Annotated in this window: 55 protein-coding genes and 2 tRNA genes (1 of these 57 only partly in view); 33 read left to right on the forward strand and 24 right to left on the reverse strand. The window is 63.4% G+C overall.

Annotated elements, in window-relative coordinates; all coding sequences use genetic code 11:
- The 4 genes from FJ471_RS04020 to FJ471_RS04040 all read left to right on the forward strand — a co-directional run.
- Positions 1–2240 (forward strand): type I secretion C-terminal target domain-containing protein (locus FJ471_RS04020; RefSeq protein ID WP_140801872.1); only part of this gene is annotated, 2240 nt, incomplete at its 5' end.
- A 113-nt stretch (positions 2241–2353) separates the two neighbouring features.
- Complete coding sequence (locus FJ471_RS04025) at positions 2354–2722, forward strand: hypothetical protein (RefSeq protein ID WP_140801873.1); 369 nt, start codon at positions 2354–2356, stop codon at positions 2720–2722.
- A gap of 33 nt (positions 2723–2755) precedes the next feature.
- Entirely contained in the window at positions 2756–3484 is a 729-nt protein-coding gene (locus FJ471_RS04030) for a lytic transglycosylase domain-containing protein (protein ID WP_140801968.1), read from the forward strand.
- A gap of 226 nt (positions 3485–3710) precedes the next feature.
- Positions 3711–4937: a penicillin-binding protein activator gene (locus FJ471_RS04040; RefSeq protein ID WP_140801875.1), complete on the forward strand. Its 1227-nt coding sequence runs from the start codon at positions 3711–3713 to the stop codon at positions 4935–4937.
- A gap of 48 nt (positions 4938–4985) precedes the next feature.
- Here FJ471_RS04040 and FJ471_RS04045 read toward each other — a convergent pair whose 3' ends face one another.
- From FJ471_RS04045 to FJ471_RS04070, 6 genes are all read right to left on the reverse strand, one after another.
- Positions 4986–5876, reverse strand: a complete 891-nt coding sequence (locus FJ471_RS04045; RefSeq protein WP_140801876.1) for a sterol desaturase family protein — start codon at positions 5874–5876, stop codon at positions 4986–4988.
- 69 nt (positions 5877–5945) lie between these two features.
- On the reverse strand, positions 5946–6485 hold the full coding sequence (locus FJ471_RS04050; protein WP_140801877.1) for a prepilin peptidase: 540 nt from the start codon (positions 6483–6485) through the stop codon (positions 5946–5948).
- A gap of 8 nt (positions 6486–6493) precedes the next feature.
- Entirely contained in the window at positions 6494–7036 is a 543-nt protein-coding gene (locus FJ471_RS04055; protein WP_140801878.1) for a tetratricopeptide repeat protein, read from the reverse strand.
- Between the two features lie 52 nt (positions 7037–7088).
- On the reverse strand, positions 7089–8039 hold the full coding sequence (locus FJ471_RS04060) for a type II secretion system F family protein (RefSeq protein WP_140801969.1): 951 nt from the start codon (positions 8037–8039) through the stop codon (positions 7089–7091).
- Positions 8040–8053: 14 nt separating this feature from the next.
- The gene (locus FJ471_RS04065) at positions 8054–9025 is read right to left on the reverse strand and encodes a type II secretion system F family protein (RefSeq protein ID WP_140801879.1); all 972 of its coding nucleotides are present in this window, start codon (positions 9023–9025) and stop codon (positions 8054–8056) included.
- On the reverse strand, positions 9025–10410 hold the full coding sequence (locus FJ471_RS04070) for a CpaF family protein (protein ID WP_140801880.1): 1386 nt from the start codon (positions 10408–10410) through the stop codon (positions 9025–9027). Before FJ471_RS04070 ends, FJ471_RS04065 begins: the two co-directional genes overlap by 1 nt.
- Before the next feature lie 498 nt (positions 10411–10908).
- Here FJ471_RS04070 and FJ471_RS04075 point away from each other — a divergent pair, with 498 nt between their 5' ends.
- The 11 genes from FJ471_RS04075 (at position 10909) to FJ471_RS04125 (ending at position 19389) form a co-directional block, all read left to right on the forward strand.
- Positions 10909–11109: a Flp family type IVb pilin gene (locus FJ471_RS04075; RefSeq protein ID WP_140801881.1), complete on the forward strand. Its 201-nt coding sequence runs from the start codon at positions 10909–10911 to the stop codon at positions 11107–11109.
- Between the two features lie 69 nt (positions 11110–11178).
- Entirely contained in the window at positions 11179–11379 is a 201-nt protein-coding gene (locus tag FJ471_RS04080; RefSeq protein ID WP_140801882.1) for a Flp family type IVb pilin, read from the forward strand.
- Positions 11380–11521: 142 nt separating this feature from the next.
- On the forward strand, positions 11522–12529 hold the full coding sequence (cpaB, locus tag FJ471_RS04085; protein ID WP_246684591.1) for a Flp pilus assembly protein CpaB: 1008 nt from the start codon (positions 11522–11524) through the stop codon (positions 12527–12529).
- A gap of 65 nt (positions 12530–12594) precedes the next feature.
- Positions 12595–14025, forward strand: a complete 1431-nt coding sequence (locus tag FJ471_RS04090; RefSeq protein ID WP_246684592.1) for a type II and III secretion system protein family protein — start codon at positions 12595–12597, stop codon at positions 14023–14025.
- Entirely contained in the window at positions 14012–14314 is a 303-nt protein-coding gene (locus FJ471_RS04095; RefSeq protein WP_140801885.1) for a hypothetical protein, read from the forward strand. Before FJ471_RS04090 ends, FJ471_RS04095 begins: the two co-directional genes overlap by 14 nt.
- A 65-nt stretch (positions 14315–14379) precedes the next feature.
- Complete coding sequence (locus tag FJ471_RS04100) at positions 14380–15891, forward strand: pilus assembly protein TadG-related protein (protein ID WP_140801886.1); 1512 nt, start codon at positions 14380–14382, stop codon at positions 15889–15891.
- Positions 15892–15896: 5 nt separating this feature from the next.
- Positions 15897–16448, forward strand: a complete 552-nt coding sequence (locus FJ471_RS04105) for a TadE/TadG family type IV pilus assembly protein (protein WP_246684597.1) — start codon at positions 15897–15899, stop codon at positions 16446–16448.
- A 41-nt stretch (positions 16449–16489) separates the two neighbouring features.
- A complete protein-coding gene (locus FJ471_RS04110) occupies positions 16490–17113 on the forward strand; it encodes a TadE/TadG family type IV pilus assembly protein (RefSeq protein WP_246684599.1) in 624 nt (207 codons plus the stop codon).
- The gene (locus tag FJ471_RS04115; protein WP_140801888.1) at positions 17110–18273 is read left to right on the forward strand and encodes an AAA family ATPase; all 1164 of its coding nucleotides are present in this window, start codon (positions 17110–17112) and stop codon (positions 18271–18273) included. The genes FJ471_RS04110 and FJ471_RS04115 overlap by 4 nt, the downstream gene beginning before the upstream one ends.
- Entirely contained in the window at positions 18260–18835 is a 576-nt protein-coding gene (locus FJ471_RS04120; RefSeq protein ID WP_140801889.1) for a L,D-transpeptidase, read from the forward strand. Before FJ471_RS04115 ends, FJ471_RS04120 begins: the two co-directional genes overlap by 14 nt.
- Complete coding sequence (locus FJ471_RS04125) at positions 18832–19389, forward strand: hypothetical protein (RefSeq protein WP_140801890.1); 558 nt, start codon at positions 18832–18834, stop codon at positions 19387–19389. The genes FJ471_RS04120 and FJ471_RS04125 overlap by 4 nt, the downstream gene beginning before the upstream one ends.
- Positions 19390–19426: 37 nt before the next feature.
- Here FJ471_RS04125 and FJ471_RS04130 read toward each other — a convergent pair whose 3' ends face one another.
- Complete coding sequence (locus tag FJ471_RS04130; RefSeq protein ID WP_140801891.1) at positions 19427–19963, reverse strand: hypothetical protein; 537 nt, start codon at positions 19961–19963, stop codon at positions 19427–19429.
- Positions 19964–20171: 208 nt separating this feature from the next.
- Between FJ471_RS04130 and FJ471_RS04135 the strand changes: the two genes are divergently transcribed.
- Positions 20172–20882, forward strand: a complete 711-nt coding sequence (locus FJ471_RS04135) for a thermonuclease family protein (RefSeq protein ID WP_246684601.1) — start codon at positions 20172–20174, stop codon at positions 20880–20882.
- Positions 20883–21212: 330 nt separating this feature from the next.
- On the forward strand, positions 21213–21899 hold the full coding sequence (locus FJ471_RS04140; RefSeq protein ID WP_246684607.1) for a GGDEF domain-containing protein: 687 nt from the start codon (positions 21213–21215) through the stop codon (positions 21897–21899).
- An 81-nt stretch (positions 21900–21980) separates the two neighbouring features.
- Here FJ471_RS04140 and FJ471_RS04145 read toward each other — a convergent pair whose 3' ends face one another.
- Positions 21981–23438 carry an NAD-dependent succinate-semialdehyde dehydrogenase gene (locus tag FJ471_RS04145; protein ID WP_181179162.1) on the reverse strand — a complete coding sequence of 486 codons (1458 nt, stop codon included), beginning with the start codon at positions 23436–23438 and terminating at the stop codon, positions 21981–21983.
- A gap of 171 nt (positions 23439–23609) precedes the next feature.
- Positions 23610–23684 (reverse strand) — tRNA-Thr (locus FJ471_RS04150).
- A gap of 222 nt (positions 23685–23906) precedes the next feature.
- On the opposite strand from FJ471_RS04150, the gene FJ471_RS04155 reads away from it, so the two are divergent.
- From FJ471_RS04155 to FJ471_RS35510, 11 genes are all read left to right on the forward strand, one after another.
- Complete coding sequence (locus FJ471_RS04155; protein WP_140801894.1) at positions 23907–24107, forward strand: hypothetical protein; 201 nt, start codon at positions 23907–23909, stop codon at positions 24105–24107.
- A gap of 139 nt (positions 24108–24246) precedes the next feature.
- A complete protein-coding gene (gene murA / locus FJ471_RS04160; protein ID WP_140801895.1) occupies positions 24247–25539 on the forward strand; it encodes a UDP-N-acetylglucosamine 1-carboxyvinyltransferase in 1293 nt (430 codons plus the stop codon).
- A 92-nt stretch (positions 25540–25631) separates the two neighbouring features.
- A complete protein-coding gene (locus FJ471_RS04165; protein ID WP_140801896.1) occupies positions 25632–26066 on the forward strand; it encodes a DUF2948 family protein in 435 nt (144 codons plus the stop codon).
- 6 nt (positions 26067–26072) lie between these two features.
- Complete coding sequence (gene hisD, locus FJ471_RS04170) at positions 26073–27365, forward strand: histidinol dehydrogenase (RefSeq protein ID WP_140801897.1); 1293 nt, start codon at positions 26073–26075, stop codon at positions 27363–27365.
- A gap of 2 nt (positions 27366–27367) precedes the next feature.
- The gene (locus FJ471_RS04175) at positions 27368–27853 is read left to right on the forward strand and encodes a UPF0262 family protein (RefSeq protein WP_140801898.1); all 486 of its coding nucleotides are present in this window, start codon (positions 27368–27370) and stop codon (positions 27851–27853) included.
- A gap of 100 nt (positions 27854–27953) precedes the next feature.
- Positions 27954–28403 carry a low molecular weight phosphatase family protein gene (locus tag FJ471_RS04180; RefSeq protein ID WP_224666555.1) on the forward strand — a complete coding sequence of 150 codons (450 nt, stop codon included), beginning with the start codon at positions 27954–27956 and terminating at the stop codon, positions 28401–28403.
- Positions 28404–28489: 86 nt separating this feature from the next.
- Positions 28490–28708: a translation initiation factor IF-1 gene (gene infA / locus FJ471_RS04185; protein ID WP_006200926.1), complete on the forward strand. Its 219-nt coding sequence runs from the start codon at positions 28490–28492 to the stop codon at positions 28706–28708.
- Between the two features lie 19 nt (positions 28709–28727).
- Positions 28728–29354 carry a Maf-like protein gene (locus tag FJ471_RS04190; protein WP_140801899.1) on the forward strand — a complete coding sequence of 209 codons (627 nt, stop codon included), beginning with the start codon at positions 28728–28730 and terminating at the stop codon, positions 29352–29354.
- A gap of 13 nt (positions 29355–29367) precedes the next feature.
- Complete coding sequence (gene yacG, locus FJ471_RS04195; protein WP_140801900.1) at positions 29368–29589, forward strand: DNA gyrase inhibitor YacG; 222 nt, start codon at positions 29368–29370, stop codon at positions 29587–29589.
- Positions 29590–29754: 165 nt separating this feature from the next.
- Positions 29755–29830 (forward strand) — tRNA-Phe (locus FJ471_RS04200).
- Positions 29831–29991: 161 nt separating this feature from the next.
- Positions 29992–30333 carry an Arm DNA-binding domain-containing protein gene (locus FJ471_RS35510; protein WP_263497748.1) on the forward strand — a complete coding sequence of 114 codons (342 nt, stop codon included), beginning with the start codon at positions 29992–29994 and terminating at the stop codon, positions 30331–30333.
- Between the two features lie 18 nt (positions 30334–30351).
- Here FJ471_RS35510 and FJ471_RS04210 read toward each other — a convergent pair whose 3' ends face one another.
- From FJ471_RS04210 to FJ471_RS04235, 6 genes are all read right to left on the reverse strand, one after another.
- Complete coding sequence (locus tag FJ471_RS04210; RefSeq protein WP_140801901.1) at positions 30352–30672, reverse strand: putative quinol monooxygenase; 321 nt, start codon at positions 30670–30672, stop codon at positions 30352–30354.
- Position 30673: 1 nt separating this feature from the next.
- A complete protein-coding gene (locus FJ471_RS04215) occupies positions 30674–31648 on the reverse strand; it encodes an ABC transporter permease (protein WP_140801902.1) in 975 nt (324 codons plus the stop codon).
- Positions 31638–33224, reverse strand: coding sequence for a sugar ABC transporter ATP-binding protein (locus FJ471_RS04220; RefSeq protein ID WP_140801903.1), 1587 nt, complete (start codon positions 33222–33224; stop codon positions 31638–31640). Before FJ471_RS04220 ends, FJ471_RS04215 begins: the two co-directional genes overlap by 11 nt.
- Positions 33221–34390, reverse strand: a complete 1170-nt coding sequence (locus FJ471_RS04225; protein WP_140801904.1) for a Gfo/Idh/MocA family oxidoreductase — start codon at positions 34388–34390, stop codon at positions 33221–33223. Before FJ471_RS04225 ends, FJ471_RS04220 begins: the two co-directional genes overlap by 4 nt.
- Before the next feature lie 63 nt (positions 34391–34453).
- The gene (locus tag FJ471_RS04230) at positions 34454–35575 is read right to left on the reverse strand and encodes a substrate-binding domain-containing protein (protein ID WP_140801905.1); all 1122 of its coding nucleotides are present in this window, start codon (positions 35573–35575) and stop codon (positions 34454–34456) included.
- Positions 35576–35615: 40 nt separating this feature from the next.
- Positions 35616–36443, reverse strand: coding sequence for a sugar phosphate isomerase/epimerase (locus tag FJ471_RS04235; protein WP_140801906.1), 828 nt, complete (start codon positions 36441–36443; stop codon positions 35616–35618).
- Between the two features lie 349 nt (positions 36444–36792).
- Here FJ471_RS04235 and FJ471_RS04240 point away from each other — a divergent pair, with 349 nt between their 5' ends.
- Together FJ471_RS04240 and FJ471_RS04245 are read left to right on the forward strand one after the other, a co-directional pair.
- Positions 36793–38055 carry an ROK family protein gene (locus FJ471_RS04240; protein ID WP_140801907.1) on the forward strand — a complete coding sequence of 421 codons (1263 nt, stop codon included), beginning with the start codon at positions 36793–36795 and terminating at the stop codon, positions 38053–38055.
- A gap of 47 nt (positions 38056–38102) precedes the next feature.
- The gene (locus FJ471_RS04245) at positions 38103–39110 is read left to right on the forward strand and encodes a substrate-binding domain-containing protein (RefSeq protein WP_140801908.1); all 1008 of its coding nucleotides are present in this window, start codon (positions 38103–38105) and stop codon (positions 39108–39110) included.
- Between the two features lie 69 nt (positions 39111–39179).
- On the opposite strand, the gene FJ471_RS04250 is transcribed toward FJ471_RS04245, so the two are convergent.
- The 6 genes from FJ471_RS04250 to FJ471_RS04275 all read right to left on the reverse strand — a co-directional run bounded on the left by FJ471_RS04250 (position 39180) and on the right by FJ471_RS04275 (position 49538).
- Complete coding sequence (locus tag FJ471_RS04250) at positions 39180–40721, reverse strand: proline/glycine betaine ABC transporter permease (RefSeq protein ID WP_210241994.1); 1542 nt, start codon at positions 40719–40721, stop codon at positions 39180–39182.
- Positions 40718–41803 carry a betaine/proline/choline family ABC transporter ATP-binding protein gene (locus tag FJ471_RS04255; RefSeq protein ID WP_140801974.1) on the reverse strand — a complete coding sequence of 362 codons (1086 nt, stop codon included), beginning with the start codon at positions 41801–41803 and terminating at the stop codon, positions 40718–40720. Before FJ471_RS04255 ends, FJ471_RS04250 begins: the two co-directional genes overlap by 4 nt.
- Positions 41804–41885: 82 nt before the next feature.
- The gene (locus tag FJ471_RS04260; RefSeq protein ID WP_140801909.1) at positions 41886–42848 is read right to left on the reverse strand and encodes a glycine betaine ABC transporter substrate-binding protein; all 963 of its coding nucleotides are present in this window, start codon (positions 42846–42848) and stop codon (positions 41886–41888) included.
- A 140-nt stretch (positions 42849–42988) separates the two neighbouring features.
- Positions 42989–44548, reverse strand: a complete 1560-nt coding sequence (locus FJ471_RS04265; protein ID WP_140801910.1) for a trimethylamine methyltransferase family protein — start codon at positions 44546–44548, stop codon at positions 42989–42991.
- A 17-nt stretch (positions 44549–44565) separates the two neighbouring features.
- A complete protein-coding gene (locus FJ471_RS04270; protein ID WP_140801911.1) occupies positions 44566–47025 on the reverse strand; it encodes an FAD-dependent oxidoreductase in 2460 nt (819 codons plus the stop codon).
- Positions 47022–49538: an FAD-dependent oxidoreductase gene (locus FJ471_RS04275; protein WP_348643323.1), complete on the reverse strand. Its 2517-nt coding sequence runs from the start codon at positions 49536–49538 to the stop codon at positions 47022–47024. The genes FJ471_RS04270 and FJ471_RS04275 overlap by 4 nt, the downstream gene beginning before the upstream one ends.
- Positions 49539–49591: 53 nt before the next feature.
- On the opposite strand from FJ471_RS04275, the gene FJ471_RS04280 reads away from it, so the two are divergent.
- Positions 49592–50569 (forward strand): LysR family transcriptional regulator, encoded by a 978-nt coding sequence (locus FJ471_RS04280; protein WP_181179141.1) that lies wholly within the window; start codon positions 49592–49594, stop codon positions 50567–50569.
- Positions 50570–50706: 137 nt separating this feature from the next.
- Entirely contained in the window at positions 50707–52035 is a 1329-nt protein-coding gene (locus tag FJ471_RS04285; RefSeq protein WP_140801914.1) for an aspartate aminotransferase family protein, read from the forward strand.
- A gap of 128 nt (positions 52036–52163) precedes the next feature.
- On the opposite strand, the gene FJ471_RS04290 is transcribed toward FJ471_RS04285, so the two are convergent.
- On the reverse strand, positions 52164–53516 hold the full coding sequence (locus tag FJ471_RS04290) for an aromatic ring-hydroxylating dioxygenase subunit alpha (protein WP_140801915.1): 1353 nt from the start codon (positions 53514–53516) through the stop codon (positions 52164–52166).
- A 118-nt stretch (positions 53517–53634) separates the two neighbouring features.
- Between FJ471_RS04290 and FJ471_RS04295 the strand changes: the two genes are divergently transcribed.
- A complete protein-coding gene (locus tag FJ471_RS04295) occupies positions 53635–54528 on the forward strand; it encodes a LysR family transcriptional regulator (protein WP_140801916.1) in 894 nt (297 codons plus the stop codon).
- Between the two features lie 2 nt (positions 54529–54530).
- Here the strand turns inward: FJ471_RS04295 and FJ471_RS04300 are convergent, their stop codons facing one another.
- Positions 54531–55790, reverse strand: coding sequence for an FAD-binding oxidoreductase (locus FJ471_RS04300; RefSeq protein WP_140801917.1), 1260 nt, complete (start codon positions 55788–55790; stop codon positions 54531–54533).
- A 12-nt stretch (positions 55791–55802) separates the two neighbouring features.
- Positions 55803–56514, reverse strand: partial view of a S9 family peptidase gene (locus FJ471_RS04305; RefSeq protein ID WP_140801918.1) — the 3' end only. The gene runs 1319 nt beyond the window's last position; only the last 712 of its 2031 coding nucleotides appear in the window; its start codon lies beyond the right edge, outside the window; the stop codon is at positions 55803–55805.

Raw genomic sequence — 56514 nt, forward strand, 5'->3', positions numbered from 1 at the left:
TCACCTACACGGCGAAGGACGCCAACGGCAACACCGTGACCGGCACCGTCGGCATCAACGTCATCGACGACGTGCCGCATGCCAGTGCCGACATCAACGCCGTGACGGAAGGGGCGCTGCTCACGGTGGCTGCGGCCAACGGCGTGCTGTTGAACGACGTGTCCGGCGCGGACGGCTATGCCGCCACCGGCGCGGTGGTCGGCGTGCGCGCTGGCAACGACACCTCGACGCCGGCGACCACGGGCGTCGACGCGCAGATCGCCGGCCAGTACGGCACGCTGACGCTGCACGCGGACGGGTCCTACTCCTACCAGGCGACGGCGAACACGATCTCGGCCAACGCCACCGACACGTTCGTCTACACCATCAAGGACGGCGACGGCGACACCTCGACGACGACGCTGGCCATCAATGTCGCGAATGTGACGCTGGCCGCCGACAACCAGACCAAGACAGTCGATGAGGCGGCGCTGGACACGGTGACCAATACGGGCGACCTCGGACACGGCACCGTGACGGGTTCCAACCCGTCGAGCACGGCCGAGACGGTGACCGGCCAGCTCGCAGTGGCGGGTACCGGCGTCACCTACACGCCAATCAGCACGACGACGGCGCACGGCATATTCCAGCTGACGGCGGGCGGCGCCTGGACCTACACCCTGACGTCGCCCTTCGACAGCGGCGCAACGCAGGGCGCCAACACGCTGACGGGCGCGGAAAGCTTCACCTACACGGCGAAGGACGCCAACGGCAACACCGTGACCGGCACCGTCGGCATCAACGTCATCGACGACGTGCCGGCATTTACCCTCGTCAATGACGGCAATGGCGACGGCATCGTCAGCCTGTCGGCGCTCAATCCGTCAACGGCCACCACTTACAACGGCCAGTTCGCCGAGTGGCAGTATGGCGCCGACGGGTTTGGCAGCATTTCGGCGACAGGGCAGAATGTACAAGTCGCCTCCAGCTCATCGTCCCAGATCGTGCTCAACCTGATGGAAGGCACCGATGTCGTTGCTGTCCTGACACTCAACGCCAACGGCACCGACTCGCTGGAAGTGGTGCACCGTGCGGGTGACGTCGTGTTCGATCCAATCGCGGCAACTTCAGCGACTGCTGGAGGCCCGACAGGTTCCCTGCTGGTGGATTTGGGCACGGCCGCCGACTTCAATATTCTCGTGACCGGCGATGACGGCGTTGCGCCAGCCAACCAAAGCGGAAAGGATGAGGTGAATACCAGTTCACAGGGCTGGGCCGTTAAGGGAGGACAGGGCCAGACGAATGATGCCGGTGAATCCATTACGTTCAAATTCGTTGACGATAGCAACAATTCGACTGGCCACAGTATCGACGACTTCAAGTTCACCACCGAGGGCTACACGGGTGGCATGTCGACGGCCAAAGTTACCGTCCTGGTCTATCTCGATGCCAGCATGACGCATTACGACCAAGTGACGGTCAACAACGCGACATCAGGCAGCGTTATCCAGATCAGCAATCTTGACTGGTCGGCAGCCGCGGGTAACGGCGACTATGTAGCCGGCAATGCCATCTACGGGGTGAAAATCCTCAGCGACAGCACCAACAAAGGCGGCTTCCGAGTGAATGGCGTCGAGGTTGGTACGCATTCCGAAACGCCGCCTGCGGATCTCGACTTCAACGGCATCCATGTCACGATCACGGATCACGATGGCGATACCGCGACGCAGACCTTCAATGTCCACATCGATGGCACGACCGGTAGTCAGCTGACGGTCGAGTCCATCGCCGGGACTTCCGGAGATGATAATTTGACTGGCACCGGCGGCAACGACACGCTGATCGGCGGCGCCGGCAACGACTTCCTGGACGGTGGCGCCGGCAACGACATCCTTATCGGCGGCGCGGGGCTCAACCACCTGACCGGCGGCGCGGGCAACGACACATTCGTGATCGATCCGTCCAAGCTCACGGTCCATGTGGCCGATGTCATCGCAGACTATACGCAGGGCCAGGACGTCATCGACCTGTCCGATCTGCTCAAGTCCCTCGGGGCCAACGCGCCGACCACGGACGCGCAGACGGGCGACGTGGTCAATGTCACCTCCTCGAACGGAACAGCCCACGTGATGGTCGACGACAACGGTACTGCCGCCGGCGGCAATATGGTCGAGGTGGCGACGCTGACGAATGTGGGTGTCGGATCCACGATCAGCATCCTCTACGATCACACCCACACTCATACGGAAAATGCGACTTGACGGTGCGATCGTTTGGATGACGCAAACTTGGTGGCTCGGAGGCGTGGCGTAAGGCCACGCTTCCATGCTATGCATTAGCGAACCGTGAATTTGTAGTTTGAAGAGGGGCTTACATGAAACATTCCGCAAGATTGCTGGCTTCGGCCACGGCGCTGCTGCTGGCCGGGTCGACGGGCTTCGCCGCCGATATCATCGGCGAGCCGGCGGTGAATTACTGCCGCACCGCCGGAACCTCGGACCTGGTGCTGACCGACAACATGGTCGAGCTCAAGGACCATGTGGTGAAGCTGATGGACGAATCGGTCGCCGTCGCCAACAGCCCGGAATGGATCAACTCGTCGCGTCCCGCCTTCGTCTGGGCCTCGGAAGCCAAGGTCGCCTGCGGCATGGCCTATGGCTACCTGAAGACGAACTACAAGGACGAAGACACGCTCAACAAATGCGAGTGCTTCCACGACCGCATGGTCGAATATATGCATTGAGCTGACGGCCGATCGAGCACCGGCTTGGCTGCGATGGTGGCCGACGGAAAATTGCCGAAGGCGATCGCGCTGGCGGTTGCCTTGCTCGGCCTGAATGCGACACCTGTCCACGCCAACTGGCTGGAACGGCCGCAGCCGCCGAGGGCGCGGCCCGCCCATTGCGCCGCGGCGCCGGAACGGAGCCGCGAGACATTCAAGGCATTCGCCACCTGCCAGGCATCGCTCTACGGGCTCGAGGCCGTTTTGGCGCATGCGGTGATGGAGATCGAGAGCGGGTTCGATCCCGGCGTGCGCGGCGCCGACGGCGAAGTCGGCCTGATGCAGGTGATGCCGGCCACCGCGCGGATGCTCGGCTTTCGCGGCTCGCTCGACGAGCTTGGCGAGCCCGCCACCAACATCGCGCTCGGCGTCAAATATCTGGCGCAGGCAAACAGGCTCGCCGCGGGCGACCTCTGCACCACCGTGATGAAATACCGGGCCGGGCACGGGGAAACCCGCTTCTCGGTCCGCTCGGTCAACTACTGCCAGCGCGCTCGCGCGATCCTGGCGCGGGAGGGGCTCGAGGTGGCCGGGCCGCTGCCGGTGGCGACGGTCGGCTTCTTCGACGCTTCCCTGGACGGCGCCGTGACCGGCCAGGAGAAACGCGTGTGCGTGCGCCGATCGTTCGTGCCCGGGCCGCGCTACATGAAATGCGCCGAATATCGCAGCCCGACGCAAGCAAGGGTGATACAGGCGCTCAGGGCGCGGCTCTTCGATGGCTGAGCCATGACGCGAGAATCACGGGACGGCGGCGCAAGCAAGACGGTAAGATCAGTTGAAGACAGGCCGGGGCGAATACCTGCGGCAGATGGGTGGAAGCAGCATGAAGCTTGAGCGACACGATCCGCGCCTGAAGCGCGCCGCGTCGAAACGGATCCGCGCGAGGCTTGGGTCTTTGTTTCATGCATGCCGTTCTCCCAAAACCGGGGCCACTTTTGGGCGACATGCTTTGGGGGCGATCGCCCTCGGGCTGGTCGGGGCGCTGGGCGGATGCCAGTCCAAGAGCGGCGCGTCGGACGTGCTCGATCCGTCGGCGATTGCAGCACCCGCCGGCCAGGCGAGCGTTCCGGCGGCACCCGCCCAGCCGGCAGGTGGCGAGACCTTGAGCAGCGCGAATTCGGGCGGCCCGACCTCGGCCGCTGACGCAAAGGCCAATTTGACGCTCGGCACGGGGCCGACCAAGGTGACCATGCTGCTGCCGCTTTCGGCGCCCGGCAGCACGGGCGAGAACGGCCGGAAAATGTATGACGGGGCGCGGCTGGCGATGGCCGATCTCGGCGACAAGCTTCTGACGCTGACGATCGAGGATACGCGCGGCGACAGCGGCAATGCCAAGGACCTCGCGGTAAAGGCGATCACCTCGGGCACGGCGAAGGTCGTCATCGGGCCGTCCGAGCTTCCGGCCGCCCAGCACCTTGCCAAGCTCTCCGGCTCGAAGCGGCCGCCGGTGCTGGCGCTGGCCGACAATTTCGCCGGCGGCCCGGGCGTCTATTCCGTGCGGCTCAGCGAAGCCGACAGCGCCGCGGCGGGAGCGGCGGCAATCGCCGGCAAGGGCGCCAGGAAATTCGTGCTGATGGTGCCTTCGGGCGCCGACTCGAGCCCGATTGAATCGCGGGTGGCCAACGCGCTCAGCATCTATGGCGCGACGCTTGCGGTGACGCTGCCCTATTCGGCGACCGATGGCGGCGCCAAGGTGGTGTCGGACATGGGCTCGCTGGTCGAAGCGCCCGACGCCGTGGTCATCGCCAGCGGCGGCGGCAGCCCGACGGCGGTGCTGGCGGCGCTGAAGGCGAAAGGCGGCAAGGCCGTGACGCTGATCGGCACCGACCGCTGGCTCGAGCGGCCGATGGATCCGCTCTACGAAGGCGCCTATATCGCGACGCTCGACGAAAGCGAGACCGGGCCGATCGCCGATCGCTTCAAGGCGACCTACAAGTACCAGCCGGACGTCAACGTCGCCTACGCCTACGACATGGTGGCGCTGAGCGCGGGCATAGCGAGCTCGGCCGGGCCCGACGGCTTCAACAAGCAGGTGCTGGAGAACACGACGGGCTTCCGCGGCTCGACCGGCCTGTTCCGCTTCCGCAGCGACGGTTCGAGCCAAAGGTCGATGCCCTTCTTCAGGGTGGAAAAGGGCCAGCTGAAGCTGGTGGAGAAGCAGACGTCGGGGTTTTAGGGGGCATTTCCAGGAAAGCTTTTGCGGCACCCAACTGTGGGTTGACGCCTATTCAGCGGGAACATCCCTGCGATCATCAACAACTTGGCGCTGGAACGTTGGAAGCAAGCGGGCCGCGAGCCTGAGCCATTCAATCAGTGGCCAGAGCGTCAATTTCAAAACGTTGTTGCGCGGCACGCCTGTCGCACCCAACGGGACGTTGCAGGGGCCGGGCACTCTGTAGGTGCCGAATATCCAATCAAAGAACGGAAAAACATTGGCAAGGTTCTTGCCGTAGGCAGCCGGCACATCGGCATGGTGCCAGCGATGGAAGCGAGGCGACGCGACAAGCAACCGCAACGGGCCGTGTCCCCAGTCGACATCGATGTGGACATAGATGTTGTGGAATAGGACGATCAGGGCGCCATAACCGATCGCGTCACGCGGCAATCCGATCCAACTCAGCAAAAGGGTGTAAGAGACCAACATCACGAGATTCTCCAGCGCGTGTACACGGTATGTGGTCAAACCGTTGACGACCGGGTCAGAGTGGTGAATCGCATGCACGGGCCACAGCCACTTCATATGCATGAGGCGGTGGTTCCAGTAATTGGCGAAGTCGGCCGCCAGGATACCGAGGAAGCTAAGCAGCCACGTGGGAAGGTCGGTCCAAACGCTGCCCGGAATGCTCGGTATGCCAAGCAGGTCATAAGCTTGCTTCACCTGATCCGAAAGCAGCCAAACTCCAGGGACCAGGACGATATTTATATGGAAGATCGCTAACGTTGCCGCTACGCTTTCGATGGCGCGTCGCGACAAGGAACGACGCCAACCTTTGCGAATAACATCGCATCCCAAGACGATGAGAAGAAAAGCGGCCACGAAGTAAGAACTGGGATCGTTTGCCAGTCTGCACCACGCCTCAAAGCGGGCCATGATGTAGTCGCCGACGCTATTCACCTCTTGTTCCCTCAACTCCCCACGTTAACCTCAAATCGCGGTGGCGAAATCAGAACCTGCCCCCAACGATCAATTTAGCTGCTCAAGAATTCCCGAGCTGGTTGCCACCACAACGGCGTGATAAATTTGGAACCCTATCGCGCAGATGGTGGCGGCCGAAATCGGCACACCGAACGGCACGACGCCGTTCTGGTCCATGTGCTGCACATATTGGCGGAACATGCCTGCCGGCAGCACGAAGGGATTCTTGATCACCGCCGCTGTGGTAATCGCGAAAACCAGCAGCAACACGGAAAACAAAGCAAGATTGCTTCCGCCAACCAGAAACGGCGTGACACTCATCAGCTTGACATCGCCGGCGCCAACCTTTCGCAAAAGCCAGAACGGAAAGAGCGCAATGAACAGCGCAACGCCACCAAACGCGCTCATGCCCATCTCCAGCCATGAATGACTTTGCAATGATTGGAATTGCAGAGTTCCAAGGCCGAGGCAGAGGAGCAGCAGCACGTGATAGTTGGATATTCTCTGCGTGGTGAAATCTGTCCAGGCAATCCGCCCAAGCAGCAGGATTGCCAGCCCCTGGAAGACAAGCGAAGCGGTCAGCAACATGGCTCGTCCTACCGTTCTATGTTCTTCACGCTCGATGACAGCAGCTTGAGATTGTTCGCAACCGTCGGATCGTTCGGCACCAGCTCATAAGCCTTGAGGAAGTTGCTGCGCGCGTCCTGCAGCTTGCCGCGCAGCAAATAGGAATAGCCGAGATTGTTGTAATATTCCGGCGTCGCGCCAAGCAGCCGGTAGGCCCGTCCGTAAGCCATGTCGGCAAGATCGAAGCGCCGGATGCGGTCGCAGGACGCGGCGAGGCCCAGCCAGGCGACGCCGTCATTCGGCGCGAGCCGTGTCGCTTTGTAGAACAGGGCGCCGGCATTGCCGTAATTTTCGGAACGGAACTGCGTCTTTGCCTCGGTGACCGCCTGGTCCGAGGCGTAGTAGTCGACGTCGCTCACCGTCTTCAAGCCGTCGAAGGCGTCGCCGAAGGCGGTATAATCGCCCTTGGCGGGCTCGTTGGTGCGCACGACGCCACCCGTGGTGTCGTTGGTCTGGCAACCGGCCAGGAAGATCAGCAGCAGGCTGGTCGCGACTGCGAGGCGCTTTGTCATTGTGTGTCCCACGAGTCCCCGACTCTATTTTAGAACCTAATCATATGGCGGACTAGAAGAAAATGCCCTTCATCCGGATAAGCACCGGCAGCAGGATGACCATCATCACGACAGGGAAAATGCAGAGCCCCAGCGGGATCATCATTTTGACCGGCAATGCGTTGGCGCGCTCTTCCGCAGTCAGAATTCTTTGGCTGCGCATCTCGGCGCTATAGACGCGCAAGGCGTCGGTGAGGCTGGTGCCGAGTTCTTCCGATTGCCGGAACAGGACCGCCAACGCCTTGGCTTCATCAAGTCCGATACGGTCCGCCAGTTCGCGCAAGGCTTCGCGCAGCGGCTTCCCTGCACGCAATTGCAGATTCATGATCGCGAGCTGGATGCCCAGCCATTTATGGGTGCTGGCCATCTCCTGGCTCACACGCTCCACCGCCGCCTCGAGGCTCATGCCGGCATCAGCGCAAGTGATCATCATGTCCATGAAGTCTGGGAAGGCGCGGCGGTAGACCTGCTTTTGCGCCCCCTCGAAGCGGTCAAGCATGATGCTAGGAATAACGATACAGGCTAGTCCGAAGAGCGCCGACCCGGCGAGGGCAACGAATCCTGGCAGCCATGGCGGCAATATCCTCGACAGGAGGGCATATATAACCAGAAAGCCTATGGCGACGGCGCCCAACCGGCAAAGCGTGTAGATGAGAGGCGCGCTGGGATGATAAAAGCCGGCTCGAAAGAGCTTGGCCTCGAGGGCATCAGGCTGGTTGCGCTCCTTCTCCATCGATTTGAAATAGGCTTCGATCGGCTTTTGCGCCGCGGCCTTGGCGAGACTGTCTTGTCCGAGGATTGATCGGCGATCCACTGGCCGGTCGCCGACAAGGCTATCCGTCACCAACTTGCGCGTCTGCATCGCGGGCAGGAATATCAACGCACCGAACAGGAACAGGGCCCCAGCGGCGGCGAAGACCGCGAGAGAGACGAAAAAGGTCAGGTTGTCCGTATTCGAAAGCAGGCTCACAGTCGCTCCTAGAAATCGAAAGTGACCATGCGATACATGATGTAGTCGCCGAGCAACGCCCAAATTCCAAATGCTGTGAATACCGGCGGTATCAACGGACTGCCCCAAACTTGGCCATAGTAGGAAGGCGCAACGAGCATCAGGATCAGAAACATAACGACCGGAAACAGCGAGATGAGCCATGCCGACGTGCGGCCCTCGGCCGAGAGCGCCCTGATCTTCAGTCTGAGCTTCTGCCTTTCGCGCAGCACGGATGAAAGGTTTGCAAGAATCTCGGTGAGGTTGCCTCCCGTCTTGCCTTGGATAGCGAGCGACACGGACAGCAGATGCAGGCCTTCGAAGCCGACACGCTCTGACAGTTTCCGCACTGCCTGCTCCATGCTTAGTCCGAAAGTGATCTCGTCAGCGACGATGCCGAATTCCGTGCCAAGTGGATCAGGTATCTCACGCGCGACAAGACCTATTGCGACAGAAGCAGGATGACCTGCGCGCAGCGAACGAACGATCATGTCGAGAGCGTCGGGCAATTGCTTGGCGAATTTCTGAATCCGTTTGTTACGTGCCCGGCGCAGAACAAGAAGCGGCAAGGCAAGGCCCACCACGAGAAAGATGATGAAAGCTACTGGTGCTGCAACGTGCAGGAAAAACCAAAGCAGCAACGCCATCGCCAGGCCAGCCAGAACAAACGAAGCGACGAAAGTCATCGGGTTTCCTGTGACACCGGACTGGGTGTACAGCCGATTCAGCCAGACAAAGCCGGAGATGAAGTCTCCCGAGTCGGTCAGTCCACGTTCGCGCAACAGGCTTTGCAATGTTTGCTCGGCCGGCGCCTCGTTGGCGATAAGGCGGAGTCGATGATTGACCGCGACCCGACGCGAACGCCGACCGGTCAGTGAAAGATAAAAGGCCTCGCCGGCAAGAATGACCGAGGCGGCCGCGACCACATAGATGAAATAGAGGAGAGCCTGTCCCGTCAGCATTACAGCGCCACCTGCGGGTTGAAAGCATCCTTGGCGAAATGCAGGCCGAGCGTCGCGGCTTCGCCGGCAAAGCGCGGGCGAACGCCAGTGGCGCGGAAATCGCCGACGATCGTGCCGTCGGCGGCGACATCGCGCCTTACATAGTGATAGATTTCCTGCAGCTGCACGACATTGCCTTCCATGCCGGTGATCTCAGAGATGGAGACGACGCGCCTCCCGCCATCGGACAGGCGCTGCGTCTGCACGATGATGTCGATGGCCGACGCGATCTGTGCCCGGATCGATTCATGCGTCATCGGCAAGCCGGCCATGCCGACCATCTGCTCAAGGCGCGAAATGGCGTCGCGCGGCGTGTTGGCATGGATGGTGGTCATCGAGCCTTCATGGCCGGTGTTCATGGCCTGCAGCATGTCGAAGGCTTCCTCGCCGCGTACCTCGCCGACGATGATGCGGTCGGGCCGCATGCGCAGCGCATTCTTCACCAGCTCGCGCTGGCGGATCTCGCCCCTGCCCTCGACATTGGGCGGGCGCGTTTCCAGCCGGCCGACATGCGGCTGCTGCAGTTGCAGTTCCGCCGCGTCCTCGATGGTGACAAGGCGCTCCTTCGACGGGATGTAGCTCGACAGCGCGTTGAGCAGCGTCGTCTTGCCACTGCCGGTGCCGCCCGAAACCAGGATCGACTTGCGCGCCTGCACGGCAATGCGCAGCATGTCGATCATCGGCTGGCGGATCGAATTGAACGCCATCAGGCGCTCCAGCGAATAAGGATTCTTCGAAAATTTGCGGATCGAGACGAGCGGGCCATCGACCGAGACCGGCCGCACGGCAATGTTGACGCGTGAGCCATCCGCCAGGCGCGCGTCCGCCATCGGCGCGGATTCATCGACGCGGCGTCCGATAGCCGAGACGATCTTGTTGATGATGCGCAGCAGATGCGCCTCGTCACGGAAGCGGATCGAGGTTTCCTCGATCGTGCCGCGACGCTCTATAAAGACATGCTCATGCGTGTTGATCATGATATCGGCGATAGAGTCGTCCTTCAGTAGCGGCTCGATCGGACCAAGGCCCAGCATCTCGTCAGCCGTATCGCTGGTCAGCTGATCGAGCTCGCGGGCATTCAAGGGCACGTTCCGGCTGCGCACGAACTCGCGCACGATCGGCCGAATCTCATCCAGGATCTCATCCTTCGATGCGCTTTCCAGCGCGGTCAGGTTGAAACGGTCGATAAGATGTCGATGCAGCTCGACTTTGAGAGTCAGAAAGCCGTCATCCTGCGGTTCGGCCTCCGCCGGGGCGGCCGAAGCAGTGCCGTTTGCAGCCGCGCCCGCCGGTGCGGGCTGAATTGCTCGCTGGTCACCCTGCCCTTTTATGAAGCGACCCAACATGCCGCCGAACCCCTGCTGATTTCCCCAACGTCGAAACTAAGCGTTAACCACGAGGGGCACAAGCGGCCTGGAGGACACACAAGAGGTATTACTTGCTACATAGTTAAGAAATGGAAGATTTTAGAAATGGTTTTATTTTCATCCGCCATTCTCACGACAGACCAAAGTCCTAGGACCTTTGGATGCAAGTCCGCTAATATGCAGCTAACTCGCTTTATATAAAGGGATATGTTTGAATTCTAATATCGAAGCATGATGGCGTCGGTGTGGCCGAATTGTGAACGAATGGTTAAAATCACTTGAAAATCGAGGCGAATCAAGCCTTTGTCAAAAATGAAACGGCTTGAAATCGAGTATTGAAAGGTTAAGCTTCCGTTAATCCGTTTGACACTGCTTTTTCGCACACCCTAGGATTGAACGTGACGGGGGATGCTTGGGTATGGGGTTCATCCTTGGCTCTGTCTCGTCGGGTTCAAACCTCCAAAGGGAGAAATTGGCATGAAGAAGCTCATGACGATGGCCCGGCAGTTCCGCGACGATGATAACGGCGCTGCTATGGTCGAGTATTCGATTCTGATCGGCATCATCACCGCAGCGGTGATCGCGATCATCATCGGCGTTGGTATCTACGTGAAAGATCAGTGGACTACGCTGTGCACCAATCTGAAGACTGCGGATACGAAGGTGACCGGCTGCTGATCCAGAAACTGACCAGGCCCGGCGACGACCTTCGGGCCTGGTCAATTGGATCCCAAGGGAGAAATTAGCATGAAGAAGCTCATGACCTTGGCCCGGCAGTTCCGCGACGACGACAACGGCGCTGCCATGGTCGAATACTCCATCCTGATCGGCATCATCACGGCAGCGGTGATCGCGATCATCATTGGCGTTGGTATTTACGTCAAAGATCAGTGGACCACGCTTTGCACCAATCTCAAGGGTAGCGATGCGAACGTGACCGGTTGCTGATCCAGAAACTGACCGGTCCCGGAGACGACCGTCGGGCCCGGTCGACTTGATGTAGCAAGCAATCTCGGGATAGGCGCCGCCTGTCTGCGCTAGCGGGTTACTTGATTGGGGCTTGGGGTAAATGCGCGCTAATACACTGATTATGATCGTGCTCGCCGGTATATTCGGCGTTCTGGCGGTTGTGCTCGTCAATATCTGGCTTGCTGGCCAGCGCAATGCCTTGGCGCAATCCAACGGCGTTCAGGCGAGCACCGTCGTGGTCGCGGCGGTGCCCTTGAAATTCGGCGACGCTCTGAGCGTCGACAAATTGCGCGAAATTGCATGGCCGGCGGGAGCAGTCCCGGTCGGTGCGTTCAAGACCGTCAAGGAAGCGATGGCCGGCGAAGGGGCTCGCCAGGCGCTGCAATCGATCAGCGCCAATGAGCCTGTCCTCGCCGCCAAGATCACCGGACCAGGTCAGCGTGCCACGCTGTCGGCGGTGCTCGGCGAAGGCATGAAAGCAGTTTCGATCCGCGTTAACGACGTGCTCGGTGTTGCCGGCTTTGTATTTCCCGGCGACAGGGTCGACGTGCTGTTGACCCGCAACGTCCGCGGTGACGACGGTGTCGACAAAAGTTTCGTCGACGTCCTATTGCAGAGTGTCAAGGTGCTTGCCGTCGACCAGGTTGCCGACGAGAGCAAGGATGCCCCGCAGGTCGTGAAGGCCGTCACGGTCGAAGTCAGCACCAAGGATGCCCAGAAACTCACTTTGGCTGCGGGTGCCGGCCAGTTGTCGCTGGCGTTGCGCCAAGCTGCCGGCAGCAAGGGCGAGACGAATGAGAGAGTCACGCTGGCGGATCTGACCGGCGACACGCCGGACGATGTCGCCAAGCGCCAGGCCGAGTTAGACAAGCAGAAAGCCGATGAAGCCGCGCGCAAGCAAGCCGACGAGAGGATCGACGGACTGGCCAAGGCGGTGGAGCGGGTCGGCAGCCAGATCGACCAGATCAGCAAGACAAAGCCCGTCACGGTCGTGGCCGCCGCGCCTCAGGCTCAGCCGCAGGTGAAGGAAGTGATCAAATACATCCAGCCTGAACCGCCCAAACTCGCGACAATCGGCGTGTTCCGGGGCGTCAAGCTGGAATCATACGAAGTGCCGCGACAAGACTGACGAGGGTCGGCGCGGCGGGCTGCCCAAGGCAGCAAACGGGGAGACGGGGAATGCAGGGGTCTTGGATGAGGATAGCGGCGGTCGCGCTATCCTTTTTGGTCGCACCGGCGATGCTTGGCCATCCGGCCAGGGCGGCTGACCGGTTCATAGATGTGTCGCGTCCGTCGCTGCATCGCGTATTCGTGCCGGTTTCCCAATCGGCCACGATCCAGGTCAACGCGACGCTGGGCGATATCGTCGTCGGCGACGAGAAGATTGCCGATGCGCAGCCGATGACGGACAAGACGCTCTACATCATCGGCAAGACCGTCGGCACCACCACCGTCAATCTGTTTTCCGAGGACAAGCGCTCGCTCGGTGCCATCCAGATCGAGGTCGGCCAGGATGTCAGCGACATGGCGGTAGCCATTCGCCAGGTGGCGCCGAAAGCCCGCATCGAGATCGGCTCGATCAATGGCAAGGTTCGCCTGAGCGGTCACGTCAAGGACGCCGCGACGCTGGCATCGATCGTGGAAGTCACGCAGCAATACGGGCCTGACTCCATCATCAATGCCGTCACTATTGACGACAGCGAGCAGGTCAATCTGTCGGTCCGCATCCTCGAGGCCAAGCGCAATGCCGGCCGCGATCTTGGCGTCTCGTTCAAAAGCACGAATAGCAGGGGCACGACCCGGGTCGGGACAGGCATAGCCACGGTAGATAAGGACGGAGCCGAACTAGGCGCGGGCGACCTGGTAAGCGGGCTTCTGTCCAACACCAATCCTTTCGCGGCGCTGATCACCCGCATCATCGACAGCAACATCAAGGTCGACCTAATCATCGAGGCGCTGGAGGCGAAGGGCGTCGTTCGCACATTGGCCGAACCGAACCTCACCACGGTGTCCGGCGAGACGGCCAGCTTCAATGCCGGTGGCGAGGTGCCGGTGCGCAGCGTCAACGCGCAAGGTGAGGTCGAGATTCTGTTCAAGCAGTTCGGCGTCAATTTGAACTTCACGCCGGTGGTGCTTGACGATGGCAAGATCCACATCAAGCTGGCGCCGGAGGTCAGCGACCTGACCGGCTTTACCAGCGCCGGCGATCCGATCTTCACCAATCGCAAACTGTCGACGGTGGTCGACTTGCGCGACGGCCAGAGCTTCGCGGTGGGCGGCCTGCTCTCCAGCAAAAACACCATACAGCAAAACCAAGTGCCATGGCTCGGCCAGGTGCCGATCGTCGGCGCGCTGTTCAAGAATTCGAGCACGGCGAAGGAAGAGACCGAACTGGTGGTCATCGTGACTCCGCATCTTGTGCGGCCGGTTAAGCCAGGTGAGCAACTGGCGACGCCTTTCGACAAGACGAGGCCGGCCAACGATCCGGAACTCATGCTGCTCGGCCAGCTCGAAGTCAGCAAGGACATGATCCGCATGTACGAGCATGGCGACGGCGTCACCGGGCCCTACGGCCACATGCTGGATGTGAAATCGAAGGACAAGCTGCTCTATGTCAAAAAGTAAGCTCCTGCTCGTTCTTCTTGGCACCGGCCTGCTCGCGGGCTGTGCGGCCGACTATCTGAACAATTACGACACGATGACGCTGGCTGCGGGCGACTCGCAGAGGACCAACCAGTTGCTGCAAACGGTTGACCCGTACAACCCGGTTTCGAACAATACGAAGATCGAGGGCGACGGGGCGCGTTCGGTTGGTGTCGTGCAAAAATACAAACTTCCGCCAAGCACCGCAGCGCCGACGACGAACATGACAGTCAATGTCGGGCCGTCGGTTGGAACGAGCGCGGCCAACTGAGCTAAAGGATGCGATGGTCGCGCCGGGCAACGAGGGCCGGCGCAGGACGAAGAGAGAGTAAGGTCATGTTGGGGACCATTCGAAGATTCTGGCGCGATCAGCGCGGCATGGCGCTTGTCCTCGTCAGCATCATGCTGCCGGCAATTATCGGCTTTTCGTTGCTCGTCATCGACATGAGTCGGGCGAACAATCTGAAAAATGATCTGCAGAAGGGTGCCGACGCTTTTGCGCTTGCCGGCGCGGCCGAATTGGACGGTACGAGTGGAGCGTGGGCCCGCGCAGAACGCGCCATGGCGACCCTTGTCAGCAATGAAACCAACTTCTCCACATCCGGCCGAAATCCCCTGACCTCGGGACAGCCAGGCGGCACTCAGCGGTGCAATAGCGCGGGAAACATCTCCTGGTGCTTCCTGAAGAGTATTCCAAACGACAACGTCGCCATAACCACCACCAATTACGCCAATACCGACCCAGCAGTTGGTGAATTGGAGACCCGATTCGTTCAGGTGACGGTCACGCCGACCGGGTTCGCGGCTCTGTTCCCGGCATCGTTCCTAACCGGCAACTCTGCCAGCAACAGTTTCGACATCGGCGCGTCAGCTGTCGCGGGTTTCACGTCGAGCGTTTGCGATTACACCCCGGTGTTCATGTGCAATCCCTACGAAGACACCAGCATCACCGGCGGCGTGACGTTGGAGCAAGCGGCGCAAAGCCGGCAGTATCGCCGACGGCAAATCGTGCTGCGCGGCGACGGCTCCTATGCGCCCGGCAACTTCGCTTTCCTGTCCTCGCCTTTTGGAAACGGGGCCAACGAGCTCGAAAAGATGCTCGCGGACTCCAAACCCCAGAATTGTTATTCGCGCGACAGCGTCCAAACGGAGCCAGGGCAAAACTCCGGTCCCGTGCAGAACGGGATCAACTCGCGGTTCGGCATCAACTCTTCCAGTTATTCGGACGGACCCGCGGTCAACGTGCGTAAGGGCGCAATAAACTGGGACCAGTACGTCGCGGACAACAAAGTCAACTACCAAACGGATCCAACCAAGGGAGTCGGCCTTGAGGAGGATTCGTGCCAGATCGCCGGCAACTGCACGATGATGGGCGGCCGCATGGGCGCCGGCGACTGGAATTTCGCTCGCTATTGGGCCGCCAACCATCCCAGCCGTACCGTCCCGTCAGCCCTGTCGGGTACCGGCGCTGACCTTCCGACGCGCTACGAGGTCTATCGCTACGAGATCGATCCTAATGGCGACGGCGACACTTCCGACAGCATTGTCGGCGACGCCTCGGTCGGCGGCGAAAAGGGCACCCCTCCGGCGGGAGCCGGCAATCCGATCACCACTTCCGATCGCCGCCTGCTCTACGGCGCGATCCTGGACTGCAATGCGCTCCAGGCAAGCGGTGTAAGTTTCAAGGGCCGAGCGACAGTTCCTGTCAGACGCTTCGGCAGCTTTTTCATCACCGAGCCGATCAAGGACGGCAAGAACATCTATGTCGAACTGGTCGACATCACAGGCAAAGGTGGACGCGGCACGCTGGACAACTATCTGCGCGACGAAGCGCAGCTCTACAGGTGATGGCGATGTTCCGAAACGCCGTACGTCATCTGAAGAAATTCCGTCGAGATCAGCGCGGCGCAGTGCTGGTCGAGATGACGCTCGTCGCGCCGCTGATGTTGCTCTTGTCCGCTGGGGTGTTTGAATTCGGTAATCTCATTCACGACAAGCTGCTGATGGAAGCCGGGCTAACCGACGCGGCCCGCTTTGGCGCTCGCTGCAACAGCCAGATGTACACTGATGCCGGCTTGTCGGCGATCGACTGCGCCGACATCGCGACGAACATCGCGGTCTACGGCACGGCCTCACTGACTGTAGACGGAAGTGGCAAGGTGACAAATACCCCTCGCGTCAGCGGGTGGGAGAAAGCGGATGTGACCGTAACCATCGGTGCCGCCGGCTCCTGCCATGACGCGGTCTCCGGCGGCGTTACCCAATATCGATCGGTGACAGCGCAGGTGTGCATCGTGAGAGCAGCAGGCACCTACCCCTACAGCGGCGTCGGCATGCTGGCGCTTCTCAACATCGGCTCGATCACCCTGAGCGGCTCCCACGAGGAGCGGTTGATCCGGTTCTGACGATGATGAGGCGCTTCGCAAAATCAGAGCACGGTGCGGCCATGGTCGAGATGACCATCGTCGCGCCCCTGCTCTTTGCGCTGACGCTCGGCTTCGTCGATTTCGGCTACGCGCTCTACCAATGGAACGGCGCGACCAAGGCCGTCCAGGTGGGCGCGAGACTTGCCTCGATCTCCGATCCCGTGGTACCGGCAGCCACGCTTGCCAATGCGGCGCCAAGCTCGGTGCCGGGCGCGCCGGTCGTCGCCGGCTCCTATACGTTCGAATGCAAATATACCGGCAGCACCGGGGCCTGCAAAGACAAGAACGGCACATCCACCAATTTCGACACCAATGCCTCCAATGCCTTCAGCCGTATCTTCAGGGGCGACACCACCGTCACCAACAACGATACCTGCCCTGCCCTCACCGGAACCCAACGGCCCGGCATGTGCCATTTCTTTCCGGGCCTGCTGCGAAGCAACGTCGTCATAACCTACTCGGCGACAGGGCTTGGTTTCCAGACCAGGCTTGGCGGTCCTGTGCCGACCATCACCGTCAACCTGCAGAACCGAACGTTCCAGTTCTTCTTCCTGAGCGGACTGATGGGGTTCGGCAACATCAACATGCCCTCCATGCTAAGCACGGTGACGGGCGAAGACCTGAAAACGAGCGCGCCACCATGAACGCCATCGACACCAGAGTTCTCCCGACCAAGCGAAAGCAGGTGGCGCTGTTTTCCACCGATGCGAATTTCAAGCGCGACGTCACCACGCGGCTCGATGCGCTGGCGATCTATGACGTCAAGATCTCGGACGCGGCGGAGTTCCTGAAGGGGCCGCCGGTCGACAGCCGGCCCGGCATCATCATCCTCGATCTCGGCAATGGCGAACTGCTCGGCAATCCGGCGATCGTCGAGGCGCGCGCGGCCTGGGCCTCGGTGCCGCTGATCGCGATCTCGGACGAGCTCACTTCCGAGCAGACGCGCGTTCTGGTGCGCATGAACGCGTCCGACTGGCTGCACAAGCCGCTCGACGCCAAGGAGCTGCTCAACGCCGTCACCTTCCACGACACCGGCAACCAGGGCACCAAGAGCCGGATCGTCACCTTCATCGCCGCCAGCGGCGGCGCCGGCGCCACCACGCTGGCGATCTCGGCGGCCGAGCACCTTGCCTCGAAATCGGCCGAGCGGGCGGCTTCGACCTGTCTCGTCGACCTCGATTTCCAGAGCGCCAATTGCGGCGCCTATCTCAACCAGTTCAACCAGTTCGACCTCACCGGCATCATCGGCCAGCCGGACCGGCTCGACGTCGAGCTGATGGACGTCATCAAGCTCTCGCGGCCGTCCGGGCTCACGCTCTACTCCTTCGAGCGGCCGCAGCTGCCGTTCGAGCCGCAGGGCTCCGACTTCGTCTTCCGGCTGCTCGATCTCGTCGCCTACCGTTTCGACGACATCGTCATCGACCTGCCCAACATCGAGACGCCGTGGCACGATTCGGTGCTGCGCACGAGCGACGAGATCTTCATCGTCTTCGAGCTCAACGTCGCCTCGCTGAGGCAAGGCAAGCGGCTCTACAAGAAGATCCGCGAATTGCGCGGCAACAAGGTGAACATCACGCTGGTCGCCAACAAGCACAAGCGCAAATGGTTCGGCAACCACTTCTCACGCAGCGAGCTGGAGAAGATCTTCAAGGCGCCGCACATCAAGTCGCTGGCGCTGGACAACGCGCTGCTTGCCGATGCGCTGAACCGCGCCATCCTGCCTTCCGAGGTGGACGGACGCGCGCGCTTCAACAAGGACTTGAAACGCATGTTCAAGGAACGGCTGGACAATGCCCAGCGCTAGCCGATCCACCGCCGCGCATCTGGCCGGCGCCTGCCTGGCGGGCATGGTGCTGGTGTCGACCTGCGGTTTCGCGCAAGCCGGATCCGGGTTGCCGCCGCTGCCTGCCATGGGCCCCAGCCTGCGCAAGGCGGTCGTCTTCCAGTCCGGCGAGCAGCCAGGCACGATCGTCATCCGCAAAAACGAGAAGGCGCTCTATCTGGTGACGGGCCAGGGCCAGGCGCTGCGCTACCAGATCAGCGTCGGCCGCGACGGCTTCGGCTGGACCGGGACTGTCAAGGTCGCCTCCAAGACCGAATGGCCGGAATGGCGCCCGCCCAAGGAAATGCGCGCGCGCCAGCGGGAGCTGCCGGCGATGGTGCCGGCCGGTCCCTACAATCCGCTCGGCGCCCGGGCGCTCTATCTGTCGCGCGACGGGCGCGACACGCTCTATCGCATCCATGGCACCAACGATCCCAAGGGCGTCGGTTTCGACGGCACGTCCGGATGCTTCCGGCTGACGAACACCGATGTGATCGATCTCTTCAAACGCGTCGCGGTGGGCGCAAAGGTGGTGGTTGAATGACGATGATCAGCGAGCCGGACGCTCCGGCAATCGAACTCGGCCTGCGGGAAGCCGCTCCGGGAAAGCCCAGCCGGGCCAGGATGATCGGTGTCGTCGCGGTGGGTGCGTTGCTTGTCACCGTCGTCAATGTGACGGCCGCGGTTTATCTCTACCGCGGCGTCAACGACCTCAAGACGATGGAGGCGCGGCTGGAGCAGCTCGGCCAGTTCGAGCAGCGGATCGGCGCCCGCATCGACACTGTCAACAACGGTTTCCAGAGCCGGTTCGAGACGCTGGACCGCCAGTTGCAGGCGAGTTTCGGCCAGATCAACGGCAATATCGCCAAGCTGGAGCAAGGCCAGCCCGTCGCGGCAAGCGAACCGGCGCCCGGTGCGTCCGAGCCGACCATGCTCGACAACACCACGGTGGCGGATGCGTCAGCGGCCGATGAAAGCGCTGGCTCCGCAGAAGGACAGCCTTCGTTCAAGCGGAAGGTCGCGCCTCCGGGACCCAACCCGTCCTACCAGCGCATCCAGCAACCCGACGGTAAGGTCTATTACAAGAAGATCAACTGAGCAGGCGGGCCATCCGGCTGCTTGGCCGGGACGCGCGTCAGTACAGATTGCGCTGCAGCGCCAGAATGCGGAGCGCACGGGTTTCGTTCTGCAGCCTTTTCTCGCCCAGGAATGCGACGTGACAATAGGCGCAGGCCGCGAGACCAAGGCACAACACGACGCAGTTCTGCAGGCTGAGATCGACCATCAGCGAGTATCGCCAGCCGCGCGGCGTCGTGAAGGCGGCAATCGTGCTTGCCGTTTCCGCATGGCTGCTCAGCGCGATCATCAGACCGGCGAACAGCATGGCCGCATGGTTGGCGAGGAAGAAGCCGGCGGACCATTTTGAGCGGCTGGCCATCCAGCAGCCGCCTGTCACAAAGACGATGATGGCAACGTCAAGCGCCATCGATCCGCCGAGATAGAGATTTGTCTGCTGCCAGAACATCGTCGAGAACGGGCGCAGCTCGAGCCAGGCGTGCCACACAGCGGGGCTGGCTGGATAGAAGCCGAGCAGCAGCGCCGCCATCCGCTCCGCCGCCAGCAGAAGCAGCATCAGGGCCGGAAAGGCAAAAAGCAGTATCGGCTTGCGCATCGTGTCATCCCCTCGACATCCGATTACCGATTCTAGACTGCATTGGTTGCGCGACACTTAACGCAACGCCTTGCTTTTCAAGGAATGTCGCTCGTGTCTAATGTATGATCCAGTTCAACGGTGGGGGTGTCGCCGTGTCGACAGGAGCTAACGGGTTGGGCTCGGGCGGGATCATCGACAGCCGGCGCGACCCCGCGGGGTCCCGCGCGTGAGCCAGGCGAGCCCGCCCGGCCGCCCGTTGCTGGCGTCCGCGCTCGGCGGGCTCGGGCTGCTCGCGGGCATGGCGCTGATCGCCGAGAGCGGGCGTTGGCTGCCACCCGACCCGCCTTCCATCGCACCGGCACAAGGCGCTGGCGACCTGAAGCCAGCCTCCCACGTCCCGATGCACGACAGGCGACCAGGCGAGCCGGCGCGCAAGATCGCCGAGGAGCTCATCGCGCCGCCGCCGCTCGACCCATCCGGGATCGAGCGCATCGAGCCGCGCCCTCCGCTTGGCGAGCTCGGACTTGCACCGCTGCCGAAGACGCCGATGCCGCGGGATTGGCGCGGGACGCTGCTCTTCCATCCGGTCGCGACCTCCTCGACGGTCTTCGAAGCCATGGGACGCACGGTCGCCATCAGCGGCACGGTCGACATAGACCCCGACAGGACCTGCACGTTCGACGATACCGCCTGGCCCTGCGGCCAGCGGGCGCGGGCCGCCTTCAACGCCTGGCTGCGCGGCCGGGCGCTCAAATGCCTGCTGCCGCCGGACGCCGACCGTTTCGCCATCGCCGCGCCCTGCGCGCTCGGCAAGCAGGATGTCGGCGCCTGGCTGGTTTCCAACGGCTGGGCGATGGCGGCCCCCACCGGCATTTACGGCAAGGCGGAGGTGGTGGCGAGAAACGCCCGGATGGGCATTTTCGGCCCGCCGCAATAGCGCTGCTGCGGGAAAACGGGCGGCCGGTTCCGTTGCGGAACCTGCGTGAAAGCAGAATGGCCAGAGCGATTCAGCGGTTCTAAAAGCTGGATCAGGCCAACGACCCCGGCTGGTCATCAATGCGCAAGCCGCCGGCCGCGGCAGTCTTTTGTGCCGGATCCAGCGCTTGCCATGGAGAAGATGCCGACTTGCATCAAATTGTACGCTTCCGTGAAACCGAAATTGCAACGGACCTCCTGTAAGGCAATGCGTCGAACAGGAGATTGGCCCTTGACCACGAAAACACCGACCGCGCCGGTTCAAACGTGGAGACACCTCATCTTGCTGGCCGTGCTTGGCACCGCCGCCTGCGTCGGCCTTTCACTCGCGCTGAACTACCTGCTGCTTTTCAGCGACAGCCTCACACCATTCGGCCGGGGTGCCGTCACGGCAGTCATCGTGCCGATCGTCATCGGTCTGCCGCTGTTTGCCCTGCTCGGCTGGCAACAGATCGAGCTCCGCCGCTACCGGCAGGAACTCACCAGATCCGGCACCTATGACCAGCTGACCGGCTGCTTGAACGGCAAGGTGTTCACCTCGATGGTCGACAGGAGGGCGGCGAGGCCGGTCGGTCCGCGCTCCGGCGCCTTTCTGGTCATCCATCCGGAACATCTGGCATCGATCAACCTGCGTTTCGGTCTCGAATGGGGCGACGAGGCGTTGCGGCTGATCGCATCGGCCATCCGGTCCGCGGTGCGCAAGGACGATCTGATCGGCCGGATCGGAACCTCGATGTTCGGCGTCTTCCTGCCGGGCGCGAGCGAAGAGGACGCCAAGGACGTGGGCGAGCGCATTCGCGGTACGGTCGGCGAGATCTATTTCGCGCCGAAAGGCGACAAGGACGTGCTTGCGATCAGCGTCGGTGGCGTCATTTTCGAGCGTGAGCTGGATTTCGAGGACATGTTCCGCTTCGCGGAGGAAGGCATGGCCGAGGCCCCTGACGAAGCCGGCCTGCGGCTGTCGCACGTCACCAACTGAGCCGGCGAGCGGAACCCAACGCCCCCACGAGCCACAATTCCGCGGCATATCGTTCTTCAAGGGCGGCATGGTGTTTATGCCTCAGATACCACCCATGCAGAGATACTTCATCTCAAGGTAGTCCTCGAGGCCATGGCGAGAACCTTCCCGCCCGATGCCTGACTGTTTGACCCCGCCAAAAGGCGCGGCCTCCGAGGACATGCGCCCGGTGTTGATGCCGATCATGCCGTATTCCAGGGCCTCCGCCACACGCCAGACCCGTTTCAGGTTGGAAGCATAAAAATAGGCGGCGAGGCCGTAGATCGTGTCGTTGGCCTCACGCACGACCTGATCCGCATCCTCGAAGCGGATGACGGGAGCCAATGGCCCAAATGTCTCCTCCTGCGCCACCGCCATCGCGCTGGAGATGCCGGTAAGGACGGTCGGCTGGAAAAAAGTGCCGTCCACGCCAATCCTATCTCCGCCGCAGCGGATCACGCCGCCTTTTCCCACGGCATCGGCGATGTGGGATTCGATCTTGGCCAAGGCGTGGACGTCGATCAGCGGGCCGATGGCGACACCAGGATCGAAACCGTCACCGACCTGAAGCTGTCGGACCCGCTCGACGAATTTGTCGACGAACTCGTCATGAACGCCCGACTGCACGTAGAGGCGGTTGGCGGAAACGCAAGTCTGGCCGGCATTGCGGAACTTCGCCTGGATCGCCCCGTCCACGGCAGAGTCGATATCGGCGTCATTGAAGACGATGAAAGGCGCATTGCCGCCCAGCTCAAGGCTGACCTTCTTGATCTGGTCCGAGCACTGGCGCATGAGCAGCCGCCCGACTTCGGTCGATCCGGTGAAGCTGATCTTGCGCACCTTGGGATTGTGGCAGAGCTCACGCCCCACCGCGGCGCCCTCCGAGGCGTAGATGAGGGTCACCACACCATCGGGAAAACCGGCCTCGGCGGCGAGCGCGAACATGGCGCCTGCGACAAGCGGCGTCTGCTCGGCAGGCTTCAATACGATGGCGCAGCCCGCCGCCAGCGCCGGCGAGATCTTGCGCGCCACCATCGAAGCGGGAAAATTCCATGGGGTGATCGTGCCGACGACGCCGATCGGCTGCTTGATCACCAGCATGCGGCGGTCTGTCGACGGCGCCGAGATCGTCTCGCCATAGATGCGATTGGCCTCTTCGGCGTACCACTGCAGATAGGCGGCCGCATGGGAAACTTCCGATTTGGCTTCAGCGAAGGGCTTGCCCATCTCGGCGGTGAGAATTGCGGCAAGGTCGCCGGTATGGGTGACGATCAGCTGGTGCCATTGCCATAGCATTTCGCTGCGCTCCCGAGCGGTCAGCGCTGCCCACTCGGCCTGGGCGACATAAGCCTTATCGATCGCCGCGCGCGTCTCCTCGACGCCCATGTCGGGAAGTTCCGCCAGCAATTCGCCGGTCGACGGGTTGAAGACCTCAAACGTACGTCCGCCAGCCGGCGCACCAAGCGCCGGCACACGGTCGATCGAGCCAAACAGGTCGGGAGATTTCAAGTGGCGGGTCATCGGCAGGCGCAGAGGCAATACCGCTTTCCTTCTCGTCAAGCTGGCGTATCGGAAACGCCACCATGTCCTGCGCATGCGCCGGTTTCATAGGGCCTAGGAAGAATGGCGGTAGACCCACCTGCACCCTCGAAGTGCATCGGCACGGCGCGGTTGAGCTTACGTTGGAAAAGCTGGTGCTGCGAGAGAGGATTGAACTCTCGACCTCTCCCTTACCAAGGGAGTGCTCTACCACTGAGCTACCGCAGCCTGCGATGGCGGCGCTTCTGCCATATCGAACCGGCGAGCGCAAGGCCAAGAAAAACCCAAAGCGTCGCATCTGATTCTTGGCCGCCATCATGCGGTTTGGGGCGGCATGCTCGGCTGATCCACAGCGCGAAGCCGGCTCTCGTCCCGCTTTCATGACATGGCCGCGCCAAAATGCTAGCCATTGCGGAATCGGCCGGCTGAGCGCCGGTCAGGGATCGGATGATGAACGACAAGGCAAATCCACCGAAAAAAGGCGACGGCGAGCGTAAGGACCGACTGGCCGAGGCGTTGCGCGCCAATCTGCAGAAGCGCAAGGCGCAGGCACGCTCACGCCGGGTTGGCGACGCTGACAAGCAGCGCGTCCGCAGTGCCGACGATCGGCCGGAAGGGTTGCCGGCTGCAGGAAAAATGCACAAGGACTGACCAAATCAGCCATACTGCCCGGCCATGGTCAGTCCGGTTTTAAGAAAATCCTATTTCTTGAACCAAGCCGGCCAATGGTCTAAGCCGGGCACACTCAACCGATTGAAGCGGCCTGTTCGGGCCGAGGGGACGTTTTCTTATGGATCGCATCAGAATTGTCGGCGGCAACGTGCTGGCCGGTACCATTCCGATCTCGGGCGCCAAGAACGCGGCATTGCCGCTGATGATCGCCTCGCTGCTCACCGACGACACGCTGACGCTCGAAAACGTGCCGCATCTGGCCGATGTCGAGCAGTTGATCCGCATCCTCGGCAATCACGGCGTCGATTATTCCGTCAACGGCCGGCGCGAGAAACAGCAGGAAGGCTATTCGCGCACCATCAATTTCTCGGCCCGCAACATCGTCGACACCACCGCACCTTATGAGCTGGTCTCGAAGATGCGTGCCTCCTTCTGGGTGATCGGGCCGTTGCTTGCCCGCATGGGCGAGGCCAAGGTATCGCTGCCCGGCGGTTGCGCCATCGGCACGCGCCCGGTCGACCTGTTCCTCGAGGGCCTGCAGGTTCTGGGCGCCGAGCTCGACGTCGACAATGGCTATGTCATCGCCAAGACCCGGAATGGCCGCCTGATCGGCAACCGCTACGTGTTCCCGAAGGTCTCGGTCGGCGCCACCCATGTGCTGATGATGGCGGCCTCGCTCGCCAAGGGCGAGACGGTGCTGGAAAATGCGGCCCGCGAACCCGAGATCGTCAACCTTGCCGAATGCCTGGTCGCCATGGGCGCCAAGATCCACGGCGCCGGCACCGGCACCATCACCATCCAGGGCGTCGAGGCGCTGTCGGGCGCCCGCGTGCGCGTCATTCCGGACCGCATCGAGACCGGCACCTATGCCATGGCGGTGGCCATGACCGGCGGCGACGTGATGCTCGCCGGCGCCCGGCCTGACCTTTTGCAGAGCGCGCTCGACGTGCTTGTCGAGACCGGCGCCGAGATCACGCCGACCAATGAGGGCATCCGCGTCAAGCGCAACGGCGCCGGAATTGCGCCGGTCGACGTGACCACCGCCCCCTTCCCCGCCTTTCCGACCGACCTGCAGGCGCAGTTCATGGGCCTGATGACGATGGCCAGCGGCAAGTCGCGCATCACCGAGACGATCTTCGAGAACCGCTTCATGCATGTTCAAGAACTGGCCCGGTTGGGTGCCCACATCACGCTTTCCGGCCAGACGGCGATCGTCGACGGCGTTTCCAAGCTGAAGGGCGCGCCGGTGATGGCGACAGACCTGCGCGCCTCGGTGTCGCTGGTGATCGCCGGCCTTGCGGCAGAGGGTGAGACGACGGTCAACCGCGTCTACCATCTCGACCGCGGCTTCGAGCGGCTGGAAGAAAAGCTCTCCGGCTGCGGCGCGGTGATCGAGCGCATTTCGGGCTGACGCTTGCCCGCATCTGCCTCGGGCGAGTTGCACCGGCGGGAAAGACCGCATAACAGAGGGCTGAATTATCAACCTTCAGGTGCGCATTCGGCATGGCAGCTCTCAAGCTCATCGCGCTCGACGACCAGGATCTGAGCATCGTCTCGGCGCATGTCCAGGACGCCGTGATGAAGGTCTCCGACCTCGAATATCTGCCGGCGGCCAAGCGTTTCGTGCTGACCATGAACCGCTTCGTCTGGGAAGCGAAATCGGGGTTGTTCCGCCAGCACAATGAACGGCGGCAGAGCGTCCTGCATTTCGACCGTGTGCTCGGCGCCAAGACCAGCGGCATTGCCCGCGACAAGCCGGCCGAGGTGCTGTCGCTGCTTGCGGTCAGCTTCATCGCCATCAGCAAGCCGGCCGGCATCGTCGAGCTGGTGTTTTCGGGCGGCGGCACCATCATGCTCGACGTCGAATGCGTCGAGGCAAGGCTCGCCGATGTCGGCGGCTCCTGGGAAGCCACCTCGCGCCCCGCGCACAGAGGCTAAAGCATAATGGCGATAACGCTCCGACAGCAGGATGCCGATTTCGAACAGCGTTTTTCGGCCTTCCTCACCACCAAGCGCGAGGTGTCTGCCGATGTCGAGGCGGTGGTGCGCGACATCATCGCCCGTGTGCGTGCCGAAGGCGACAAGGCGCTGATCGACTACACGCTTAAGTTCGACAAGGCCGATCTCCGCGCGCTCGGCATCGCCGTTTCGAAGGACGACATCGCCAAGGCCTATGAAGCGGCCGATCCGGCCACGGTCGAGGCGCTCAAATTCGCGCGCGACCGTATCCGCTCGCATCACGAGCGGCAGAAGCCGAAGGACGACCGCTACACGGATGCCGCCGGCGTCGAGCTCGGCTCGCGCTGGACGGCGGTCGAAGCCGTTGGCCTTTACGTGCCGGGCGGCACGGCGAGCTACCCAAGCTCGGTGCTGATGAACGCCGTGCCGGCCAGGGTCGCCGGTGTCGAGCGCATCGTCATCGTCGTGCCGGCCTCGGGCGGCGTCATCAATCCGCTGGTGCTGGTGGCCGCCGACCTTGCCGGCGTTTCGGAAATCTACCGCGTCGGCGGAGCGCAGGCCGTCGCAGCCCTTGCGTACGGCACTGGGACGATCAAGCCGGTCGCCAAGATCGTCGGGCCGGGCAATGCCTATGTAGCTGCGGCCAAGCGGCAGGTGTTCGGCACCGTCGGCATCGACATGATCGCCGGGCCGTCGGAAGTGCTGGTGGTGGCCGACACCGACAACGATCCGGATTGGATCGCGGCAGACCTTCTGGCGCAGGCCGAGCACGACGTTTCGGCGCAGTCGATCCTGATCACAGACAATGCCGAATTCGGCAAGGCGGTCGAGCAAGCGGTCGAGCGCCAGTTGAACGTCCTGCCGCGCGCCGAGACGGCGGCCGCCAGCTGGCGCGACTTCGGCGCGGTGATCCTGGTGCCGACGTTGGAAGCCTCGCTGCCGCTGGTCGACCGGATCGCGGCCGAGCATGTCGAGCTCGCTTTCGACGATGCCGAGGGCTTCCTTTCCAGGATGCGCAACGCGGGCGCAGTGTTCATCGGCCGCCATACGCCGGAGGTCATCGGCGACTATGTCGGCGGCTCGAACCACGTTTTGCCGACTGCACGCTCGGCGCGTTTCTCGTCGGGTCTGTCCGTGCTCGATTTCGTCAAGCGCACATCGATCCTGAAGCTCGGGCCGGAGCAGCTCAAGGCGCTGGCGCCGGCCGCGATCGCGCTCGCCAAGGCGGAAGGGCTCGACGCCCATGCCCGCTCTGTCGCGATCAGGTTGAACATGTAGCGATGTCCGGCCACGACCAAACCCGCGACAGGCTGATCGACGTCGAGCTCGACGAATCGATCGGACGTTCGACGCCCGACGTCGAGCACGAGCGGGCCGTGGCCATCTTCGACCTCATCGAGGAGAATAGTTTCCGACCGATCAGTGATGACGGCGCAGGCCCTTACAGGCTCAAGCTTTCATTGGCCGAGCAACGCCTGGTCTTCGCCGTCAGCCGCGAGAACGGCGCCGATGTCGTCACCCACATCCTGTCGCTGACGCCGCTGAGGCGCATCGTCAAGGACTACTACCTGATCTGCGAAAGCTATTACGAAGCCATCCGCTCCTCGACGCCGAGCCATATCGAGGCGATCGACATGGGCCGGCGCGGCCTGCACAATGAGGGCTCGCAGACGCTGATGGACCGGCTCGCCGGCAAGATCGAGATCGACTTCGACACGGCGCGCCGGCTGTTCACGCTGGTCTGCGTGCTGCACTGGCGGGGCTAGATCAGGATGATGTTTCGTTGAAACACCATCCTGATCCAGTTCTTTGTTGGAGCATGATCTTTTCCAAAAACCGGTTCCCACTTTTTGGGATCATGTTCTAGTGCCCGCCCTGCCGCATTCCGTCCTGTTCCTGTGCGGCATGAACGCCGTGCGCTCGCCGATCGCCGAGCAGCTGGCGCGCCGCATGCTGCCCGCCACCACCTTCGTCGCTTCGGCCGGCGTGCGCGCCGGCGAGCGCGACCCGTTCGTCGACGCGGTGCTGGCCGAGGAGGGCCTGTCGCTCGGCGAGCGCCAGCCCAGGACGCTGGAGGAGCTGGAAGACGACTATTTCGACCTGATCGTCACGCTGGCGCCGGAAGCGCATCACGCGGCGCTGGAGCTCACCCGCTCGCTCGCCGTCGAGGTCGAATACTGGCCGATGCCCGACCCGACCGACACCGGCGGGACGCGCGAGCACATCATGGCCGCCTATCGCGACGTGCGCGAGCGGCTGAAAGCGCGCATAAGCCGACGTTTTGCGGCACCAGGGCCCAAAAGCGCCCCGGATTAAGCTTGTTCACAAGCGCACGATTATCATATAGGTTCCGCGCAAATTCCGGCCCGGTGCTGGAACGCCCATCCAAGCAAAGGTATCGAATGCCGAAGGAAGAAGTCCTCGAGTTTCCAGGTGTGGTCACCGAACTGCTGCCCAATGCGATGTTCCGCGTGAAGCTCGAAAACGAACACGAAATCATCGCCCACACGGCCGGCCGCATGCGCAAGAACCGCATCCGCGTGCTGACCGGCGACAAGGTCCTGGTCGAGATGACGCCTTACGACCTGACCAAGGGCCGCATCACCTACCGTTTCAAATAGCAAACCGGCCTCAAGCGCGATGAGCATCCTGCAGAAGCTCGTGCTTGCCTCGGGTTCGCCGCGCCGTATCGAACTCTTGCAGCAGGCCGGCATCGAGCCGGACCGGGTGCTGCCTGCCGATGTCGACGAGACACCGCTGCGCGCCGAGCATCCGCGCTCGTTGGCCAAGCGCCTTTCCAAGGACAAGGCCGAGAAGGCCCTGGCCTCGCTGAAAGGCGAGGAGGACTATGCGCCCGCCTTCATCCTCGCCGCCGACACGGTGGTGGCGGTCGGGCGGCGCATCCTGCCCAAGGCCGAGACGATCGACGACGCCATCAATTGCCTCGGCCTGCTTTCCGGCCGCTCGCACCGGGTCTATTCCGGCATCTGCCTGATCACGCCCGGCGGCAAGCTGCGCCAGCGGCTGGTGGAGACCAGGGTGCGCTTCAAGCGGCTGCCGCGCGAGGAGATCGACGCCTATGTCGCCTCGGGCGAATGGCGCGGCAAGGCCGGCGGCTATGCCGTGCAGGGCCTGGCCGGCTCCTTCGTCGTCAAGCTGGTCGGCTCCTACACCAATGTGGTCGGCCTGCCGCTCTACGAGAGCGTGGCGCTGCTTTCCGGCGAAGGCTTCAAGGCGCACCAGAACTGGCACGCCGCGCGCTCATGAGCATAGTCTAAACATGAGTTCGGACGACAAGGTCACGCCGCTGAGGCCGAAGCGGCCCTGCCCCGAATGCGGAAAACCTTCCTCGCGCGAGCATTATCCGTTCTGCTCGGCGCGCTGCAAGGACATCGACCTCAACCGCTGGCTGAAGGGCGCCTATGTCATTCCCGGCCGCGACGGCGAAGAGGAAGAAGACGACGCGCCCAAGCCGGGCCCGACGCCCAAGGACGAGCCCTGAGCGCAGCCGGCGCCCGGCCGTTTCCGAGCGATTTTTCTTTCCTGACGAAATCAACACCTAGGCGCTGGACAGGCAGGATTCCCGTGCTATAACCCACGCGCTTTCAAGGGGCGCCGCCTGGTGCCTTCGCGAAACCCGGCGGGCGTATCCCGTTAGCCGGCACAGGCCCAGATAGCTCAGTTGGTAGAGCAGCGGACTGAAAATCCGCGTGTCGGTGGTTCGAATCCGCCTCTGGGCACCATTTCACTTTCCCATCGCTTCTCACGACGTCTCACCAATCAATACAAATCAATGACTTAGCCTAGTTTGGCGGTTTATGATGACCCACCGCGTACCGTTGCAACGCATCGGTTTGTGGGTAACGATTTAGGCGTTACCCATTACCCGGGAGGTCCGTTACCCATGTCTCTCTCCGACTTCGCCTGCAAGAACGCTAAGCCCAAAGACAAGCCGTATCGTCTTGCTGATGGCGACGGGCTTTATCTCCTCGTCCGGAACAACGGCTCCAAACTCTGGCAACTGCGGTACCGCTACCTGGCACCATCTCTTCATGGTCCGTTCCGGGCGCATGTCCCGGCATTCGCTGAGGCGTCCATGCCTCAGTTTCCACACTTGGCTCAATTTGTCTGTCTTTCGACGCGAGCGTCGTGGTCAGGCGAATTTCATCGCATTTCGGCAAACCCGCGCAACGGGCTCACCGCCCTGCGCCGCGTTCGGAACGACCGCTCATCGTGTCATCGTTGATGAGCCGTGGCGCGCTGATTAAGCCGAACCGTCAGCCGCCATCCGGCTGAGCATCACAAAGTTCCGGATCTCAACCGGGCTCGCCAGCAGTTGATCGAGCCGATCAAACAGCGGCTTCAGATGAGGCATCGCCAGATGCCGGTCGAGATCGTCTTTCGTGCGCCAGTTCTCATAGAACATGAACACGCATGGGTCGGCCGGATCGACATGGAAGTCGTAGTTGATGCAGCCATCCTCGGCGCGGGTCGGCTCGACGAAGCCCGACAGGATCGCCTGCAGTTCCTCGCGCGTTTCGGGCCTGGCCACGACCGTGCCGATAATGGTGTAGGGAGCCGTCACGTCACTTCCTCCCTTGGCTCAACGCGACCGCGAGGATGATGATGGCGCCGCGCGCGATGAGCTGCTGGCTGAACTCCAGCCCCATAAGGATGAGGCCGTTGTTGATGAGGCCGATCATCAGCGCGCCGACGATCGTGCCGATCACCGTCCCGGAACCGCCAAACAAGCTGGTGCCGCCAAGCACGGCGGCGGCGATAACGGACAGTTCGTCGCCCTGCCCAAGCTGGAATCTGCCCGATTGCAGCCGGCCGGCGTAGAGCATGCCAGCCAGCGCCGCCGCCATGGCCGAGATGATGAGGACGCGGAACTTGATGGACTTGGTGTCGATACCTGAATAGCGCGCCGCGACCTCGCCGCCACCCGTGGCAAGCACGCGCCGGCCGAAGCTCGTCCGCCGCAGCACGACATGACCGATCGTGCCCAGCGCCAACATCCAGATCAGCAGCACCGGCACCGGTCCGACATTGCCGCCGCCGAATATCCAGGAATAGGTTTTCGAAATGATCGGCACCGCGGCCGTATCGCTGATCCACATCGCGGTGCCGGTGGCGATCCCCATCATGGCCAGCGTCGTGAGGAAGGATGGAATGCCGATCCGCGTCGTCAGCAGCCCGTTGAAGGTGCCAATGACGGCCCCGGTGGCAAGACCGGCCACGATGCCGGCGAGCGGTCCTCCCGCGTCGATCGACATCGCCGTGGTGACCGAAGCCAGCCCCGCCACCGCCCCAACCGAAAGGTCGATTTCGCCGGCGGACAGGACGTAGGTCATGGCGATCGCCATCACCGCGATCATTGCCGTCTGGCGCACGATGTTGAGCAGATTGTTGGGCTGGAGGAATCCCTTGTCGAACAGCGTGACCGCGAAGACGACGAAGATGGCGACGAAGCCGATATAGATGATGTTCTGCCGCCAGTTGGCCAGGCCAAGCCTCGCCGTCAACGAGGCTTTGGGTGCGGTTGCCTGGCTAGTGGACATGTGTTTCTCCCTCACCCTTCGCCAGCGCGTTCTGGATGGCGATCTGCAGCTTGCGCTCGGCGGCCTGCAGCCGCGCGACCGGATCGTCCACCGGCGCCGACGGATCGTCGAGGTCGGCGCGGCTGACATCGTCCACCAGGCGGCCAGCCGAGACGATGATGATGCGGTCGCAGGCCGACAGCATCTCGGACAGCTCCGACGAGATCAGGACGATCGCCTTGCCGGCTTTCGCCAGCTCGCGCACCAGCGTGATGATCTCGGACTTCGAGCCAATATCGATGCCGGCGGTTGGTTCATCAAGGACCAGGATTTCCGGGTCGGTCGAGAGCCATTTGCCGATGACGACTTTCTGCTGGTTGCCGCCTGAAAGCGTACGCACCGCGCTGTCGCGCGATGCGGTCTTGATCCGCAGCCGCGCGATCTGCTCATCCGTAAGGTCGCGTAGTTTCTTTCCCGAGACAAATGTCTTGCGGCTCAGCCGGTCCAGCACTGCGAGCGTGACGTTGGAGGCGACGGAATGCTCGGCTATCACGCCTTGGCGCAGGCGGTCCTCGGGCACCAGCGCGACGCCGGCTTCGATGGCTTCGCTCGGCTTCGTGATCGCCACGGGTTTGCCGGCGATGCGTATCTCGCCTTCGACGACCGGATCGATCCCGGCAATGACGCGCGCGATTGCCGAACGCCCGGAACCGAGCAGTCCGGCCAGGCCGACCACTTCACCCCTGTTGACGACGAAGCTGACATTCTTCGGCTTTTCCGGGCCTGAAACGTTGTCGAGTTCCAGCAGCGGTTCGCCGAGACTGGATTGGCCGCGCACCACATCCGACAGGCCGCGCGAACGCTTGCCGACGATCTGCTCGATCATCGTCTCGATCGGCAGTTCCGACAGCGGCGCGGTAATGACGTGGCGGCCGTCGCGCAGGATGGTGGCGCGGTCGGCGATGCGGGCGATCTCGTCCATCCGGTGCGAAACATAGATGATGGCAACGCCTTGCGACTTCAGCTTGCGCAGGAAAGCGAACAGGCGTTCGACATCGGAAATCGCCAGCGCCGTCGAAGGTTCGTCCAGCACCAGCACCCTCGCGTCTTGCGAGATCGCCTTGACGATCTCGGTCAATTGCCGCTGTCCCGCGCCCAGATTGCCGACGGTAGCCTTCGGATCGACCTCGACCTCGAGCATCTTGAACAGGTCCGCGGCGCGCCTCTCGGCGGCACGGTCGTCGATCAGGCCGAACGCACCCTTGGCTTCTCGGGTGAGAAACACGTTCTGCGCCACCGTCAGCGTCGGGATCAGGCTCATTTCCTGGAAGATCATGGCGATGCCGGCTCGGCGCGAGGCTTCGGGCGATATCTCCGTCAGCGGCTTGCCATCGACGAGAACTGTGCCGGCGTCAGGCACATGCACGCCGTTCAGCACTTTGAGGATGGTCGACTTGCCGGCGCCATTGCCGCCTAGCAGCGCGTGGATCTCGCCTTTTTCCACCTGCAGGTCGACATCGATCAACGCCTTGACCCCGCCAAAGGATTTGCTGACGCCCTTCATCTCCACCGCATGAACGGGCGTCGCAGCGGTCATGGCCTTACCTTGGTCCACTGACCGCTTTCACCGGATTCGATCAGTGCGTCGGCGACGCGCTCGGTCCTGTAGCCATCCTCGAAATTAGGCGACGGCTGCTTGCCCGAGGCGATGGCCGAGAAGAAATCGAAACACTCGACAATCTTGGTTTCGGAGTAACCGATGCCGAGCGCCGGGATAGGCCAGAGGCCTGAGCCATAAGGGTGCGCCGGACCGGAATACACAGTCCTGAAGCCGCGGGCATCGGCAGGGTCGTCGGCAAACATCACCTGCAATTCGTCGCGCCGTTCGTAGTTGAATGCAATCGAGCCCTTGGTGCCGTGGATCTCGAAGGTGATGAAATTGTTGCGGCCATAGGCGTTGCGGGTCGCCTCGAGCGAACCGATGGCGCCGTCGGCGAACTTCAGCAGTGTCACCACCTCGTCGTCGACATCGACTTCGACGCGCTCGGCTCCGATGTTCCTCTCGGCGGCGCCGAGCCTGTCGAGATTGCCGTGCTGGACGGGCCGCGTCTTGTTGTAGGTGCGCACCAATGCGCTGACCTCGGCGATCTCGCCCACCAGATAGCGGGCAAGGTCGACGACGTGGCTGCCGATGTCGCCGATCGAGCCCGAGCCGGCGATCTTCTTCTGGAAACGCCATGACAAGGGCGAGTCCGGGTCGGCCGACCAGTCCTGCAGATAGGTGCCGCGGAAGTTCAAAATCCTGCCGATGCGGCCTTCCTCTATGTACTGGCGGGCGAGCGCCACCGCCGGCGTGCGCCTGTAGTTGAAGGCCACCATGTGGATGACGCCGGCCTTGTTGACCGCATCGAGCATGGTCTTTGCTTCGTCGCCGCCGCGCGCCAGCGGCTTTTCGCAAATGATATGCTTGCCGGCCTGCGCTGCCGCGATCGCAATCTGGGCATGGCTGTCGTTCGGAGTGACGATGTCGATGACGTCGATGTCCGGCCGCGTCACCACTTTGCGCCAGTCCGCGGACGATTCCTCGAAGCCGTAGCGGCGGCGGCCTTCGTCGGCCAACGCATCGGTGATGTCGACCACCACTTTGCGCACCGGGTTGGCGGGCGCGGGCCAGAAAAACATCGGCATGGCCGCATAGGCCATTGCATGGGCCTTGCCCATGAAGCCGCCGCCAATCATCGCCACGTTGAGCGTCCTGGTCATGATGGTCTCCTGATCGAATGAAGAAGGGGCGGCCGGCAGGGAGTGCGCCGGCCGCAGGGCGCGCTACATGCTGCCCTTGATCTTGTCGGTGGCCTCGGCGTGGTAGACGGCTTTCCAGCCCTCGAGCAGCGTGTCCTTGGTGACTGGAAGTGCCGGCAGGGCGACGAAGGCCGGCGCCTGCTTGCCGATCAGGCCGTAGCCGGCGAGCAACGCCTCGGTGACACCCTGGTCGAACGGACGCTGAGCACCCAGACCCTTCACGAAGCCGCCGCTCGCCATGTTGATGGCGACGTTCTCACCGAGGTCGCAAGTGGTGATGACGAGGTCGTCACGGCCGGCGGTGCGCGCCGCCGAGATGACGCCCTCGGCCGGCACGTCCCACACGGCCCAGATGCCATTGATGGTCGGGTGGGAGGTGAGGATCGCCGATGCCGCCTTGTCGGCGTCTCCAGAGAAGTCGGGACCGCCGATGCCTTGCTCGGCGACGATCTTGATGTCGGGATAATTGTCGGCGATCGTCTTCTTGAAGGCGTCATAGCGCTGCTTGGTGACGAAGAAGTCGGCGGCGTGGAAGATAAGCCCGATGTCACCCTTGCCGCCCAATGCCTTGGCCATCAGATGTGCCGCCGCGACGCCGTTGCCGTAGTTGTCGGCCGAGACGACGGAAACGTAGTCCTTGCCGGCGACAAGGCCGGCCGGGACGTTGTCCATGAACACGAGCTTCACGCCCTTGTCGGCCACGGCCTTGTAGGCGGAGGCTGTCGCGGACGGGTCGGTCGGAATCGAGACGATGATCTTGGGGTTCTGCGCCATCACCGTTTCGAGGTCCGCGACCTGCTTCTCCGGCTTGAAGCCGGCATCGGTGGTGGCGATCACCTCGATACCCATCTTGCCGAACTGGTCCTTGAGCCCGGCGATCTGAGCGCGCGACCAGTCATTGCCGCCATAATGCATGACGATCGCCGCCGTCGCCTTCATCGCTTTGATCTTTGCCAGTTCCTCCTCGTTCAATGACACAGCCGAGGCCGGAGCCGGCGTTTCACCGTTCGGTCCTTTCGAAAGGACGGTCTTCTGCAGCTCGGCAAGCGCTGAATCCGGATCGGCGAAGGCGGGGGCAGCCGTGTAGAGGCTGGTGGCCAGCAGAGCCGCCGTGAAAGCTCCGGCTATTGTCTTGAAATGCGTCATTTCGGTCTCCTCCCTGATGACAGGCGCAATGCCCGTTGGTTCAACTCGGCCCCAAGGCCTTTTTCAGATAGTCCATGCTGAGTTCCGCGCCTTGCTTCGGATCAGGCCAGGCATCGAGCTCGGCGGCGATCCATCCGGAAAATCCGATATCCTTGAGCGCCTCGACGATCGGCGCCATGGCGAGATCGCCGCGGTCGAGCGGCGTGAAGGCGAAGGGATCACGCTGCCAGCCCTTGAGATGGACGTAGCTGATACGGTCCCTGAATTCGCGGATCTGCGCGGCCGGATCCCCGCCGGCGGCAGCCAGATGCGCGGTGTCCGGACAGAAATCGATCGCGGTATGCCTGAAGACCTCGCGGACTTCATCGGGGCCCTCGACAATCGTCGACAAATGCGGGTGATAGTGCGCGCGCAAGCCCGCCTTGGCCGCGATGTCGATGACCCTGTCCAGCGCCGCGCCGAGGCGCTTGAAATCGTCTTGCTGGCGGCCGCTCGCGCGCTTGGCGCCACCGCCGACCACAAGGTGCTCGGCGCCGAGTTCCGCGGCTGCACCGGCCACGCGTTCTATGCGCACCAGTTCCTCGCCCAGTATATCGTCGAAAATGAAGTTGGCGCCTGAATAGCCGGCGACGAGCACGACGCCAGACTGTTTCAACGCGCCGCGCAACTCGCCATAGCGGCCTTCATAATCCAGAAGATTGCCGTCGAAGAGTTCGGTGCCCGCATATCCGGCGGCGCCAATGTCGCGGATCGCCTGCTCCATATCGCCGAAAGTGCGATAGGTCAGCTGGGTGATCGACGTCACACCGACGGCATTTCCGCCGAGCGCGCCCCAGCAATTCGCGTGATAGGCCAGCTTCACCTGCATGTCTATTTCCTCCTGCGCAGCCAGAAGCTCAGGTCGCCTCGCCGCGGCCAGACCCGATTTTCAAGCCGGCTCTCCTCCAACTAAACCCGAACTTATGCGCGCTGTTCCGCCGCCGTCAATCATTAAAATGCAAAAGCTGCCATACTTTTGTTTTAAAACAGCATAAGTTAGCGCTTGATCCGTAAATGTGTGCGCGCTACCCATGCCGAGCGGGACGACTGGCCAGAAGCTCGATATGAGGCGCGACAAGGGTATGGACGAGGGCAGCACGGCGGCCGGAGACATTGCCAAGCCGCGGCGCGCAGCCGGCCGGCCACGCGCCAGCGAATCCGCACATGGAAGCCTGGCCATGCTTCTCAACCTTGTGCGGACAGGGGCGGCGACCACCCGCCAGGGGCTGGAGAACCAATCCGAACTTGGGCGAGCCGTCGTTGCCGACCGTCTGGCTACACTGCTTCGGCTCGGGCTGATCGAGGAAGGCGAGCTTGGGCCGGCCATTGGCGGTCGCGCACCGCGCCATGTTCGCTTCCGGCCGCGTGTGGGAATGATCCTTGCCGCCGTGCTGGATCATTCGTCGCTGGCAGTCGGGGTGTCCGATCTCGCTGGAGGTCTGCTGGCGGAGCATCATGAGGCCGTCGAGCTTGCGGCGGGACCTGAACCGGTGGTCCAGCGGCTGGCAACGCTATTTGCCTGGATGCTGGAGGAGCATGGCAGCGAGGCTGCCATCTGGGGCGTTGGCCTGGCGGTGCCGGGAGCCGTCGAGAAATCGGATGGCCAGCGGCTGTTCGCCCCGGCGCTGAACGCGTTCCAGAACTGGGACGGCTTTCCCTTCGTCGAGCAGCTGGCCACCGCGGTCGGCGCGCCCGTGTGGGTGCGGAGCGGCGTCCAGACGATGACCATGGGCGAGCTGAAATCCGGCAGCGGCATCGGCCTGACAGATATGATTTTCGTCAAGCTTGGACGCTCGATCGGCGCCGGCGTGATATCGGAAGGCGTGCTGCACAGGGGCGCGCAGGGCGCGGCAGGCATGATAGGCCACACATTCATCGAGGGCGGAACCCTCGAGAGCGTCGCGGGCAGCGAAACGCTGGGCCGCGAGGCGCGTCTCGCCGCCGAAAGCGGACGCAGCGCATATCTCGCCGAAGTGCTGGCGCGCGCAGGCGATGTCACCGTCACTGATGCCGGCCACGGCGCCCAGCTGGGTGATATGTTTTGCATCGATCTTCTGGGGCGCTGCGGCCGCGCCGTTGGCGAGGTGCTGGCGCCCCTTGCCAATCTTCTCAACCCGTCGCTGATCGCGCTCGGCGGCAACGTTGCCGAGACCGGCGATATCCTGCTGGCGGCGGTGCGCGAGGCGGTCTACCGCCAGGCGCATCCGGTCGTCACCCGCGACCTGCGCATCGTGCGCTCGCAGATGGGGGGGTCGGCGGGGCTGGTCGGCGCCGCGCAGGTTGTGGCGGAATCGCTGTTCGATGCGCGGTTCCTTCAGGGCTGGATCACGCTAGGTTCGCCGCGCGAGCATCCCGAATTCAAGGAATTCCTCGCGCAGGCTTCAGCCGAAAGCAGCAACCGGCCAGTCAGACCAAGACCGCCGGCAGGGATGCCGGCCTAGCATTTGCCGATCGACTCAACGCCGCGACAATCCGGGGAGGTTAGAAAATGGCGATCACGGGCCTTGGGCCGCATGGCGAAAGAGCGGTTCCCGCCGATCAGGTCGGATTGTCGGAAGCCGACGCCGATGCCGCCCGCGGCCGGCGTTTCGCGGTCGCCGTCGTTCTGCACACCACAAAGAGCGACTGGGCAAAGGAGGAACTGGCCGGAATGGTCGCGACGCTTGGCCGCTACAGCGCCGCGGTGGTCGAGGTCATCGATTGCGCCTTCGATGTCGACAGGCAGGTTTCCGAATTGCTCCGCCTTGCCGGCGATCCGGTCGACGCGGTGGTTTCGATTCCCATTGGCAGCAGCCGGGCCGCCGATGCGCATCGCGCCATAGCCGGCGCGGGAAAAAAGCTTGTCCTGCTCGACAACGCTCCGACAGGCATGCTTCCCGGAAAAGATTATGTCAGCGTCGTTTCCACCGACAATTTCGGTCTCGGGCAAATCAGCGCGGAACTGCTTGCGCCGCATGTGCCGCAGGGCGGCAAGGTCGGCGTTCTGGCCTATGGCGTGGATTTCTTCGCCACCCATGAGCGCGAGATCGCTTTCCGCAAATGGATGGCGGCCCGGCGCCCGGATCTTGCCGTAGTGCGCGGCAAGTTCGCCGATGTGACACAGGCGAAAACCGTGACCGCCGCCCTGCTGCAGGACAATCCCGATCTTTCCGGGCTGTTTGCCGTATGGGACGTGCCTGCAATGGGCGCCGCCGCGGCAATCCGGGAGTCCGGGAAGACAATACCGATAACCACTGTCGACCTTGGCAACGAGGTAGCGACCGACCTTGCCAATGGCGGTCTCATCAAAGGAATTGCCGCGCAATTGCCTTACGACCAGGGGAGCGCTGCCGGCGTCGCCACCATCCTTGGGCTGCTGGAACGCCGGCCTCCGCCGTGGATCGCGCTTCCCGGGCTGAGTGTGACAGCCGGCAATGTGGTGGAAGCCTATCAAGTCGTATGGCGTGCTCCGGCCCCCGCCGGCCTGCTCAGAGCTCGCAGGCTTCGAAACGACTGAACCGGCCGGGCCCAACGACCCGCCTTTGCCTTGTTTTGAGAGTCCCGTCGTTACCCGGTCTTGTCGAGGCTACTTGCCCGACTGCGAAACATTGCCCTGGACGATGCGGTCGATCACCATGGCGCAAAGCAGGATCGCGAAGCCCGCCAGAAGCCCCTGCCCAACGGCGGCGTATTGCAGCGCGTTCAGCACGTCCTCGCCGAGGCCCTTTGCTCCGATCAGCGAAGCGATGACGACCATGGAAAGGCACATCAGGATGGTCTGGTTGATGCCGGCCATGATCGACGGCCTGGCCAGCGGCAGGTCCACCCGGGTGAGGAGAAACCATCGCGTCGCGCCATAGGCCTGCGCGGCCTCGCGGATGCTGGCTGGAACACCCTGCAGGCCTAGCGCCGTCAGGCGCACGACGGGCGGCGTGCCGAAGATCAGCGTGGCAATGATGCCCGGCGGCTTGCCGATGCCGAACAGCGCGATGACGGGGATCAGGTAAACGAAGGCCGGCATGGTCTGCATGAAATCCAGCACCGGGCGGATGGCGGCATAGACGCGCGGCCGACGTCCGCACCAGATGCCCAGCGGAATGCCGATCGCCAGACACAGGATCGCCGCCGTGCCGAGCAGCGCGATCGTGTCGAGGCTTTTTTCCCAGAAGCCGAGCAGTGAAAGATAGGCAAGTGCCGCGCCGGTGAAGATGGCGACGCGGGGACCGGCGAGTTGCCAGGCAAGCAGCAGGACCAGCGCCATCGTCACCGGCCACGGCATGGCGGTGAGAGCATAAGCCAGGGCATCGAGGAAGCCTGACAGGCCACGCGTGATGAGGCTGAAGAACGCATCGCCCGACTGCGCGATCTGGTGCATCACCGCATCGAGCCCGGACGACAGCGACGCCTGCCAATCCCTGTTCGATGGCGCCGCCGCCAGCCAGGGCGCGGGTGCGGCGACGGCAAAACGATAGGCCGTGAGCGCAAAAATCGCGATGCAGAAAAGCGCGGCAAATGACGCAAGCAGATGGTTGCGACCGCGATGAAGGGTGCGATCCGAACGCCATCGGGTAAAACGGCGTTCAAGCATGCCGTTGGCGAGCAGCCCGCCGAGCGCGGCGCTCACGAGCAGCGTGGCAAGGCCTGTTGCAAGGAAGCGCGGACCTTGGGCGCGCGCCGCCGTCGCGGTGGCCACGGCCTGGGTCGCGGCGCGCTCAAGCGCCTTTGCCGATTTGTCGAGGCCATCGGCGTTGGCGGCGCCTGAATCCTTCGCGGCCTGCGCCTGCTTGGCTCGCTCCTGCGCCTGTTGCGTCAGACGCTCGGCGCGGCTCTGCTCCGCGGCTCCCAGATTGCCGGAGGCGCCGATGCTGATCTGCGCGACGGCCGCCATGTGGAGCAGGAGCGTTATCCAGAACAGCAGCAGCAGATTTCGCGAGGCCGCCCAGACAGGGCCCAACAGTGCTGCGGCCAGGTTGAACGACCAGGCTGTTCCGGTGGCGTTCCTGATGCTTGCAAACGCGCGGACATAGTAGTCGGAACCCTGGACCGCGAATTCGCGGGCGAGCGCGTCCTCGGACCCGGCCTGCGGCGGGATCATCCCATCGGGAGTTGGGGGCATATGCGTGTTCACACCGTGTCCCCCTTTCTCAAGCCGTTGAGGATCGACTGCCGGTCGACGATGCCGACGATGTTGCCTTTAGCGTCCTCGACGGCCAACGGATCCGGCGACGCCGCGGCGATGTCCACGAGGGTGGACAGAAGATCCTGCTCGGCGACCCGGCGCAATTTGTGTTCCTGCGGGCCAGCCTCGGCGACGGGCCGCATGACGCGCCGCGCGGTGATGACGTTGAGGCGCGGAATATCGGCGATGAACCTGGCGACGTAGTCGTGCTTCGGCGCCGTGACCATCTCCTCCGGCGTGTCGGTCTGAATGATCACGCCGTCCTTCATGATGGCGATCCGGTCACCGATGCGGATCGCCTCGTCGAGGTCGTGGGTGATGAAGATCACCGTCTTGCCCATCGACTTGGAAAGCGCCACGAACTCGTCCTGGAGCTGCCGCCTGATCAGCGGGTCGAGCGCGCTGAACGGCTCGTCCATCAGAAGGATCGCGGGATCGGCCGCGAGCGCGCGCGCCAGTCCGACACGCTGCTGCATGCCGCCGGAAAGCTCCTGGCAGTAGCGGTCCCCCCAGCCGGCGAGATTGACCTTGGCGAGCGCCGCCTCGGCGACGTCGAAGCGACGCTGCTTGGTCGCGCCCTGAATTTCCAGCGGCAGCGCGACATTGTCGCGGACCGTGCGATGAGGCAGAAGCCCGAAGCTCTGGAACACCATGCCGATCTTGCGCGAACGCAGCGCGCGAAGCTCGGCTGGCGTCTTCGCCAGGATGTTCTCGCCATCGATGAAGATTTCGCCTGCCGAAGGTTCAAGCAGGCGATTGATGTGGCGGATCAGCGTCGATTTTCCGCTGCCCGAAAGACCCATCACGCAAAAGATCTCGCCGCGGGCAACCGAAATGTCGATGCCGGCGACGCCGACCACGCAGCCGAAGCGCTCGGCGACCTGCTGCTTGTCCAGCCCCTCGCTTCGGATCGCCGCGATGGCCTCGCGCTCGCGGATGCCAAAAACTTTCCACACCGCCTTCATGACGATGGCGGCGTCCGAACCCTTCGCGGCGTCGCGCGAAAAGGAGGCTGGAGGATGCGCTTGCATCATCGCTCCCGCCTCTTATGCGCAACGGCTTCGCGCATTGTCGCCGCGAAGCCGTCACGATCAGCAGGTTTTGCCCTGTCGGTCAGTGGCCGAACCACTTCGAAACCGTTTCGGGATTCGCCTTGATCCAATCCTTCGCCACCTCGTCGGCAGACTTCTTGTCCACGATGATGGAGTATGCCCATTTGCTCACATCGTCAGGCTTGAACTGCATGCGCTCGAGCGCGGCGACGAGGTCCGGCTGGCGGTCGGCCAAGGACGACGCGTAGGCGATATGAACAGTCGTCTTGGCGTACGCCGACGATATCTTGGATTTCTCGAACCATTGCGGGTCTTCGTTTGCCTGGACGACGACGAACTTGGCCGCATCATATGCCGGCTCTTCGAGGAATTTCAGCTTGTAGCGGGCGAAATTCTGGTGCGGGCCGTAGCAATATCCAACCCAGGGCTTGTCCTGCTTGGCCGCGGTGTCGAGCGTGGCGTTCGAAATCGCCTCGTCGGTCGCCTCCAGATTGAAGAAATCGGCAAAGCCGTAGTCCCGGGCGCGGACCTTTTCGATGTTGGTCGACTGCCAGCCCGGTGCTCCGATCCAAATGTTGCCCTTGCCGTCGCCGTCACGATCGAAGATCTTGGCGTTGTCGGGATTGGCCAGATCCGAGACATTCTTGATGCCGAATTTGTCGTAGGTGACCTCTGTCACGCAATAGCCCTGCTGGGCTTCGTAGCTGTTCTGCGCCAGCTTAACCGACTTCTTGTCCTTGACGTATTTGTCGACGAGACCCTGCTGGTTGGGAAGCCAGGTGTCTGGCCAGATGTCGACCTCGCCCTTGTTGCGGTCCATCGCTTCCCAGATCACCGGCACGGCGGTGGTGGTGACCGTCGATATCTGCAGGCCGAGTTCCTGCTCCGCCGCAGCCTTGATGACATTCATCACCGCCGTGGCGGTCGCGTAGTTTGGATCTGGCATCGTGACGTCGGCCGAGAAAGCCGATGTCATCGAGCCGGCAAACGCCATGGCCGATAGTCCGAGAAGATAAGGTTTCATTCGGGTTCCCCAATCCTGGTGTCTTTGTTGATCTTGGCGTCAGGTTAGCGAAACGGGCAGGCAATCCATCCCCTATTCTTCTGCATTAGCAAAAACGATGACTCGCATAAGGCCTTGACGCGCAACGTGCTTTTCAACGCTCAGAAATAATCCTGGTCGGGCATGCTCTCCTTGCGCCTGGCGATAAAGGCCCGCAGTTCTTCGTCGATCGCCGGGTCGAGGCCGGGGTCCGCATAGTCGCTGAGAAGCTTCTTCCACTGGCGATTGGCGCGCTGGGCGGCGTCCAGGCCGCCCTCGGATTTCCACTGCTCGAACGAATTGTTGTCGCTGATCGTCGAGCGGTAGAAGGCCGACAGGAAGTTCGACTGCGTATGGGCGCTGCCGAGGAAATGCGACCCCGGCCCGACTTCCTCGATGGCTTCCATCGCCTGCGCGTTCACCGACAGGTCGATGCCCTCGAACAGGCTCATCACCTTGCCGCAAAGATCGGCGTCGATGATGGTCTTCTCGAAGCCGGTGACGAGCCCTCCCTCCAGCCATCCGGTCGCGTGGTTGATGACGTTGGCGCCGGCGAGGAGCGACATCAGCAGGCCCCAGGTCCCTTCCTGCTCCGCCTGCGCGTCGGGCAGCTTGGATGCCGAGAGCGTGCCGACGGTGTGGAACGGAACGCCGACCCTTCGTGCCAGCTGACCCGCCGCCAGAACCATCTTTGCCGCTTCCGGCGTGCCGAAGGTCGGCGCACCGCTTTGCATCGAGATGGTGCTGGCGAAGCTTCCCATCAGGCAAGGCGCTCCGGGATTGATGAGCTGGACGAGCGAAAGGCACGCGAGCGCTTCCGCCAAGACCTGCGCCAGCGTGCCGGCGACGGTGCAGGGGCTCATCGCACCGGCGAGCGTCCATGGGGTGCAGGCGACCGGCTGGTTGTTGCGCGCATAGACCTTGAGCGATCCCGACATGTTGGCGTCGAGCACGAGCGGAGCGTTGGTGTTGGAGACGTTGTAGAGCACGGCGTTCTCTGCGACGAACGCCTCGCCGAAGACGATCTTGGCGATGTCGACCGCGTCCTGCGCCCGCATGGAGCCGATGAACGCTCCCATGAAAGGGCGGTCGGAGTAGCGCACATGCGTGTAGAGCATGTCGAGGTGGCGCTTGTTCGCCGGAAGGTCGACCGGTTCGCACACCACGCCACCGGAATGATGCAGGTAAGGGATCATCTGGTGGATCCGCACCAGGTCGCGGAAATCGTTCAGCGTCGCATAGCGACGGCCCCGGTCGAGATCGTGCACGAAGGGCGGGCCCCAGGACGGGCAAAGCACCGTGTTGTCGCCGCCGATCACGACGGTGTTGGCCGGGTTGCGGGCATGCTGCTTGAATTGCCGCGGCGCCGTCGCCTGGACCAGCTTGCGGCACATGCCGGGCTCGAAGCGGACACGCGTCCCCTTCACATCGGCTCCGGCGTCGCGGAAAAGACCGAGGATTTCCGGATCGTCATGGAATTCCATGCCGATCTCCTTGAGCAGGCGGTCGGCATTGGCCTCGATCAGGCTTAGCCCCTCCTCGTCGAGGATGTTGAACGTGCCGATCCTGCGGCTGATATAGGGACGGCGCGGTGCTGGCGCGCCGCGTTGTACGAGACGCGCGGCGCGGCCACGCGAGCGCGCCGGGGATGCTGCCTCGCCAGGTGTGACGACATCTTCCATGGTGTGCCTCCAGACGTTCAGATGGATGCCGCGGACTGCAAATGGTCCAGCCCACGCAACCGCAGATTTCGTGGATCGTAGGGAGCTTCCCGCAGCTCGCGCGCCGCGCGTTCATTGCCCAGGATCGAGACGCCGAACTCAAGTTCGGGCACCCCCGGCCTAAGATAGGCAAGCGCCAGCACCTTGCTGGTACGGAAGCCGTAGCCGCCGCTGGTGATGACGCCGACCGGCCGGCCCTCGTGCAGGACGGCATGACTGTAGAACGGGAGCCGTTCGCCATCGTCCTCGATCTCCAGCAGCGCCATCCGCCAAGGGTGCGCCTTCTGCCGTTCGAGCATCGCCTCGCGGCCGACGAAGGAACGCCCGTCCGCCTTGACCAGGGCGCCCAGTCCGGCCTCGAGCGGCGTACGCTCGGTCGTGAAGTCCGCGCCCCAGCCGCGATAGCCCTTCTCCAGCCGCATGAAGTTCAAGGCATAGACGCCGAAGGGGCGCAGGCCGTGCTTGGCGCCGGCCTTGCCGATGGTCTCGTAAAGCCGGCGGAACTGCGCGAGCTGGACATGCAGCTCCCAACCCGGCTCGCCGGCGTAGGACACACGAAGCGCGGTCACCTTGATGCCGGCGATCCTGATCGTCTGCGCCGACAGCCAAGGGAAGGCCGCGTTCGAGAAATCGACCTCGCTGACCGCCTGCAGAATCTCGGCGGCGTTCGGTCCCATGACGCCCAGCACACCACGCCTCTCGGTGATGTTCTCGATGACGACACCGGCAAAAGTGGCCGACCGGGCGCGAAGCAGGTCTTCGTCATGCCGTTCGGCCAGCGCCGCGCTGGTCAGGTAGAAACGGTGCTGCTCGAGCCGCGTGACCGTGAACTCGGACGCGACACCGCCCCGCTCTGTGAGAACGTGGATGAGACCGATGCGGCCGAGGCGCGATGGCGGCGTGTTGGCGCCCAGGGAAGCCATGAAGGCTTCGGCGTCCGGCCCGCTCACCTCGAATTTCGAGAAGGCCGAAAGGTCGATGACGCCGGCGCTGTCGCGGACCGCGAGGCATTCCCCTTTTACCGCGCCGAGCCAGCCCGGGCGTTTGAAGGTCAGCTCCGGGTTACGGTCGATGCTGCCGGTCGCGAACCAGTTGGGCCGCTCCCAGCCATAGGCAGCGCCCAGCACCGCGCCTTGCGACAACTGGATATCGAGCGCCGGTGTGGTCCGGCGCGGGCGCGCCGCCTCGCGTTCCTCGTAAGGGTAGTGGACGCCGAATTGCAGGCCGAAGCATTCGACCGCCTTGTCGACGCGATAGTCGCGGTCGGCATAGTTGCCGAACCGCCGCGGATCGATGGCCAGCGCATCGCGCGGCGGCTCGCCGTCGACGATCCAGTCGGCGAGGAAGGCGCCGGCGCCGCCGCCTTCCATCACGCCCATGCTGGATCCCGTCAGAAGCCAGCCATTCGGGAGGCCGAAAGCCGGTCCCACGAGCGGATTGGCATCCGGCGTGAAGGTGATCGGGCCATTGACCACGGTCTTGATGCCGGCGTTGGCGAGCGCCGGCACACGTTCCATCGCCAGCGCGATGATATGCTCGACGCGGTCGAGATCGGGCGGCAGCAGCTCCATGCCGAACTCGGGCGGCACGCCGTCGATCGCCCACGGATGAGCCGCCTTCTCGTAGGGCCCGACGATGTAGCCATCCCGCTCCTGCCGCAGGTACCAGCTTTCCTCCGGATCGCGGATGATCGGCAGTTCCTTTTCGCCGGCCGCGATGCGCGCGGCAATTTCAGGCACGGTATCGGTGACGACATATTGATGCAGCATCGGCACGACAGGCAGGTCGATGCCCATCATCGTGCCGACCTCGCGGCACCAGGTGCCGGCAGCGTTCACCACGTGCTCGGCCGTGATATCGCCTTGCGCGGTACGGACCAGCCATTCGCCCGAAGCCGTGCGCTCAATCGACAGCACCGGATTGTGCCGGACGATTTCGGCGCCGCGCGAACGCGCGCCGGCAGCCATCGCGTTGGTGGCCAAAGTCGGATCGACATGGCCGTCATGCGGCTCGTGGAAGGCGCCGAGGATGCCGTCGGTTTCGCAGAGCGGGTATATTTTCTTCAGCTCGGCCGGCGTCAGGATGTTGAAGTCATAGCCGACGAAGCGGCCAAGGCCTTGCACATGACGAAACTCGGCCATCCGCTCCGGCGAGCGCGTCACGCGCAGCGCGCCGCTTGCATGGAAGCCGGTCGGTAGCCCGGTTTCGGCGGTGAGCACCTCGCGATAGAGACGCACGGAATGGGCCCGCATCTCCATGATCGTGGCGTTGTGGGCAAAATGCGTGCAAAGCCCGGCGGCGTGCCAGGTCGAGCCCGCTGTCAGCTCCTGCCGCTCGACGAGCACGACGTCGCCCCAGCCGCGCTTGGCGAGGTGATAGAGAAGGGAAACCCCCATGGCGCCGCCGCCGATCACGACGACGCGGGCATGCTGTCTCATAATGTCTCCTGTTGGCCGCGCATTCTGCTGCCGGTTGGATCGTAGGGTGGTCTTTCGAGAAGCCTGAGGCCGAAGCGTTGCCCGGCGACCGCGATCTCGTAGTTCGAAGCGGCCAATTGCTGCCTGGTTTCGCCCGGATCGCAGGCGACATAACCGAGGCAGAGGCTCAAGCCGGTGCGGAAGCCGAAGCCGCCCGAGGTGGTCAGTCCGGCGAACTTGCCGTCCCGGTAGATGGGCTCGTCATGCAGCAGAAGCGGATTGGCGCCGTCGACCGCGAAATGCAGGAGGCGGCGCCCAAAGCCCTGCGCCCTCTGCGCTTCGAGCGCTTCACGGCCGATGAAATCGCCCTTGGTCCAGGAGACGGCAAAACCCAGTCCGGCCTCGATCGGCGTCTCCTTCGGCCCGATATCGTGGCCCCAGTGCCGATAGCCCTTTTCCAGGCGGCAACCGTCCAGCGCATAATGGCCGCAAAGGACCGCGTCATGCGCCTTGCCGGCGTCCAGGATGGTCGACAGCAGGCTTTCGGCGCATTCGACGGGGACATAGAGCTCATAGCCAAGCTCGCCGACGAAGCTGACCCGCGTCGCCCGCACATCGACCATGCCGACGTCGATGCGCCGTGACGCCGAGAAGGGAAAGGCCGCCTCCGACAAGTCCGCGTCGGTCAGTTCCTGCAGCAATTCACGGGAACGCGGCCCCATGACGCCGAGGACCGCTTCGGCCGAGGTGGCGTCGAACACCAAGGCGTCCAGCCCGAGATCACCGGCGTGCCTGGCGATCCAAGCGAAATCCTTCTGCCGGGTCGCCGCGCCGGAAACGATCCGGAAGGCGGTCTCACCGCAGCGCGTGACCGTGATGTCGGCCTCGATCCCGCCATGGCGGTTGAGCATCTGCGTGTAGACCGCCCTGCCCTCCGCAACGTCGACATTGTTGGCCGCCAGTTGTTGCAGCAGTTTCGTCGCATCGCGCCCGGTGACATCGAGCTTCGTGAACGGGGAAAGCTCGAACAGCCCGACGCCGCTCGCCATGGCGACCGCCTCGCGTTCAGCCGCCGGCCACCAATGCTGCCTGCCGAAAGTGTAACGCGGCTCACGTTCGCCTTCATTATGGGCGTACCAGAGCGGCCGTTCCCAGCCGGTCGGCGCGCCGAACGCCGCTCCGGCCTCGGCCAGCGTGCCGTGCCACGCCGAACGGCGCAGGCCACGGCCGGCCTTGGACTGCTTGTACGGCCAATGCATGCGGAAGAGGTCGGCGACCGATTCCTCCATGCGCGCCTCGACGAATGTGCGGGACGCCGCGCTGCGGTCGAAACGCGCGATATCGAGCGGCCACAGATCGAGACCCGGCTCCCCATCGACGATCCACTCGGCCATCGCCTTGCCGGCGCCGGCAGACGACATCATGCCAGTCGAATTAAAACCGGCGGCGACGAAGAAGCCGCGCAGATAGGGCGACTCGCCCATCAGGGGCTGGGTGTCCGGGGTGAAACTCTCCGGCCCGTTCATGAAGTGGCGGATGCCCGTCTCGGCAAGCGCCGGAAAGAGCCGCAGCCCGGCCGACATGAAGGGTTCGAACTGGTCCCAGTCTTCCGGCAATTCAAGGAAGGGCCTGTCGCCAACCGGGTCGGTGACGTCGAGGACCTTGGCGTTGGGCTCGAAGCCGCCGAGCACCAGCTTGCCTGAATCGCCCTTGACGTAGATGCCCTCGTCCAGGTCGCGCACGATCGGGAAAGGACTGGGCAACCCGGCCAACGGTTCGGTCACCGCATACATGTGCTCGACCGCCTGCAGCGGCACCGGCACACCGGCCATGGCGCCGATCTGCCTTGCCCAGGCGCCGGCGCAGTTCACCGCAACCTCGCAGCGGATCGTCATGCCCGAGGCGAGCTTGACGCCGGCGACGCGGCCGTTCTCGATGATGAAGCCGGCACAGGCCGTTCCTTCCAGGATCCGGATCCCGGCGGCGCGTGCCCGCCTGGCGTAGGCCGCGCAGATATCGACCGGATTGGCCTGGCCGTCTTCCGCCACCCAAAGCGCGCCCACGAGTCCGTCCAGCGCAATTCCTGGAACCCGCTCGCCGACGACATCCGCTCCAACGATCTCCACCTTGAGACCGCAGACGTCGCCCATATGCGCGATGCGTTTGAGCTCGTTCATCCGCTCTTCCCGGCGCGCCAGCCAGACCCCGCCGGTTTGCCTGTAGCCGGAAGTCTGGCCGGTCAAATCCTCGAGCTTCGGGAACAGTTCGGTCGCGTATTGCGCCAGGCGCGTCAGGTTGAGCGTCGCCCTGAGCGGCCCGACGATCCCGGCCGCGTGCCAGGAGGTGCCGCTCGTCAACTGGTTGCGCTCGATGAGAACGACATCGGTGACGCCAAGCTCGGCAAGATGATAGGCGACACTCAAGCCGATCACGCCGCCGCCTATGATAACGATCCTCGCGTCTTGCTTCACCGATGCGATACCCTTGTCGTCGAAACGGCGCGATCTTTCCCGCCAAGCAGGCTTGCGCTCAATGGGATTTCTGCAACATTAGGAAAACTTATGTACGGTCCCGCGAAGGAGCCCTGGTGAAGAGCGGCAGCTTCGACTTCAACCTTTTTCGATCGATCGAGGTCTTCGCGGCCGTCGTCGAAACGCGGCATGTGACGCAGGCCGCGCAGATGCTCGGCATGACGCAGTCCGCCGCATCGCAGCATCTGAAGAACCTGGAAATAGCCCTCGGCGTCAGCCTGATCGACCGCAATCTGAGGCCCATCGAGCTGACCAAGGCCGGGATCGCGCTGCATCGCCGGGCCACCGCGATCCTGGCGGAAGTCGAGGGGCTGCGCACCGACGCCCGCCGCATCAACGCCGCACCGCTGCCGCTGCTCAGGGTAGCGCTGCTGGCCTCCATCGCCACCACGCTGGCGCCGGCGCTTTCCGTGCTGGCGCGCAAGAATTTCGGTATTCCCGAGCTCAGCCTCTTTGCCGGGCTTGCCACCGACCATGTTGCGCTGCTTCGCGCCCGCCGCGCCGATCTTGCGGTGACCTCGGGCGAGCTGTTCGAGATCGAGGGGCTGACGCGCTACCCGGTCATGACGGAGCGGTTCCTGCTGGTGACGCCCAAAGGCTTTTCCGGCGACGTCGGCGACATCACGAAGCTTGCAAGAAAGCTCGCATTCGTGCGTTTCTCCAGGGAGACGCCGGTCGGTTTGCGCGTCGACCAGCATCTCAGCCGGCTGCGCATAGAATTGCCGCGGGCGATGGAAGGCGACCGCTCCAGCGTCGTGATGGCGCCCGTTGCGGCAGGCATGGGTTTCGCCATCCTGACGCCGACACTGCTCATCGACGGCCTTGCCGAGGGCATGGAGATCGACATCCATCCGCTGCCGTTCACCAGCCTGTCCCGCAACATCCTCCTGGTCGCGCGCGAGCGCGAGCTTGGGGATCTGCCCGAGGCCTTTGCCGCACGTACCGCCGAAGTGCTCAAACAGACGATAAACGAACGCCTGCCCGATCTGCCTCCAGACCACTACGCCTTGGACCCGTCCGTCGCCTCAACATGAGGCAGACCGCATTGCCTTCGTCAGATCCGCCAGCTGCTAATCGGCTGCATCAGTTATCCTGATGGATGATTTTGCCGGATGCCTTCGGCGCGCGTCCATGTTCTATCCTGCTCCCATCCAATCCGGGAGGCCAAGATATGAACGCTCCTCATACCCACTCATCGCTCGCGATCGACTGGTCGACGCAAGGTATCGTCGACCGCAGGAACCGCTTCTACTCCGCCTCCCAGCGCAAATTCGTTCCCTACAAGGATCCGCTGATCATCAAGCGTGGCCGAGGCCAATATGTGTGGGATGAGCAGGACAGGAAATACATCGACCTGCTTGGGATGAACCTTTGCATCTCGGTGGGACACGCCCACCCGCAGGTCGTCAAGGCGGCGAGCGAACAGGTCGCCGAACTGACCCACTGCACGACCATGTTCTACCATCCGGTGCCCGCCCAATATGCCGAAGAACTGGCGGGCACGATGCCGGCCGGTCATGAGTGGGTCGTCCATTTCACCAACTCCGGCGCGGAAGCGATCGACCTCGCGCTGCTGATGGCGCGTTCGCACACTGGCAACATCGACATGCTGGCGCTCGCCTCCAGCTATCACGGCGCTACCTTCGGCGCACAGTCGGTGACGGGGATAGCCGGCTTTCGCCACTCGGTCCCGCAGCTTGGCGGCGTGGCGTTCGTGCCCGAGCCGAACCAGTATCGCGGCATCCACGGCGAAGGCGTGGAGCCTTACCTGAAGGAGATCGACCGGGCGATCGCGACGTCGACGAGCGGCAGGCTTGCGGGCATGATCATCGAACCCGTGCAGGGCTATGGCGGCATCGTCCCCATCCCCGAAGGCTACATTGCCGGCGCGTTCGAGCGCGTGCGCGCCGCGGGCGGCCTTTGCATCATCGACGAGGTGCAAGCCGGCGTCGGACGTACGGGCGAGGCCTTCTGGTCCTTTGAATCGCATGGCGTGGTGCCCGACATCGTAGTGGTGGCGAAGGGCGTGGGCAACGGCATCCCGCTCGGCGCGGTCATCGCCAAGCGCGCGGTTGCCGAAACGATGGCCGACAAGTTCCTGTTCCATACCTACGGAGCCAACCCCGTCGCCTGCGCGGCCGGCAGGGCCGTCCTAAAGGTGATGCGAGAGGAGCGGCTGCAGGAAAACGCGCGCGTTGTCGGCGGCGCGCTCAAGGCCCGGCTCGAGGGCCTGAAGGAACGCTATCCGATCATCGGCGACGTCCGAGGCCGCGGCCTGATGCTTGCGATCGAGCTCGTCAGGAACCGCGCGACGAAGGAGCCGGCGCCGGAGGAAACGCTCGCGGTCTTCGAGGAGACGCGCCGCAACGGGCTCGTCGCCAGCCGATCCGGGCCCTATCGGAACGTCATCCGGATGTGCCCGCCGCTCTGCCTGGCGATGGCGGACGTCGATGATGTCGTCGACAAGTTCGAAAGAAGCTTCGCCGCCATAGCTCGGTGACGGCGTGGCTGCGCAATGCACGGCATCGGCCATTGTCCTGTCTGGCCGTGTGTTGCGCGTTGCAGGGCTTGTGGTTGCGGCGAGCGACGATCGTTCGGCGACAATCCACGTTGACCGTGGTCACATGCCTATGATGTGGCTTGGCCGTTTTTTTGCGTTCTGCCGGCCGCTTGCGGCGAGGCATAGAGCTGCGATGGCGCCGCCCAGGCCTCGTCGCCGTCCCTGCGCTCGCCGGTGATCAGAGTGCGCATCTGCGCAAGATAGGTCTCTATGAAAAAGGCCGTCTGCGATTCCAGCGGCGTATAAGGCCCGGGGCGATAGGCGCGCGAGGCAATCCCGTCGGCGTTGTCTTCCGTGATCTTCTTGTCCTGAACGGTCGTCACATCCCACATCCATGAAATCTTGTCGGCGTCGACCGACACGTCGGCGTCCTTGTCGACCAGCCACGTCAGGATCACGTCGGTCTCGTTGGCGTTGCGCGGAATCATCTGGAACATGGTCAGATAGTCGTTGGGCGCGCTCAGGAACGAGAGCCGACCGATCCGGAAGCCGTTCTCGCCGCCGTCGAACTTGCCGCGTCCACCCATCAGGCACGAGACCGGCTGGCCATCGTCGGAGAGCGTGAGACGGCCCGAGCCGATCGGCTTGCGATGCATGGCGTAGGGCATCGTGTCCAGGTCGCCAGGCTCCCACACGCCCTTGTGGAATTCGGCATCGCCGATGGCGCTGTGCCAGGCGTCGATCTCCTGCTTCCATTCGGAGGCGTTGTAGTCGTCGCGCATGGCGGTCACCTTCACATGGCCGTTGACCCGGAAATATTCGGGGTGAGCCGGGCGACAGTGGTAGCACTCGAGGAAATTCTCCAGCACCAGCTTCCAGTTCGCCTTGGTCAGGTAATTCTTGCGCGCGACGATGCGTGCGTTAGCGACCCCGTTCTCGCGCAGGAGATCGGTCAGCCCGGCCGCCGCCGGCTCGATGTCAGGCAGGCTGGAGGCATCGAGGCCGCATATCACCAGGCCGCCGATCACCTTCATCGGCACCTTGTGCAGCCCTAGACTGTCGCCATCGACGCCTTCGGGCAGGTCGCGCCGGGTCTGCAACTCACCGGTCAGCCGGAAGGACCAGGCATGATAGGGGCAGACCAGCAGCTTGCCGCGGCCATCCTTGACGCACAGGCGCGAGCCGCGATGGGTGCAGACGTTGTAATAGGCGGCAATGTCGCCCTCGCCGTCGCCATGACGGGCGACGATGATCTCCTCGTCGAACAGATGACGGATGACGTAACTGCCCTTCTCCGGAACTTCGCTCGAATGGGCCACGATGACCCATTGGCGAGGGAACCACAATTCGCGCTCGAGCGCGAAGATATCCGGGTCGAGGTAGAAGGCCTGCTGCAGCGACCAGTCCTTGCGGTGCTCGTCAATCAAGCCGACCACGCGCGCGCGATCGAGATCGGACAACATCTTGTCGTTTGCATACATGGTGGGCTCCAGGGCTGGCTAATGCCTTTTGATCAGGGTTGCAGCGAATTGCAGCACTCATCAACCATGGATTTGGCAGGCTTCCATCTCAAAAAGTCATGGAATACTGTTACCGTCGATGAAGACGCTCAAAGCCTCGCTCCCCCTGCTCAACGCGATGGTCGCTTTCGAAGCGACCGCGCGACGCGGCAACCTGACGGCCGCCGCCGAGGAGCTCGCCATTGCGCAATCAGCGGTGTCGCGCCACATCGCCAATTTGGAGAAGCGGCTCGCGCTGGACCTTTTGGCGCGCAAGGGCAACCGCGTATCGCTGACCGAAAACGGCGCCGCGCTGGCCGAGGCGATACGAGACGGGCTGGGCACGATCCGCGACGCCGTCGCGCGCCTGCAGGAGGCCGATCGCGATTCCCTCGTCATCGCCAGCGGCTACGACCTCGTCCAGGCGTGGCTGATGCCGCGGTTCGACCTCGTGACCTCGCTCGTCACGCATGGCCGTGTCACGCTGCTGACCTCCAGCAATCCCGACGATTTCGGCCGGCCGGAGGTCGGGATTTCGATACGCTTCGGGCGCCCCGAGCTTTGGCCTGGCTTCGCCGCCCGCAAGCTGTTCGACGGGGAGTGGTTTCCCGTCTGCTCGCCGGGCTTCCTCGAACGGCACCCGGCTCTGGCCTCGGAAGATCCGGCGGCCTTCCTCAACGTGCCGCTGCTGCATCTCGCCGCTCCCGAAGATGCTATCGACAATTGGAGATCCTGGATCGGCACCACCCGGAGCCTGCCCGGACCGACATTCTCCAGCTATCTGTCGATGATGCATGAGGCGATAGCCGGCCGCGGCGCGGCGCTCGCCTGGACCGGCTTCGTCGAAGAGCAGCTGAGGCTCGGGCACCTGGTGCAGTTGACCGGGACCCCGCGCCGCCATGCCGATGCGTTCTACATCGTCACCCGCCGGAAGACGACGCCGACCGAACAGATGGTGGCGCAAGCCCTGCTCGACAGCGCGACGGCGCGCTGATCTTACGCCGCGGCGGTGGCGAAACGCCTGGCGCCGTGGCGCGCGCTCCATGCGGGCATCGAGGCCTCGACATCTTCCTCGCTCGGGAAGGCATCGCGTGCGTAGCGATCGATCCTGAACCGAGCCGGATCGACCAAGCGCGGCGCGTCCAGCAGGATCTCGGCGGCCAGCCTGCCGAGGCCCGGCCCGTGGCTGACGCCGGTCTCGTTGTCGCCACCCGCGACGACGATGTTCGCATGGCCCGGCACATGCCCGACCATCAAGCCAACGTCGGGCGTGTAGCAGGGAATGCCCTGCGACCAGTTCGCGACCTTCGAGCCGCGCAGCGGCGGGAAGACGTCCTGCAGCTTCTCCATCTGCTGATCGACCATGGATTGCATCAGCTCGCGGTTATGCGGCTGGCCGGGTTCGAGGTCGCTCTCTTCCAGGCGATGCATCGGCGTGTAATGGCTCCCCGTGCCCCACATGATCGCGCCAAAGGTCTCGCGCAGCCAAAGCCGCAGCTCGCGGCACTGGATGGTCGGCAGCGTCGAGGGCAAGCCTCGATCATCGGTGACCACGCGCGTGGCCAGCACCCGCAGCAGCGGCAGATGCCAGTCGAGGCTGGCGAGGATCTCGTTGTTCCAGGCGCCCGCCGCCACGACCACGCCATCCGCCTCGATGATATCGCGGTCGGTTTCCAGCGTGACCTTGCCGCCGACGTCGCTGATCTTCCGCACCTTGGTCCTGTCGCGCACGACGCCGCCGAGCTTCTTGATCTCGCTGACCAGCACGCCAAGCGCGAGCTTGGTGTCGAGCTGGATGCCATGCGGATTGTAGGCGCCGGAGTGAACTTTCGCCGGATCGACCAGCCCGCCCATCTTCTCGCCGATCTGCGCGGCGTTCAGATCCTGCATCTCCTTCGGCGCATAAGGCGAGCTGAGCACCGGCATCACGAAATCCTCGCGCCCTTGCGGCGTCAGCGCCATGATCAGCGTGCCGTTCGGCCGGTAGCCGATCTCGGTGCCCAGTTCATGCAGCATGCGGTAGAAGTCGAGGCCGTATTGCTGCAGGCGAAGGCCTTCCTCGCCGGCCGGGATCATGCCGGCCGACCAATGCGAGACGAAGCCGGCGCCGGCGCTGGTCGTTGCCGCGCCCGGCTCGGTCGCCTCCACGAGCGTCACGGTCTTCACACCCGATTTCAGCAGATGGTAGGCGGTGGAGCAGCCGATGATGCCGCCACCCACGACCACGATATGCTTGCTGTTGGTTGCTGCCGGCATTTCTCTTCCTCCTTAAACCGTCGCGGTCGAAGAACCGCCAACATAGGTCTCAAGCCACCAGACGATGCGGGCGGCGGTGTCGATATATTCCGGATAACCGCGCAGGCTGTGGCCGGCGTTCGGATAGGTCGCGAGCGCGCTTGGCGAACCCGAGCGCAAGGCGGCGAAATGGCACTCCAGCGCCTGGCCGGGCGGCGTGCTCTTGTCGATGCCGCCGGCCATGACCAGCGTCGGCACCTTGCTGAGCTGCCGGTAAAAGGCGGGGCTGCGGGTAAAGTAGGCGCCGCCCTCTTCCCATGGCGAGGATTCCAGCATCAGCGCGTCGAATTCCGGTATCTGCGTCGTGCGGTGCTGGCTGTACCAGTCGCCGACGGGCGAGATCGGAATGGCGGCGGCGAAGCGGTCGCTGCGCGTCGGCAGCCACGCGGACATGAAGCCGCCATAGCTGGTGCCGGTGACGGCGACGCGGCCCCGGTCGACCAGGCCTTTCTCCACCAGGGCATCGATGCCGCTCAAAATGTCATCGGCATCTGCGCCGCCCATGTCGCCCTGCACGGCGCGGGCGAACGCATCCCCACGCCCCGTGCTGCCCCTCGGATTGGGAAACAAAATCGTCCAGCCGCGCGAGACGAGCAGCGGCGCGGCGCGCGTCCGCGCCATCCAGCGGTTGCGATGGGACGAGATCGGCCCGCCATGGATATCGACCAGCAACGGCGTCGGCCCG

It is taken from the genome of Mesorhizobium sp. B2-7-1 (genome assembly GCF_006440735.1).
Taxonomy (GTDB): domain Bacteria; phylum Pseudomonadota; class Alphaproteobacteria; order Rhizobiales; family Rhizobiaceae; genus Mesorhizobium.

Bases quoted from the DNA above. Each gene is read 5' to 3' on its own strand.
- FJ471_RS04025 (WP_140801873.1), top strand. From the start codon at position 2,354: ATGAAACATTCCGCAAGATTGCTGGCTTCGGCCACGGCGCTGCTGCTG.
- FJ471_RS04030 (WP_140801968.1), top strand. From the start codon at position 2,756: ATGGTGGCCGACGGAAAATTGCCGAAGGCGATCGCGCTGGCGGTTGCC.
- FJ471_RS04050 (WP_140801877.1), bottom strand. From the start codon at position 6,485: ATGTTGCTGACCGCTTCGCTTGTCTTCCAGGGGCTGGCAATCCTGCTG.
- FJ471_RS04055 (WP_140801878.1), bottom strand. From the start codon at position 7,036: ATGACAAAGCGCCTCGCAGTCGCGACCAGCCTGCTGCTGATCTTCCTG.
- FJ471_RS04065 (WP_140801879.1), bottom strand. From the start codon at position 9,025: ATGCTGACGGGACAGGCTCTCCTCTATTTCATCTATGTGGTCGCGGCC.
- FJ471_RS04070 (WP_140801880.1), bottom strand. From the start codon at position 10,410: ATGTTGGGTCGCTTCATAAAAGGGCAGGGTGACCAGCGAGCAATTCAG.
- FJ471_RS04075 (WP_140801881.1), top strand. From the start codon at position 10,909: ATGAAGAAGCTCATGACGATGGCCCGGCAGTTCCGCGACGATGATAAC.
- FJ471_RS04080 (WP_140801882.1), top strand. From the start codon at position 11,179: ATGAAGAAGCTCATGACCTTGGCCCGGCAGTTCCGCGACGACGACAAC.
- cpaB (WP_246684591.1), top strand. From the start codon at position 11,522: ATGATCGTGCTCGCCGGTATATTCGGCGTTCTGGCGGTTGTGCTCGTC.
- FJ471_RS04090 (WP_246684592.1), top strand. From the start codon at position 12,595: ATGAGGATAGCGGCGGTCGCGCTATCCTTTTTGGTCGCACCGGCGATG.
- FJ471_RS04095 (WP_140801885.1), top strand. From the start codon at position 14,012: ATGTCAAAAAGTAAGCTCCTGCTCGTTCTTCTTGGCACCGGCCTGCTC.
- FJ471_RS04100 (WP_140801886.1), top strand. From the start codon at position 14,380: ATGTTGGGGACCATTCGAAGATTCTGGCGCGATCAGCGCGGCATGGCG.
- FJ471_RS04105 (WP_246684597.1), top strand. From the start codon at position 15,897: ATGTTCCGAAACGCCGTACGTCATCTGAAGAAATTCCGTCGAGATCAG.
- FJ471_RS04110 (WP_246684599.1), top strand. From the start codon at position 16,490: ATGGTCGAGATGACCATCGTCGCGCCCCTGCTCTTTGCGCTGACGCTC.
- FJ471_RS04115 (WP_140801888.1), top strand. From the start codon at position 17,110: ATGAACGCCATCGACACCAGAGTTCTCCCGACCAAGCGAAAGCAGGTG.
- FJ471_RS04120 (WP_140801889.1), top strand. From the start codon at position 18,260: ATGCCCAGCGCTAGCCGATCCACCGCCGCGCATCTGGCCGGCGCCTGC.
- FJ471_RS04125 (WP_140801890.1), top strand. From the start codon at position 18,832: ATGACGATGATCAGCGAGCCGGACGCTCCGGCAATCGAACTCGGCCTG.
- FJ471_RS04130 (WP_140801891.1), bottom strand. From the start codon at position 19,963: ATGCGCAAGCCGATACTGCTTTTTGCCTTTCCGGCCCTGATGCTGCTT.
- FJ471_RS04145 (WP_181179162.1), bottom strand. From the start codon at position 23,438: ATGACCCGCCACTTGAAATCTCCCGACCTGTTTGGCTCGATCGACCGT.
- FJ471_RS04155 (WP_140801894.1), top strand. From the start codon at position 23,907: ATGAACGACAAGGCAAATCCACCGAAAAAAGGCGACGGCGAGCGTAAG.
- murA (WP_140801895.1), top strand. From the start codon at position 24,247: ATGGATCGCATCAGAATTGTCGGCGGCAACGTGCTGGCCGGTACCATT.
- FJ471_RS04165 (WP_140801896.1), top strand. From the start codon at position 25,632: ATGGCAGCTCTCAAGCTCATCGCGCTCGACGACCAGGATCTGAGCATC.
- hisD (WP_140801897.1), top strand. From the start codon at position 26,073: ATGGCGATAACGCTCCGACAGCAGGATGCCGATTTCGAACAGCGTTTT.
- FJ471_RS04175 (WP_140801898.1), top strand. From the start codon at position 27,368: ATGTCCGGCCACGACCAAACCCGCGACAGGCTGATCGACGTCGAGCTC.
- infA (WP_006200926.1), top strand. From the start codon at position 28,490: ATGCCGAAGGAAGAAGTCCTCGAGTTTCCAGGTGTGGTCACCGAACTG.
- FJ471_RS04190 (WP_140801899.1), top strand. From the start codon at position 28,728: ATGAGCATCCTGCAGAAGCTCGTGCTTGCCTCGGGTTCGCCGCGCCGT.
- yacG (WP_140801900.1), top strand. From the start codon at position 29,368: ATGAGTTCGGACGACAAGGTCACGCCGCTGAGGCCGAAGCGGCCCTGC.
- FJ471_RS35510 (WP_263497748.1), top strand. From the start codon at position 29,992: ATGTCTCTCTCCGACTTCGCCTGCAAGAACGCTAAGCCCAAAGACAAG.
- FJ471_RS04215 (WP_140801902.1), bottom strand. From the start codon at position 31,648: ATGTCCACTAGCCAGGCAACCGCACCCAAAGCCTCGTTGACGGCGAGG.
- FJ471_RS04220 (WP_140801903.1), bottom strand. From the start codon at position 33,224: ATGACCGCTGCGACGCCCGTTCATGCGGTGGAGATGAAGGGCGTCAGC.
- FJ471_RS04225 (WP_140801904.1), bottom strand. From the start codon at position 34,390: ATGACCAGGACGCTCAACGTGGCGATGATTGGCGGCGGCTTCATGGGC.
- FJ471_RS04230 (WP_140801905.1), bottom strand. From the start codon at position 35,575: ATGACGCATTTCAAGACAATAGCCGGAGCTTTCACGGCGGCTCTGCTG.
- FJ471_RS04235 (WP_140801906.1), bottom strand. From the start codon at position 36,443: ATGCAGGTGAAGCTGGCCTATCACGCGAATTGCTGGGGCGCGCTCGGC.
- FJ471_RS04240 (WP_140801907.1), top strand. From the start codon at position 36,793: ATGCTTCTCAACCTTGTGCGGACAGGGGCGGCGACCACCCGCCAGGGG.
- FJ471_RS04245 (WP_140801908.1), top strand. From the start codon at position 38,103: ATGGCGATCACGGGCCTTGGGCCGCATGGCGAAAGAGCGGTTCCCGCC.
- FJ471_RS04255 (WP_140801974.1), bottom strand. From the start codon at position 41,803: ATGCAAGCGCATCCTCCAGCCTCCTTTTCGCGCGACGCCGCGAAGGGT.
- FJ471_RS04260 (WP_140801909.1), bottom strand. From the start codon at position 42,848: ATGAAACCTTATCTTCTCGGACTATCGGCCATGGCGTTTGCCGGCTCG.
- FJ471_RS04265 (WP_140801910.1), bottom strand. From the start codon at position 44,548: ATGGAAGATGTCGTCACACCTGGCGAGGCAGCATCCCCGGCGCGCTCG.
- FJ471_RS04270 (WP_140801911.1), bottom strand. From the start codon at position 47,025: ATGAGACAGCATGCCCGCGTCGTCGTGATCGGCGGCGGCGCCATGGGG.
- FJ471_RS04285 (WP_140801914.1), top strand. From the start codon at position 50,707: ATGAACGCTCCTCATACCCACTCATCGCTCGCGATCGACTGGTCGACG.
- FJ471_RS04290 (WP_140801915.1), bottom strand. From the start codon at position 53,516: ATGTATGCAAACGACAAGATGTTGTCCGATCTCGATCGCGCGCGCGTG.
- FJ471_RS04295 (WP_140801916.1), top strand. From the start codon at position 53,635: ATGAAGACGCTCAAAGCCTCGCTCCCCCTGCTCAACGCGATGGTCGCT.
- FJ471_RS04300 (WP_140801917.1), bottom strand. From the start codon at position 55,790: ATGCCGGCAGCAACCAACAGCAAGCATATCGTGGTCGTGGGTGGCGGC.